This window comes from Pseudoduganella sp. UC29_106 (genome assembly GCF_044055365.1).
In the GTDB taxonomy this organism is placed as follows: Bacteria; Pseudomonadota; Gammaproteobacteria; order Burkholderiales; family Burkholderiaceae_D; genus Rugamonas.
Genome location: NZ_CP171977.1, coordinates 4877997 through 4935667 on the forward strand (window position 1 = coordinate 4877997; position 57671 = coordinate 4935667).

49 protein-coding genes and 6 pseudogenes (2 of these 55 cut by a window edge) are annotated in these 57671 nt (G+C 60.8%); 16 read left to right on the top strand and 39 right to left on the bottom strand.

Annotation, left to right across the window (positions count from 1 at the left end):
* From gltA to ACHMW6_RS24465, 7 genes and pseudogenes are all read right to left on the bottom strand, one after another.
* A protein-coding gene (gene gltA / locus ACHMW6_RS24435; protein WP_395400681.1) for a citrate synthase crosses the window boundary here: on the bottom strand, window positions 1-1049 show its 5' portion. 256 nt of this gene lie to the left of the window's left edge; 1049 of the gene's 1305 nt are visible here — the first part of the coding sequence; it begins with the start codon at window positions 1047-1049; its stop codon lies beyond the left edge, outside the window.
* A gap of 63 nt (window positions 1050-1112) precedes the next feature.
* Entirely contained in the window at window positions 1113-1394 is a 282-nt protein-coding gene (locus ACHMW6_RS24440; protein WP_395400683.1) for a succinate dehydrogenase assembly factor 2, read from the bottom strand.
* A gap of 6 nt (window positions 1395-1400) precedes the next feature.
* Window positions 1401-2111 carry a succinate dehydrogenase iron-sulfur subunit gene (locus ACHMW6_RS24445; RefSeq protein WP_395400685.1) on the bottom strand — a complete coding sequence of 237 codons (711 nt, stop codon included), beginning with the start codon at window positions 2109-2111 and terminating at the stop codon, window positions 1401-1403.
* A gap of 17 nt (window positions 2112-2128) precedes the next feature.
* Window positions 2129-3907 (bottom strand): succinate dehydrogenase flavoprotein subunit, encoded by a 1779-nt coding sequence (gene sdhA / locus ACHMW6_RS24450; RefSeq protein ID WP_395400687.1) that lies wholly within the window; start codon window positions 3905-3907, stop codon window positions 2129-2131.
* A 2-nt stretch (window positions 3908-3909) separates the two neighbouring features.
* Window positions 3910-4275: a succinate dehydrogenase, hydrophobic membrane anchor protein gene (gene sdhD / locus ACHMW6_RS24455; RefSeq protein WP_395400689.1), complete on the bottom strand. Its 366-nt coding sequence runs from the start codon at window positions 4273-4275 to the stop codon at window positions 3910-3912.
* Window positions 4276-4698, bottom strand: a complete 423-nt coding sequence (gene sdhC, locus ACHMW6_RS24460; RefSeq protein WP_395400691.1) for a succinate dehydrogenase, cytochrome b556 subunit — start codon at window positions 4696-4698, stop codon at window positions 4276-4278.
* 156 nt (window positions 4699-4854) lie between these two features.
* Window positions 4855-5651, bottom strand: a pseudogene (locus tag ACHMW6_RS24465) (GntR family transcriptional regulator).
* A gap of 259 nt (window positions 5652-5910) precedes the next feature.
* Between ACHMW6_RS24465 and ACHMW6_RS24470 the strand changes: the two are divergent.
* The 5 genes and pseudogenes from ACHMW6_RS24470 to ACHMW6_RS24490 all read left to right on the top strand — a co-directional run bounded on the left by ACHMW6_RS24470 (window position 5911) and on the right by ACHMW6_RS24490 (window position 12752).
* Window positions 5911-6900, top strand: a complete 990-nt coding sequence (locus ACHMW6_RS24470; protein WP_395400693.1) for a malate dehydrogenase — start codon at window positions 5911-5913, stop codon at window positions 6898-6900.
* 92 nt (window positions 6901-6992) lie between these two features.
* Window positions 6993-7992: pseudogene (locus ACHMW6_RS24475) on the top strand (HpcH/HpaI aldolase/citrate lyase family protein).
* Window positions 7993-7995: 3 nt separating this feature from the next.
* Window positions 7996-8487, top strand: a complete 492-nt coding sequence (locus ACHMW6_RS24480; protein ID WP_395400695.1) for a hypothetical protein — start codon at window positions 7996-7998, stop codon at window positions 8485-8487.
* Window positions 8488-8526: 39 nt separating this feature from the next.
* Window positions 8527-11235 (top strand): annotated as a pseudogene (gene acnA, locus ACHMW6_RS24485) (aconitate hydratase AcnA).
* A gap of 245 nt (window positions 11236-11480) precedes the next feature.
* Window positions 11481-12752 carry a DUF2863 family protein gene (locus ACHMW6_RS24490; RefSeq protein WP_395400697.1) on the top strand — a complete coding sequence of 424 codons (1272 nt, stop codon included), beginning with the start codon at window positions 11481-11483 and terminating at the stop codon, window positions 12750-12752.
* An 87-nt stretch (window positions 12753-12839) separates the two neighbouring features.
* Here ACHMW6_RS24490 and ACHMW6_RS24495 read toward each other — a convergent pair whose 3' ends face one another.
* Complete coding sequence (locus ACHMW6_RS24495) at window positions 12840-13307, bottom strand: CYTH domain-containing protein (RefSeq protein ID WP_395400699.1); 468 nt, start codon at window positions 13305-13307, stop codon at window positions 12840-12842.
* Between the two features lie 101 nt (window positions 13308-13408).
* On the opposite strand from ACHMW6_RS24495, the gene ACHMW6_RS24500 reads away from it, so the two are divergent.
* From ACHMW6_RS24500 to ACHMW6_RS24515, 4 genes are all read left to right on the top strand, one after another.
* Window positions 13409-14650 carry a glycosyltransferase gene (locus tag ACHMW6_RS24500; protein ID WP_395400701.1) on the top strand — a complete coding sequence of 414 codons (1242 nt, stop codon included), beginning with the start codon at window positions 13409-13411 and terminating at the stop codon, window positions 14648-14650.
* Window positions 14651-14768: 118 nt separating this feature from the next.
* Window positions 14769-15392, top strand: a complete 624-nt coding sequence (locus tag ACHMW6_RS24505; protein WP_395400703.1) for a DapH/DapD/GlmU-related protein — start codon at window positions 14769-14771, stop codon at window positions 15390-15392.
* Between the two features lie 153 nt (window positions 15393-15545).
* Window positions 15546-16169, top strand: coding sequence for a hypothetical protein (locus tag ACHMW6_RS24510; RefSeq protein WP_395400705.1), 624 nt, complete (start codon window positions 15546-15548; stop codon window positions 16167-16169).
* Between the two features lie 74 nt (window positions 16170-16243).
* Window positions 16244-16945, top strand: coding sequence for a tetratricopeptide repeat protein (locus ACHMW6_RS24515; protein ID WP_395408700.1), 702 nt, complete (start codon window positions 16244-16246; stop codon window positions 16943-16945).
* Here ACHMW6_RS24515 and ACHMW6_RS24520 read toward each other — a convergent pair whose 3' ends face one another.
* The 4 genes from ACHMW6_RS24520 to ACHMW6_RS24535 form a co-directional block, all read right to left on the bottom strand.
* Entirely contained in the window at window positions 16946-18070 is a 1125-nt protein-coding gene (locus ACHMW6_RS24520) for a M14-type cytosolic carboxypeptidase (RefSeq protein ID WP_395400707.1), read from the bottom strand.
* Between the two features lie 105 nt (window positions 18071-18175).
* Window positions 18176-19636 (bottom strand): catalase, encoded by a 1461-nt coding sequence (locus ACHMW6_RS24525; RefSeq protein ID WP_395400709.1) that lies wholly within the window; start codon window positions 19634-19636, stop codon window positions 18176-18178.
* Between the two features lie 97 nt (window positions 19637-19733).
* Window positions 19734-20825, bottom strand: a complete 1092-nt coding sequence (locus ACHMW6_RS24530) for a patatin-like phospholipase family protein (protein WP_395400711.1) — start codon at window positions 20823-20825, stop codon at window positions 19734-19736.
* A 15-nt stretch (window positions 20826-20840) separates the two neighbouring features.
* Window positions 20841-21623: a transporter gene (locus ACHMW6_RS24535; RefSeq protein WP_395400713.1), complete on the bottom strand. Its 783-nt coding sequence runs from the start codon at window positions 21621-21623 to the stop codon at window positions 20841-20843.
* A gap of 62 nt (window positions 21624-21685) precedes the next feature.
* Here ACHMW6_RS24535 and ACHMW6_RS24540 point away from each other — a divergent pair, with 62 nt between their 5' ends.
* The gene (locus tag ACHMW6_RS24540) at window positions 21686-22039 is read left to right on the top strand and encodes a VOC family protein (protein WP_395400715.1); all 354 of its coding nucleotides are present in this window, start codon (window positions 21686-21688) and stop codon (window positions 22037-22039) included.
* Window positions 22040-22065: 26 nt separating this feature from the next.
* Here ACHMW6_RS24540 and ACHMW6_RS24545 read toward each other — a convergent pair whose 3' ends face one another.
* From ACHMW6_RS24545 to ACHMW6_RS24565, 5 genes are all read right to left on the bottom strand, one after another.
* The gene (locus ACHMW6_RS24545) at window positions 22066-22806 is read right to left on the bottom strand and encodes a metallophosphoesterase family protein (RefSeq protein ID WP_395400717.1); all 741 of its coding nucleotides are present in this window, start codon (window positions 22804-22806) and stop codon (window positions 22066-22068) included.
* 14 nt (window positions 22807-22820) lie between these two features.
* Window positions 22821-23561 carry a metallophosphoesterase family protein gene (locus tag ACHMW6_RS24550; RefSeq protein ID WP_395400719.1) on the bottom strand — a complete coding sequence of 247 codons (741 nt, stop codon included), beginning with the start codon at window positions 23559-23561 and terminating at the stop codon, window positions 22821-22823.
* 23 nt (window positions 23562-23584) lie between these two features.
* A complete protein-coding gene (eutC, locus tag ACHMW6_RS24555) occupies window positions 23585-24367 on the bottom strand; it encodes an ethanolamine ammonia-lyase subunit EutC (RefSeq protein ID WP_395400721.1) in 783 nt (260 codons plus the stop codon).
* Window positions 24364-25758 (bottom strand): ethanolamine ammonia-lyase subunit EutB, encoded by a 1395-nt coding sequence (locus ACHMW6_RS24560; protein WP_395400723.1) that lies wholly within the window; start codon window positions 25756-25758, stop codon window positions 24364-24366. Before ACHMW6_RS24560 ends, eutC begins: the two co-directional genes overlap by 4 nt.
* 74 nt (window positions 25759-25832) lie before the next feature.
* The gene (locus ACHMW6_RS24565) at window positions 25833-26237 is read right to left on the bottom strand and encodes a VOC family protein (protein ID WP_395400725.1); all 405 of its coding nucleotides are present in this window, start codon (window positions 26235-26237) and stop codon (window positions 25833-25835) included.
* A 131-nt stretch (window positions 26238-26368) separates the two neighbouring features.
* Between ACHMW6_RS24565 and ACHMW6_RS24570 the strand changes: the two genes are divergently transcribed.
* Complete coding sequence (locus tag ACHMW6_RS24570) at window positions 26369-26587, top strand: hypothetical protein (protein WP_395400727.1); 219 nt, start codon at window positions 26369-26371, stop codon at window positions 26585-26587.
* A 21-nt stretch (window positions 26588-26608) separates the two neighbouring features.
* On the opposite strand, the gene ACHMW6_RS24575 is transcribed toward ACHMW6_RS24570, so the two are convergent.
* Window positions 26609-27181: a DJ-1/PfpI family protein gene (locus ACHMW6_RS24575; RefSeq protein WP_395400729.1), complete on the bottom strand. Its 573-nt coding sequence runs from the start codon at window positions 27179-27181 to the stop codon at window positions 26609-26611.
* Window positions 27182-27370: 189 nt separating this feature from the next.
* Here ACHMW6_RS24575 and ACHMW6_RS24580 point away from each other — a divergent pair, with 189 nt between their 5' ends.
* Window positions 27371-29500 carry an alpha-amylase family glycosyl hydrolase gene (locus ACHMW6_RS24580; RefSeq protein ID WP_395400731.1) on the top strand — a complete coding sequence of 710 codons (2130 nt, stop codon included), beginning with the start codon at window positions 27371-27373 and terminating at the stop codon, window positions 29498-29500.
* 101 nt (window positions 29501-29601) lie between these two features.
* Here ACHMW6_RS24580 and ACHMW6_RS24585 read toward each other — a convergent pair whose 3' ends face one another.
* The 4 genes from ACHMW6_RS24585 to ACHMW6_RS24600 all read right to left on the bottom strand — a co-directional run bounded on the left by ACHMW6_RS24585 (window position 29602) and on the right by ACHMW6_RS24600 (window position 33002).
* Window positions 29602-30669 carry a hypothetical protein gene (locus ACHMW6_RS24585; RefSeq protein WP_395400733.1) on the bottom strand — a complete coding sequence of 356 codons (1068 nt, stop codon included), beginning with the start codon at window positions 30667-30669 and terminating at the stop codon, window positions 29602-29604.
* Window positions 30662-31132, bottom strand: a complete 471-nt coding sequence (locus tag ACHMW6_RS24590; protein WP_395400735.1) for a PEP-CTERM sorting domain-containing protein — start codon at window positions 31130-31132, stop codon at window positions 30662-30664. The genes ACHMW6_RS24585 and ACHMW6_RS24590 overlap by 8 nt, the downstream gene beginning before the upstream one ends.
* A 321-nt stretch (window positions 31133-31453) precedes the next feature.
* Window positions 31454-32521 (bottom strand): CAP domain-containing protein, encoded by a 1068-nt coding sequence (locus ACHMW6_RS24595; RefSeq protein WP_395400737.1) that lies wholly within the window; start codon window positions 32519-32521, stop codon window positions 31454-31456.
* 76 nt (window positions 32522-32597) lie between these two features.
* Window positions 32598-33002, bottom strand: a complete 405-nt coding sequence (locus tag ACHMW6_RS24600; RefSeq protein ID WP_395400739.1) for a PEP-CTERM sorting domain-containing protein — start codon at window positions 33000-33002, stop codon at window positions 32598-32600.
* A gap of 267 nt (window positions 33003-33269) precedes the next feature.
* Here ACHMW6_RS24600 and ACHMW6_RS24605 point away from each other — a divergent pair, with 267 nt between their 5' ends.
* Entirely contained in the window at window positions 33270-34115 is an 846-nt protein-coding gene (locus ACHMW6_RS24605) for a substrate-binding periplasmic protein (RefSeq protein ID WP_395400741.1), read from the top strand.
* Between the two features lie 15 nt (window positions 34116-34130).
* Here ACHMW6_RS24605 and ACHMW6_RS24610 read toward each other — a convergent pair whose 3' ends face one another.
* Together ACHMW6_RS24610 and bluB are read right to left on the bottom strand one after the other, a co-directional pair.
* Window positions 34131-37139 carry a triple tyrosine motif-containing protein gene (locus ACHMW6_RS24610; RefSeq protein WP_395400743.1) on the bottom strand — a complete coding sequence of 1003 codons (3009 nt, stop codon included), beginning with the start codon at window positions 37137-37139 and terminating at the stop codon, window positions 34131-34133.
* 126 nt (window positions 37140-37265) lie between these two features.
* A complete protein-coding gene (gene bluB, locus ACHMW6_RS24615; protein ID WP_395400745.1) occupies window positions 37266-37919 on the bottom strand; it encodes a 5,6-dimethylbenzimidazole synthase in 654 nt (217 codons plus the stop codon).
* Window positions 37920-38228: 309 nt separating this feature from the next.
* On the opposite strand from bluB, the gene ACHMW6_RS24620 reads away from it, so the two are divergent.
* From ACHMW6_RS24620 to ACHMW6_RS24630, 3 genes and pseudogenes are all read left to right on the top strand, one after another.
* Window positions 38229-38576: a helix-turn-helix domain-containing protein gene (locus ACHMW6_RS24620; protein ID WP_395400746.1), complete on the top strand. Its 348-nt coding sequence runs from the start codon at window positions 38229-38231 to the stop codon at window positions 38574-38576.
* Window positions 38577-38579: 3 nt separating this feature from the next.
* Window positions 38580-39923 (top strand): type II toxin-antitoxin system HipA family toxin, encoded by a 1344-nt coding sequence (locus ACHMW6_RS24625; RefSeq protein WP_395400748.1) that lies wholly within the window; start codon window positions 38580-38582, stop codon window positions 39921-39923.
* Window positions 39924-40078: 155 nt separating this feature from the next.
* Window positions 40079-40665 (top strand): annotated as a pseudogene (locus tag ACHMW6_RS24630) (transposase); the annotation flags it as partial.
* A gap of 247 nt (window positions 40666-40912) precedes the next feature.
* Here the strand turns inward: ACHMW6_RS24630 and ACHMW6_RS24635 are convergent.
* From ACHMW6_RS24635 to ACHMW6_RS24705, 15 genes and pseudogenes are all read right to left on the bottom strand, one after another.
* Window positions 40913-41164 (bottom strand): hypothetical protein, encoded by a 252-nt coding sequence (locus tag ACHMW6_RS24635; protein WP_395400750.1) that lies wholly within the window; start codon window positions 41162-41164, stop codon window positions 40913-40915.
* Window positions 41165-41531: 367 nt separating this feature from the next.
* A complete protein-coding gene (locus ACHMW6_RS24640; protein WP_395400752.1) occupies window positions 41532-42542 on the bottom strand; it encodes an AraC family transcriptional regulator in 1011 nt (336 codons plus the stop codon).
* Window positions 42543-42609: 67 nt separating this feature from the next.
* Window positions 42610-44455 (bottom strand): annotated as a pseudogene (locus ACHMW6_RS24645) (acyl-CoA dehydrogenase).
* Complete coding sequence (locus tag ACHMW6_RS24650; protein WP_395400754.1) at window positions 44455-45639, bottom strand: acetyl-CoA C-acyltransferase; 1185 nt, start codon at window positions 45637-45639, stop codon at window positions 44455-44457. The pseudogene ACHMW6_RS24645 and the gene ACHMW6_RS24650 overlap by 1 nt, the downstream one beginning before the upstream one ends.
* A gap of 21 nt (window positions 45640-45660) precedes the next feature.
* Window positions 45661-47262, bottom strand: coding sequence for a 3-hydroxyacyl-CoA dehydrogenase NAD-binding domain-containing protein (locus tag ACHMW6_RS24655; RefSeq protein ID WP_395400756.1), 1602 nt, complete (start codon window positions 47260-47262; stop codon window positions 45661-45663).
* A complete protein-coding gene (locus ACHMW6_RS24660) occupies window positions 47259-47768 on the bottom strand; it encodes an enoyl-CoA hydratase-related protein (protein ID WP_395400758.1) in 510 nt (169 codons plus the stop codon). The genes ACHMW6_RS24655 and ACHMW6_RS24660 overlap by 4 nt, the downstream gene beginning before the upstream one ends.
* Before the next feature lie 39 nt (window positions 47769-47807).
* Window positions 47808-48575, bottom strand: coding sequence for an SDR family NAD(P)-dependent oxidoreductase (locus ACHMW6_RS24665; protein WP_395400760.1), 768 nt, complete (start codon window positions 48573-48575; stop codon window positions 47808-47810).
* A gap of 171 nt (window positions 48576-48746) precedes the next feature.
* Window positions 48747-49931 (bottom strand): thiolase family protein, encoded by a 1185-nt coding sequence (locus ACHMW6_RS24670; RefSeq protein WP_395400761.1) that lies wholly within the window; start codon window positions 49929-49931, stop codon window positions 48747-48749.
* A 16-nt stretch (window positions 49932-49947) separates the two neighbouring features.
* On the bottom strand, window positions 49948-50436 hold the full coding sequence (locus ACHMW6_RS24675; RefSeq protein WP_395400763.1) for a hypothetical protein: 489 nt from the start codon (window positions 50434-50436) through the stop codon (window positions 49948-49950).
* A gap of 51 nt (window positions 50437-50487) precedes the next feature.
* Window positions 50488-52140, bottom strand: a complete 1653-nt coding sequence (locus tag ACHMW6_RS24680) for a 3-(methylthio)propionyl-CoA ligase (RefSeq protein ID WP_395408701.1) — start codon at window positions 52138-52140, stop codon at window positions 50488-50490.
* Window positions 52141-52229: 89 nt separating this feature from the next.
* The gene (locus ACHMW6_RS24685; RefSeq protein WP_395400765.1) at window positions 52230-53894 is read right to left on the bottom strand and encodes a methyl-accepting chemotaxis protein; all 1665 of its coding nucleotides are present in this window, start codon (window positions 53892-53894) and stop codon (window positions 52230-52232) included.
* An 18-nt stretch (window positions 53895-53912) separates the two neighbouring features.
* On the bottom strand, window positions 53913-56339 hold the full coding sequence (locus ACHMW6_RS24690; RefSeq protein ID WP_395400767.1) for an RND family transporter: 2427 nt from the start codon (window positions 56337-56339) through the stop codon (window positions 53913-53915).
* The gene (locus ACHMW6_RS24695) at window positions 56336-56524 is read right to left on the bottom strand and encodes a hypothetical protein (protein ID WP_395400769.1); all 189 of its coding nucleotides are present in this window, start codon (window positions 56522-56524) and stop codon (window positions 56336-56338) included. Before ACHMW6_RS24695 ends, ACHMW6_RS24690 begins: the two co-directional genes overlap by 4 nt.
* A 52-nt stretch (window positions 56525-56576) precedes the next feature.
* Entirely contained in the window at window positions 56577-57500 is a 924-nt protein-coding gene (locus ACHMW6_RS24700; protein ID WP_395400771.1) for a WD40/YVTN/BNR-like repeat-containing protein, read from the bottom strand.
* Between the two features lie 108 nt (window positions 57501-57608).
* Window positions 57609-57671: pseudogene (locus ACHMW6_RS24705) on the bottom strand (DUF1329 domain-containing protein) (it continues 488 nt past the right edge of the window).

Genomic DNA, 57671 nt, shown 5'->3' on the forward strand with positions numbered 1-57671 from the left:
TTTTCCAGTTCCATGGCCAGCTTGAACAGCGGGTCGTCCTGCAGGCCCAGTTCGTTCAGCACTTCGTAGCAGGTTTCGCGCATCAGCTTCGCACGCGGGTCGAAGTTCTTGTACACGCGGTGACCGAAGCCCATCAGTTTCACGCCGGAGTTCTTGTCCTTCACTTGTGCGATGAAGGCAGGGATGTTCTCGACGGTGCCGATTTCCTTCAGCATGTTCAGTGCAGCTTCGTTCGCGCCGCCGTGGGCAGGGCCCCACAGGCAGGCGATACCGGCAGCGATACAGGCGAACGGATTCGCTCCCGAGGAACCGGCCAGGCGGACGGTCGAGGTGGATGCGTTCTGCTCGTGGTCTGCGTGCAGGATCAGGATGCGGTCCAGGGCGCGCACCAGCACGTCGTTGACCTTGTACTCTTCGCACGGATTGCCGAACATCATGCGCATGAAGTTCGCGGAGTACGACAGGTCGTTGCGCGGGTACATGAACGGCTGGCCGATCGAGTACTTGTATGCCATGGCGACCAGGGTTGGCATCTTGGCGATCAGGCGGATCGCGGAGATTTCACGCTGCTTGGCATCGTTGATGTCCAGCGAGTCGTGGTAGAACGAAGCCAGCGCGCCGACGGTGCCAACCAGCACGGACATCGGGTGCGCGTCGCGGCGGAAGCCGCGGAAGAAGAACTGCATCTGCTCGTGCACCATGGTGTGCTTGCTCACGGTATCGACGAACTTCTTCTTGTCCACTTCGTTCGGCAGTTCGCCGTTCAGCAGCAGGTAGCAGGTCTCCATGAAGTCGGCGTTCACGGCCAGCTGCTCGATCGGGTAGCCGCGGTATTGCAGCTCGCCCTTGTCGCCGTCGATGTAGGTGATCGAGGAGTTGCAGGACGCGGTGGACATGAAGCCCGGGTCATAGGTGAACTTGCCGGTTGCGCCGTACAGTTTGCGGATGTCGATGACGTCCGGACCAACGGTGCCTTTGTAGATCGGCATGTCGACCGATGGGCTGCCATCCGAGAACGACAGTGTTGCTTTGGTTTCAGAGGTGTTCATAGGACTCTTCCTTCCTGGAGAGATGCATCAAATGTAAAGACTTTACTCTGGCGGCGCAGGCCATCAGGCCTGGCGCAGGCGTTGCAGCAGTGCGTGCACATGCGGCAGATCGATCTCGCCTTCCGGCTCCTTGCGGGCCAGCACCAGATCCATCAGCGCATTGTCCGACAAATCGAGGAGCCGCGTCAGCGCGTCCACTTCTTCGTCGGTCAATTCCGTTTCGTGCGCATCGAGAAAACGCGTCAGGATGATGTCGTTTTCCAGCAGGCCCCGGCGTGCGCGCCAGCGCAGGCGCGCACGGTTGGCGGGGTCGTTTTGATGCGAACGTTTTTCCAGTTCAGCCATACAAAATCAGATGGCGCGGCGAACCATCAGTTCCTTGATCTTGCCGATAGCCTTGTTCGGATTCAGACCCTTCGGGCACACGTCCACGCAGTTCATGATGGAGTGGCAGCGGAACAGGCGGTATGGGTCTTCCAGGTTGTCCAGGCGCTGGCCGGTCGCTTCGTCGCGCGAGTCGGCGATGAAGCGGTAGGCTTGCAGCAGGCCGGCCGGGCCGACGAACTTGTCCGGGTTCCACCAGAACGACGGGCAGGAGGTCGAGCAGCAGGCGCACAGGATGCACTCGTACAGGCCGTCCAGCTCTTCGCGTTCGGCAGGCGACTGCAGGCGCTCCTTCTCCGGCGGGATCGAGTCGTTGATCAGGAACGGCTTGATCGAGTCGTACTGCTTGAAGAACTGGGTCATGTCCACGATCAGGTCGCGGATCACCGGCAGGCCTGGCAGAGGGCGCAGCACAATTGGCTCGCTCAGCTCGTTCAGGTTGGTGGTGCAGGCCAGGCCGTTCTTGCCGTTGATGTTCATCGCGTCCGAACCGCACACGCCTTCGCGGCAGGAGCGGCGCAGGGCCAGCGAATCGTCAACGTCGGACTTGATGCGCTGCAGTGCATCCAGCAGCATCTTGTCGGTGTCCTTCAGCTCGACGGTCACGTCTTGCATATAAGGTTTGGCATCCTTGTCCGGATCGTAGCGGTAAATCTTGAGTTTGAGAGTACGTGCCATGTTGATGAGGCCCCTGCTTAGAAAGTACGTGGTTTCGGTTTGAAGGTATCGACGGTCAGCGGCTTGGTCACGACTGGCTTGTATTCCAGGCGATTGCCTTCCGAGAACCACAGCGTGTGCTTCATCCAGTTGTCGTCGTCGCGATGCGGGTAATCGTTATGGGCGTGGGCGCCGCGCGATTCCTTGCGTGCTACAGCGGAAGTGATGGTGGCCTTGGCGGTTTCGATCAGGTTGTCCAGTTCCAGCGCTTCCACGCGGGCGGTGTTGAAGACCTTGGACTTGTCCTGGAAGGAGACGTGCTTGCGGCGCTCGTCCAGCTTCATGATCTCATCGTAGCCCTGCTTCAGCATGTCGTCGGTACGGAACACGCCGCAGTACTTCTGCATGGTGGCGCGGATATCGTTGGCCACGTTCTGCACGCGCTCGCCGCCGGTGGAGGTTTCCAGCTTGTTCAGGCGGTTCATCGCGAAGTCGGCTGCGTCTTTCGGCAGCGGCTTGTTTTCCTTCTCTTCCAGGTGGGTCTTGACCACGTGGTTGCCCGCTGCGCGGCCAAACACGACCAGGTCCAGCAGGGAGTTGGTGCCCAGGCGGTTGGCGCCGTGCACGGAAACGCAGGCGCATTCGCCGATTGCGTACAGGCCGTTGACGATTTTCTGGCTGCCGTCGCCGGCAGGCACGACCACCTGGCCGTGGATATTGGTCGGGATACCGCCCATCTGGTAGTGGATGGTCGGCACGACAGGGATCGGTTCCTTGGTCGCGTCGACGTTGGCGAACTTGTGGCCGATTTCCAGGATCGACGGCAGGCGCTTCTTGATGGTGTCCGAGCCGATGTGGCGCAGGTCCAGCAGCACGTGGTCCTTGTTCGGACCGCAGCCGCGGCCTTCCTTGATTTCCTGGTCCATGGAGCGGGACACGAAGTCGCGCGGCGCCAGGTCTTTCAGGGTCGGAGCATAGCGCTCCATGAAGCGTTCACCGTTCGAGTTGATCAGGATGCCGCCTTCGCCGCGCACGCCTTCGGTGATCAGTACGCCCGCACCGGACACGCCGGTCGGGTGGAACTGCCAGAATTCCATGTCCTGCAGCGGCAGGCCGGCGCGTGCCGCCATGCCCATGCCGTCGCCGGTGTTGATGAAGGCGTTGGTCGACGCTGCGAAGATACGGCCTGCGCCGCCGGTGGCGAAGATGGTGGTCTTCGCTTCCAGGATCATGCATTCGCCGGTTTCCATTTCCAGGGCCACCACGCCGACCACGTCGCCATCGGCGTCGCGGACCAGGTCCAGGGCCATCCACTCGACGAAGAAGTGAGTGCGGGCGCGCACATTGCGCTGATACAGGGTGTGCAGCAGGGCGTGGCCGGTACGGTCAGCCGCGGCGCAGGCGCGCTGCACGGCTTTTTCGCCGAAGTTGGCGGTGTGGCCGCCGAACGGACGCTGATAAATGGTGCCGTCCGGGTTACGGTCGAACGGCATGCCGAAGTGTTCCAGCTCATACACGACCTTTGGTGCTTCGCGGCACATGAATTCGATCGCATCCTGGTCGCCGAGGTAGTCGCCACCCTTCACGGTGTCGAACATATGCCAGTACCAGTTGTCTTCCGCCATATTGCCCAGCGAAGCGCCGATACCGCCCTGCGCCGCCACGGTGTGGGAGCGGGTCGGGAACACTTTGGACAGCACGGCCACATTCAGGCCGGCTTCCGCCAGTTGCAGGGAAGCGCGCATGCCGGAACCGCCGGCGCCGACGATCACCGCGTCAAAGCGGCGGGTTGGGATTGCAGATTTGATAGCTGCCACGATTAAACACTCCAGAGAATCTGTACCGACCATACGGCGCAGCCGACCAGCCAGGCGATGGTAATGATTTGCAGGGCCAGGCGCACGCCGACGGGCTTGACGTAGTCCATCCAGATATCGCGCATGCCTACCCAGGCGTGATAGAACAGGGCGGCGAAGGTCACCAGGGTGAACAGCTTGAACCACTGTTGGGCGAACAGGCCGGCCCAGCCCTCATAGGTATAGTTCGACGAAGTGAAGAAAGTCACCAGCAGGATGGCGGTGTAGATCACCATCAGCACGGCGGTCACGCGCTGCGCCAGCCAGTCTTTCAGGCCGTAGTGGGCGCCGACGACGAGGCGCTTCGGGCCGATATTATTGTTAGCCATTTAGAACACTCCAAACAATTTCAGTGCGACCAGCAGGGTCACGACGGTGGCGATCACCAGCACGGTGGCCGCGGACTTGCGGGCGGAATCCTTGTCGAGGCCGACGTGGGTATCCATGATCAGGTGGCGCACGCCGGAGCAGAAGTGCTGCGTATAGCCCCAGATCAGCGCCAGGAAAATCAGCTTGACGAGCGGGGTGGAGGCGATGCCCTGGAAGTAGGCGAAGGAATACTCGGAACGGAGGCTCTGCTCCAGCAGGTAGAGCACGACCGGCAGCAGGCCGAACAGCAGGAAGCCGCTGATGCGGTGCAAAATGGATACGAGGCCGGCCAGCGGCAGGCGATAGTTCGACAGCTCCGTTACATGAATATTCCGGAACTCCCGCCGTTCTTTTTTCGGTGCTTCCCGCACGGCTTCAGACATGACACAACCTCCTTGTACTTATTGCTAATTGATTGCAAAAAAAATGGTGAGTATGCGATTTTCGCCTATTTCTGCCCCACAAACCAATATGTATTGTTACATATAACCAAAATTTTATTGCGGCGCATCCAAAAGTTATCGACCCGCTAACACGCCTCAACTCAAGTCATTTTGATAGTGGTGGCGCTCGGTCAGATACAGGCCGCGCCGCAATTCCACCGGTTTGTCTCCGTAGGTATAAGACACCCGCTCGCTGGCCAGCAACGGCGTGCCGGCCGCCACTTTCAGCAGCTCGGCATCACCCTCCCCGGCGCACACGGCGCGGATTTTTCGGCCGCGCGGATCATGCGCGTGCCGAATTCGGATTCGAACAGGCCATACATCGGCCCCTTGTACTCGTTCAGGCGTTCGGCGGTCAGGCCTTTGAAGATCAGGCCGGGCAGCCACATTTCTTCGACGATGGTCGGCACGCCGTCGAACGACTGCACACGCTTGATGTAGACGACCGAGTCACCGGATTTTAGATCAAGCAGGCGCGCCACGTCGGCGGGCGCACGCAGCCGCTTGACCTCGATGAATTTGCTCTCCGGGTAGTGCGGCACGCCCTCGTCCGGCATCAGGCGCAGGAAGCGGAAATGGGCGCGTTCCTCGTGGTGGGTGGAGACGAAAGTACCCTTGCCCTGCTTGCGCACCACCAGGTTCTCCGCCGCCAGCTCGTCGATCGCCTTGCGCACCGTGCCCTGGCTGACCTTGAAGCGGCCGGCCAGTTCAACTTCGCTGGGAATCAGCTCGCCCGGCTTCCATTCGCCGGACTGCAGGCTCTGCGTGATGAGGGCCTTGATCTGCTGGTAGAGGGGAGAAAAAGTGGGAGATGGACCTGCCGCCGCACTTGGGGCGGGCGCCGCTGGCGCACTTGCGCCGTTGTTGTTCTGATTGGGCGGGACGGGGTTCATAGACCGCGATTTCACCACAAAAGCCCTTGCGCGTCCAGAAAAACCCGCATACTTATCTGTCTTATATAAGACATAAGATACGATTGACAGTGAGCAAATAGAAGCCTACACTCGCCGTCGATGCTGGTCCTGGCAGCCTTGCGTACGCGCCGACCTGAACAGGATGAGCATAGTTCGTGCAGCGTGCAAATTCAACCACGTTGTTGCGGTATCATTACGTGCTTCGGACCGTTTTCTATTCCAACTTTGGAGATTCATCATGGCTAAAACCCCAATGCGTGTTGCCGTCACCGGCGCTGCCGGCCAGATCGGCTATTCCCTGCTGTTCCGCATCGCCAACGGCGACATGCTGGGCAAAGACCAGCCAGTTATCCTGCAACTGCTCGAAATCCCGGACGAGAAAGCCCAGAAAGCGCTGAAAGGCGTGATGATGGAAATCGACGACTGCGCTTTCCCGCTGCTGGCCGGCATGACCGCCCACTCCGACCCGATGACCGCCTTCAAGGATGCCGACGTGGCCCTGCTGGTTGGCGCGCGTCCGCGTGGCCCGGGCATGGAGCGCAAGGACCTGCTGGAAGCTAACGCACAGATCTTCACCGTGCAGGGCAAGGCGCTGGACGCCGTCGCTTCGCGCAACGTGAAGGTGCTGGTGGTCGGCAACCCTGCCAACACCAACGCATATATCGCAATGAAGTCGGCGCCTTCCCTGCCGGCCAAGAACTTCACCGCCATGCTGCGCCTGGACCACAACCGCGCCCTGTCGCAAGTGGCTGCCAAGACCGGCACCCAGGTGAAAGACATTGAAAAGCTGACCGTATGGGGCAACCACTCCCCGACCATGTACGCCGACTACCGCTTCGCCACCGTGAACGGCAAGTCCGTCAAGGAACTGATCAACGACCAGGAATGGAACGCCAACACCTTCCTGCCGACCGTGGGCAAGCGCGGCGCAGCGATCATCGAAGCGCGCGGCCTGTCTTCCGCCGCTTCCGCAGCCAATGCAGCGATCGACCACGTGCGTGACTGGGTACTGGGCACCAACGGCAAGTGGACCACCATGGGTGTTCCATCCGACGGTTCCTACGGCATCCCTGAAGGCATCATGTTCGGCTTCCCGGTGACCACCGAGAACGGCGAATACAAGATCGTCCAGGGCCTGGAAATCGACGCGTTCTCGCAAGAGCGCATCAATCTCACGCTGAAGGAACTGACCGAAGAGCGTGAAGGCGTGAAGCACCTGCTGCCGTAATCCATCCGTAACACAGTGGAACCGGTCAAACCACCGATCCGCCGTACCCGCCGCGCTGCCCCGGGCAGCGCGGCGTCTGTCCTTCTGCTTCCATGCACCCATCCGAGGTCTTATTCCAGGGCACACGCCAGCCGCTGCTGCTTCCCGCCTGCGATCACTACGCCGGCAACGAGAAGCTGATGCGCAAATCCATGGCCCTGCAACAAGAAGCTTGGCCCCCTGTTCGACATCACCTTCGATTGCGAGGACGGCGCCGCCGCCGGCAACGAGGAATCCCACGCCAAGCTGGTGGCCCTGCTGCTGCTGGACGAGGCCAATGAATTCAACCGCATCGGCGCCCGCGTCCACGACATCAGCAGCCCCTTCTTCGAGCGCGACGTGGAAATCATCTGCAGCGAGGCGGGCCACAAGCTGGCCTACATCGTGCTGCCCAAGCCCGAGAGCGCGCAGGAAGTCATGCGCGGCATCGAGATCGTCAACAAGTACGCGAAGAAGGCCGGGCGCGAAAACCTGCCGGTCCATGTGCTGATCGAGACCCACGGCGCCCTGCGCGACGTGCACGACATCGCCGCCCTGCCCCAGGTCGAGTGCCTTTCCTTCGGCATCATGGACTTCGTCTCCGCCCATTACGGCGCCATTCCCGGCAACGCGATGCGGACCCCCGGTCAGTTCGTGCACCCTCTGGTAGTACGCGCTAAACTGGAAATAGCGGCGGCCTGCCATGCCCACGGCAAGGTGCCTTCGCATAATGTGACGACCGAAATCAAGGATTCGGCCGTAGTGGCTACGGACGCCCAGCGCGCGGCCGCCGAATTCGGCTACACCCGCATGTGGAGCATTCATCCGAGCCAGATCAAGCCGGTGATCAAGGCCTTCACACCTCGCGTCTCCGAGGTCAATGAAGCGGCTGCGATCCTGCATGAAGCGGAGAAGGTCCAGTGGGGACCGATCTCCCAGCACGGCCGCTTGCACGACCGCGCGAGCTACCGATATTATTGGACGGTTCTGCAGCGCGCACGTCTCGCGGGACTGCCGCTGCCGGACAATGTAGCCGCCCTCCTGGGCGATCGAGAAACACCTGGAGACAACTGAGTCATGAGCATCACGAAATTCCTGCTTGCCATCGCCGCCGGCGCATCGCTGGCCCTGGCGCCGCTGGCAGAAGCAGCACAGAACCAACCGAATACCACAGCAAGCGCCAAGAAGAAAAACGGCAACGGCAAGAAAGCCGCCGCCGGAGCCGCGGCTGCGGTCGGCGGCGCCGCTGCCGCCAATGGCGAGCCCAATGAAGAAGCCGACGAACCCAGCATCGCCGAGCATGCCGTGACCGAATACGCCTGCGAACTGGGCAACAAGATCACGATCTACAAGAACGCCAACGATGTCGACCACATCGCCCTGCGCTGGAAGCAGCGCCTGCACCGCCTGACCCGCGTGGCCACCACCACCGGCGCCGAGCGATTCGAAAACAAGCTGTATGGGCTGATCTGGATCGGCATTCCCGCCAAGGGCATGCTGCTCGATTCGAAGGCGAACCGCCAACTGGCGAATGAATGCAAGACGGCCGAACAAAAGAACGGTCTTTGATTTATTAATAACAGACGATACCCACCTGAAGGAGAGGTCATGTCCCGCAATACACTGAATACGCTCAAGGATTTCCCTATTTCTGGCAGCAGAAGGGTAAGTTCTATTCCCTGCCTGCGCTGGAAAAGGAACTGGGCGCCAAAATCTCCCGCCTGCCGGTATCGATCCGCGTAGTGCTGGAATCGGTGCTGCGCAACTGCGACGGTAAAAAGGTTACCGAAGAACACGTGAAGCAGCTGGCCAACTGGGGCGCGACCGCGGCCCGTACCGACGAGATCCCGTTCGTCGTCGCCCGCGTCGTTCTGCAGGACTTCACCGGCGTGCCGCTGCTGGCCGACCTGGCTGCCATGCGCAACGTGGCCTCCAAGATGGGCGTGAACCCGAAGAAGATCGAGCCGCTGGTGCCGGTTGACCTGGTGGTCGACCACTCCGTGACCATCGACCACTTCCGTGAGCCGAAGGCGCTGGACCTGAACATGAAGCTGGAATTCTCGCGCAACAATGAGCGCTACCAGTTCATGAAGTGGGGCATGCAAGCCTTCGACACCTTCGGCGTGGTGCCGCCAGGCTTCGGCATCGTGCACCAGGTGAACCTGGAATACCTGGCACGCGGCGTGCACAATGGCTCCGGCGTGTACTACCCTGACTCGCTGGTGGGCACCGACTCCCACACCACCATGATCAACGGTATCGGCGTGGTGGGCTGGGGCGTGGGCGGCATCGAGGCGGAAGCCGGCATGCTGGGCCAGCCGGTGTATTTCCTGACCCCGGACGTGATCGGCGTGAACCTGACCGGCTCCCTGCGCGAAGGCTGCACCGCGACCGACCTGGTGCTGACCATCACCGAAATGCTGCGTAAAGAGAAAGTCGTGGGCAAGTTCGTCGAATTCTTCGGCGAAGGCACCGAGTCCCTGACCGTGACCGACCGCGCGACCATCGCCGAATATGGCGCCGGAATACGGCGCGACCATGGGCTTCTTCCCGGTCGACGACAAGACCATCGAATACTTCGAAGGCACCGGCCGCACCAAGGATGAAATCGCCGCCTTCCAGTCCTACTTCAAGGCGCAGGGCATGTACGGCGTGCCGAAGAAAGGCGACATCGACTTCACTCGCGAACTGCACCTGGACCTGGCTACCGTGACCCCGTCGCTGGCCGGCCCGAAGCGTCCGCAAGACCGTATCGAAATCGGCAACGTGAAGTCCACCTTCACTGAGCTGTTCTCCAAGCCGACCACCGAGAATGGCTTCAACAAGGCAGCCGACGACCTGACCAACACCTACACCACCAGCAATGGCGTGCACGTGAAGAACGGCGACGTGCTGATCGCCGCGATCACTTCCTGCACCAACACCTCGAACCCGAGCGTGCTGCTGGCTGCCGGCCTGCTGGCCAAGAAGGCGGTGGAAGCCGGCCTGAACGTCGCGCCGCACATCAAGACCTCGCTGGCTCCCGGCTCGCGCGTGGTAACCGAGTACCTGACCGCCGCCGGCCTGCTGCCTTACCTGGAAAAGCTGGGCTTCGGCGTGACCGCCTACGGCTGCACCACCTGCATCGGCAATGCCGGCGACCTGACCCCGGAACTGAACGCGACCATCACCCAGAACGATATCGTGGCAGCGGCTGTGCTGTCCGGTAACCGTAACTTTGAAGCGCGTATCCACCCGAACATCCGCTCCAACTTCCTGGCATCGCCACCGCTGGTCGTCGCTTACGCGATCGCCGGCAACGTGACCCGCGACCTGATGACCGAGCCGGTCGGCCAGGGCAAGGATGGCAAGGACGTCTACCTGGGCGACATCTGGCCGACCTCCGCCGAGATCCAGAAGCTGATGAAGTTCGCGATGAACTCCAAGGTCTTCAAGGAAAACTACGCCGACGTGAAGGGCGCGCCGGGCAAGCTGTGGGAAGCCGTGTCCTCCGTCGAAGGCCAGGTCTACGACTGGCCGGATTCGACCTACATCGCCGAACCTCCGTTCTTCGAAGGCTTCCAGATGAAGCCGCAGGCTGCTGAAGCCGGCATTTCCGGCGCGCGCGCACTTGGCGTGTTCGGCGACTCCATCACCACCGACCACATCTCCCCGGCAGGCTCCATCAAGGAAGACGGCCCGGCAGGCAAGTGGCTGAAGGAAAACGGCGTGATGAAGGCCGACTTCAACTCCTACGGCTCGCGCCGCGGCAACCACGAGATCATGATGCGCGGCACCTTCGCCAACGTGCGTATCAAGAACAAGATGATCCCGCCGAAGGCCGACGGTTCCGCGGTGGAAGGCGGCATCACCATTCACCAGCCGTCCGGTGAACAGCTGTCGATCTACGACGCAGCCATGAAGTACATCGCTGCGGGCACCCCGACCATGATTTTCGGTGGCGAAGAATACGGTACCGGCTCTTCCCGCGACTGGGCAGCCAAGGGCACCCAGCTGCTGGGCGTGAAGGCCGTGATCTGCCGTTCCTTCGAGCGTATCCACCGTTCCAACCTGGTTGGCATGGGCGTGCTGCCGCTGCAGTTCATCGGCAACGATTCCGTGGAATCGCTGGGCATCACCGGCAAGGAAGTGTACGACCTGAAGGGCCTGGAAGGCGATATCAAGCCTCAGCAACAGGCTACCCTGGTGATCCACCGCGCCGACGGTTCGTCGCAGGAAGTGCAGGTCCTGCTGCGTATCGATACCCCGATCGAAGTGGACTACTACAAGCACGGCGGCATCCTGCCGTTCGTCCTGCGCCAGCTGCTGGCGGCGTAAGTCGCGGACGGCGCGTAGACGGCGGATCAATGATCCGCCCTACGCCGCCCGGCGGCCCATCGCATGTTTGACGATTAATCATTGACGCGTAGGGCGGATCATTGATCCGCCGTGCGTGCGAGCCGGTAAATTCAAATGATGGCGGATCCTTGCGAGCCGCCATTATTTTTTGGGAGCGCCGTTTCTTGCCGAATCCACTACAATAGCTGTAACAGAGTTTCTTTTTACACTCCTAAAAAAGCGCTATGCGTCGACCATCTAAAGATTCAACCCAGAAATTGTCCGCCGACAGCCAGCGCCTTCTAACCCTAGCCCAAGCCGTGGGCCAGGCCGCCTCCCGCATTGAAGAGCGCAACTGGGAGCGCACGCTGGATGCCCAGCTGCATAAGCTGCTGCGCACCGGTCACCAGGACACTATCGACTCCGCCCTGAACTCGCTGTTCAGCGTGGACCTCAACGCCTACGACATCCTGATGGACAGCGTGGAAGCCGTCAGCGAGTCCGACACCATCGTGGTCGAAGTGGACGGCCAGCCGCGCGAGTACGACGTGCTGCTGGTGGCCGCCCCGGTCCTGGCCTGGACCCGTTTTTCCATCGCTTCCGGCCAGATCCCGGCCGACATCCTGAACACCTTATCGGCCCACTTCTCCGCCCACCTGCTGGCGGACGGCACGCATATGGCCATGTCGTCCTCGCTGTATTCGATCGACCAGCTGCCGCGCACCCATGCGGAAGCCTATTCGAAGACGCACAAGCTGGCGCAATCCGCGCTGAAGGGCATAGCCGTGAAGATGGACACGAAGACGCCCGAAACGGCGCCCTTCCTGGCCGACACGCGCTACCTGGTGGCGGCCGTGGTGGCGCCGCACGGCGGTCCGCTGTTCCGCTGGCAGATGCAGGGCGCCGGCCTGAATCCGGCGGAAGAGCGCAACGCCGCGCTCGAAGCCTGGACCACGCAGGCCACGCCGACCGTGGCGCGCCTGCTGCCGGGCTGCGGCATCGAACTGCTGCTGCCGGAAGCGTATTACATGGCCTGCCGCGAGGCGGACAAGCTGATTCGCCCCGTCTCGATCCGCGCTGCCGTGCACTACCTGACGCATTCGCTGGCCTGCGAGCCGAACGAGCTGCGCGCCGTGATTGCCGGCTTCGGCGACGAATCCGCGCCCGATGGCCAGATCGATGAATACCGCGTCGCCTTCACCCGCCGCAACGACAGCGACGTGATCTACGGCGTGGTATGGCCGCTGTATGGCCAGGAAGATGAGGAAGGCACGCCGCCCGAAGGCCCGATCACGGCCGGCCACCTGACGGAGATGATCAAGCCGCGGACGCCGGTGGAAGAGATCGTCGAGCACCTGAGCTCTGCGGGTGTTTCGCAGGTGAAGAAACTGGGCGAGAAGTATGTGGCCGAGTATTGCGACGATTGCGGCGCGCCCCTCTTCGCCGACCCGTCCGGCGAGCTGGTGCACGCTGAAATGCCCGAGGACGCACCGACCGGTACCGAGCACTTCCATTAATTAAAACCCACGGCGTAACCCAAGTGTCAGCCACATCGTGGCTGACACTAGCTTCACGCCTTTGGTTCTAAGACAGCCAGCGGCCCACTAGCGCCATTTCGAAAAAGGCTGCGCCACCAGCGCCGAGTTGTAATAACGCCGGTCATGCGTCACCTCCTCCCCGGCCCAATCCGGTTTATCGAACTGCGTATCCTCGCTCGGCAGCTCGATCTCTGCCACCACGAGCCCCGCGTTCGCACCAAGGAATTCATCGACTTCCCAGGTGAAGCCGCCGAAAGGAATCCTGCGGCGGTACTTCTCGATGATGGGCTGCTCGCACAGCTTGTCCAGGAACTCGGCCGCATCCTCCATCGGCAGCGGATATTCCCACTCCCCGCGGCTCGCGCCCGTGTTCTTGCTCTTGATAGTCATCACCGCCCTGCTGCCCTCAATGCGCACGCGCACCACGCGCTCCGGATGCGAGGAGAGATAGCCCTGGCGCAGCAGCACCGGCTCGCCCTGGCTGCGCCAGGCGTCATGCGCCACCAGGAATTTGCGCTCAATCTCGATGCCCATGGCATTTCCTCACTCTGCTCAAAGCTGGATTGTGCCATACCGGGATTGACTGGACGGGGAGCTCCCTGCTACTTTTTGGCATCTGATTACCAAGGGCACATATGCCACGCAAAAAAATACTCTTCGTCGCGGAAGCTGTGACGCTGGCCCACGTCGCCCGTGCCCTGACCCTGGCCGCCACACTTGACCGCTCCCGATACGAGATCCACTTCGCCTGCGCGGCCGGCTACGACTTCTGTTTCAAGGATACCGACTTCACGCGCTGGCCGATCACCAGCATTTCAAGCGCGCAGTTCCTGGCCGCCCTGGCGGAAGGCAAACCGGTCTACGACGAAGCCACGCTGGCGGGCTATGTGGAAGAAGACCGCCGTCTGCTGGAAAAAGTTGCCCCGGATGTGGTAGTCGGCGACTTCCGCCTGTCGCTGTCAATCAGCGCACGCCAGGCTCGCGTGCCCTATATCTCCCTGATCAATGCCTACTGGAGTCCTTTCGTCACACAACGCTACACGGTTCCGAATATCCCGCTGACCAGGTTCCTGCCGCTTGGCATCGCCGATCCTCTGTTCCGGCTGGCGCGTCCTATTGCGTTCGGCTTACATACCCTGCCCCTGAACAATGTGCGGCGCAAGGCCGGCATGCCCTCACTGGGTTTCGACCTGAACCGGGTGTACACCGACGCCGACTACACGCTGTATGCCGACGTGCCGGAATTATTCAAAGTAGACGGGCTGCCCGCCAATCACCGCTTCATCGGCCCAGTGCTGTGGTCGCCGCCCATCCCGGTACCCGACTGGTGGGGCCAACTGCCGACGGATCGGCCGCTGATCTATATGACCCTGGGCAGTTCGGGCCAGGGTGAACTGCTGCCGGCGGCGCTCAAGGCGCTGGCCGGCTTGCCCGTCACCGTGATTGCCGCCACCGCCGGCAAGATCGCGGTCACGGACGTGCCGGACAACGCCCGCGTGGCGGATTTCCTGCCGGGAGACGATGCCGCACGCCGCGCCAGCCTGGTGATCTGCAACGGCGGCAGCCCGACTTCCCAGCAGGCCCTGGTGGCAGGCGTGCCGGTGATCGGCATCGCCAGCAACCTGGACCAGTTCCTGAACATGCAGGGCGTCACTGCTGCCGGCGCCGGCGCCCTTTTGCGTGCCGACCGATTCGATCCTGCGGCATTGGCGCAAACGGTTGAGAGCATGCTGGCGAGTCCTCAGCCCGCAAGCGCTGCCCGCCAGATCGCCAGCACTTTTGCCCAGTATGATGCCGGCGCGAGATTCAATGAAATCGTGTCGGAAATCCTTACAAGCATCGGCCCGGAAAGCAGGCTGGTTCAGGGTTACAAGTGAATTGCCCAGCGGTACCTGACTGCTATACTTCCCACTTCAACGATCCGATGGCTTGGGAGGCACGATGCGAGTAATGCGACCAAACGCGATAGCGACATTCTCCTCAGGACTGACTGCGGTGCTGGCGCTCGCCCTGGCCACGGCATGGCTGGCCTGGACATATCTGGACGCTTTGGGCGAATTCCGTAGCGTCGTCGTCAGCGCCATTTTCGTTGTGGGCGTCTACGTGTACGCGATTGTCGTACATCGCGTGCTCTTTTGGCTCATACCGCTGCGGGAAGGCTCCATTCCGGTGGGGCACAGCCAGGAATACGCCTACCAGGTGCACTGCCTGTTCTATCTCGTGCTGCTGAACACCCTGATCCGCACCCGATTCATCCCGGTTCCCATCATGCGCCTGGTTTATCAGGCGCTGGGCGCGCGGCTTGGCCCGAACACTTACTGTTCAGGAATTATGTACGATCCCATGTTCGTGACTATAGGCGCCAATACGATTGTTGGTGAATCGGCCTTGCTGATTCCGCATGTGGTCGAAGGAATCGAGCTCGCTCACTTTCCAATCCAGATCGGCAACAATGTGACAATCGGCGCCAATGCCCTGGTGCTGGCTGGCACGACCATTCACGACAACGCCATCGTTGCTGCCAATGCGGTGGTCGTAAAAGGCACTGAAATCAAGGCAGGGGAGGTGTGGGGTGGCACCCCGGCACGCCGGATTTCCAAGGTCGCTTCCGCCACGTGATCCGTCCCTAAATCTATGCAGCAATTAAAACTGGAAATATTCAAGACGCGTTTCTAACCTATTGATTTGACGGTACTACCGATTTCTGGCACGCCGATTGCTATATGGATAACGAGGTAATTTTCGACTCGCCCGAGAACAAAGACTTCCCCAATGCATAACCAACCAGGAATCGAAAATGAAACCATCCAAATTCTAAATGGCCGCGCTGGCATCCGCCGTCCTGATGACGGTGCTGCGGGCAGCGCACAAGCAGACGCACATGCTGTCGCGTATGCGAACATCCAGAACTTCGCCGTTACCGCGCAAAACGGTGGCATCACGTTCACCAACTCCGTCGACACCTCGACCGCCAGCGCTACGCTGAACGGTGTGGGTGCTGGCCCAACCGGCGGCACCGCTATTTCCGATGCCCCAATCGCTGTGGTCGGCACTACGGCTCCACCGGTATCCAACAACAGCCAGTTCACGGCGACCACGATCACGCCGGTTGGCGCCGCTGGCCCAGGTGATTATTCCTACGCGGATGCCCGGATTGTCCACGCCCCGTGTTTAACGCCCAAACGATCGCCGAGAGCCACCTGGCGACCTCCGGCGCCGCCAACGGCATCAGCACCAACTCCTCGGCATCGGGCTTCACCAGCACATCACGATAGGCGCCGGGGCACCGTCCCGGACTTCGCCTTCTCTGCAGATGCGCTGATTTCCACCTTCCTGCAAGTGGACTCAGGCCTGTTTGCTCAAGGCCCTGAGCGCATCGCTGAAAATTACTTGTAACCAGCTGAGCGGCTGCGGCAATCATGCCGGCGGCATCCCTATTCTGTTCCAGGATGTAGTGTTCAGCTGGGCACCTGGCCGACGCTTTGGCCATGGTGCGCGATGTTCAAAAGAGGGATCCCAAATCCCCGATCGGCTATGTGCTGGAAGGTGACTTGTACGTCAAGCAGCAGCAACTGGCGAACGCCCTGCCCGCCTATGAAAAGGCATACGCCCTGGTCAAATCGCCCGAGGCCATGATCAAGATCGCCGACACATTGACGCAGGCCGGCAAAGCGAAGGAAGCGGAAGCCCGCATGGCTCAATGGCGCCAGTCCTATCCCTACGATACAAAGGTCCCGCTCTACCAGGCCCAGTATTATTCCGGTGAAAAGCAGTACAAGCCCGCCGCCGAAGCCCTGCTCGCCGTGCTGAAACTGAAGCCGGACAGTCATGTCGCGCTGAACAATCTGGCCGTGGTCTATCAGCAGGACAAGGATCCGCGGGCCCTGGAAACGGCCGAACGCGCGCTGAAACTGGCGCCGTACGACCCCGTGATCATGGACACCGTGGGCTGGCTGCTGGTCGAGAAAGGCGATATCAAGCGCGGCTTGCCGCTCCTGCAAAACGCGGCAAAACTGGTACCGGATGCCAAGGATATCCGCTTCCACATGGCGCTCGCCATGCAGAAGTCGGGCGACAAGGCTGGCGCCCGCAAGGAACTGGAGAAGCTGTTTGCCGACCGCCGCCCCTTCCCGCAGGCGGATGAGGCGAAGGCCTTGCTGAAGGTGCTGTAATTACTCGTCCAGCGACAGCAGGATAGGCTGCAGGATGGCAGCGCCCAGCGTGGCGCTGCGTGCACCGTTCCAGCCGACGCTTGGCACTGGCAGGTCTGCGTTGTCCTTGAACGGCATTTCCAGGGTCAGGGACAGCACCTTGAAGTGGTGGCCGATGTACTTGGAAGCGAGGGTCAGCATGTCTTCCTTGTACTTGGACGGCGCGTAGCCGTACTTGTCCTGGAAGTCCGGGCTGGACTGCTTGTAGCGCTCGATGAAGTTCTTCTGGCGCGCCATCTGCTCCGGCGTGAAGTTTTCCAGCATTTCATTGCCGGCCACGAAATTGTATGGCAGGGCTTCGTCGCCGTGGATGTCGAAGAACATGTCGACGCCCGTTTCGTGGATCTTCTGCTTCACGCACAGCACTTCCGGCGAGCGCTCCGGCGATGGCGTCATCCATTCACGGTTCAGGTTCGCGCCGGACGCATTGGTGCGCAGGTTGCCGCGCACGGAACCGTCCGGGTTCATGTTCGGTACGATGTAGAAGCAGCAGCGCTGCAGCAGCTTGCGCGAGATCGGGTTGGCGTCGTCCAGCAGGGCATCGATCAGGCCTTCGATGAACCACTCGGCCATGGATTCACCCGGGTGCTGGCGGGCGATGAACCAGATCTTCTTTTCCGCTTCCGGCTCGCCGATGACGACCAGGTTCATGTCACGGCCATCGACCGTGGAGCCGATATCGAGCACGCGCGCAACCGGGTTCTCGGCCACTTCGCCCAGCAGGCGCAGATGGCGTTCCCACGAATACGGCTCGAAGTAGGCGTAGTAGACGCTGTCGTTGTGCGGGGTGTGCTTGATCGTCATGACCTGGCCGTCGAAGGACGTCGGCACGCGGAACCAGGTTTCGCCATCGTAGCTTGCCACGGCGTGGTAGTCCTCGAAGCCCTTGGCGTAAGTCGCCTGGCCCGCATTCAGGAAGCGCATCGTCACGGCTTCGCCGCGCGCGCCCTGCAGGCGGAAGTGGAACCACTGGTGGATATCTGCGTGCGAGTCTTTGCGGAGGTTCAGTTCGATGTTGGCTGCGTTGTCGGCGCGCAGCACCTCGATGGCGCCGGAGTCGAAGTTCTGGCTGATCTTGATGGTCATTACGGTCCCGTTTTCGGAAAGTCTTAGGATTCCGTAATTGTACAACCCGAATCAGAATCTAGTGGCTGCCACGATGTGGCAGCCACTTGGGTTACGCCTTGGGTTTTAATCGATATTGCGTCCCCGAGACTTGAGCGCCGCGCGCACGCCGGCGCCGTATGCCGGATCGGCGCGGTCGAACTGCGCCAGCTGCCGCTGGATGATCTCATCGCTCACCTGGCTCATCGGCACCGCCAGGTTCTCGAAGAGATTCAGCTTTTCCTGCTGCGAGAACAGGCGGAACAGATTCCCTGCCTGCGTGAAATCATCCTCCTGCCCCCGTCCGTCATAGCGCCCTGCCCCGCCGGACAGCGCCAGCGGCGGCTCCCCATGTCCCATGCCGTAGGGCGCTGAACCGCCAGCCTGCACAGCCGCAAAATTCTGCTCCGCGCCGCCATTGGCAAACGCCATGGAACCATCGCGCTGCTGGTTATGGAAAGGACAGCGCGGCGCATTGACCGGCAGGTGCTGGTGATTTGTGCCAACGCGGTACAGCTGCGCATCGTGATAAGCAAACAGGCGCGCCTGCAGCATCTTGTCCGGCGAGAAGCCCATGCCCGGCACCACATTGGCCGGCGACAGGGCCGCCTGCTCCACCTCGGCGTGATAGTTGACCGGATTGCGGTTAAGTTCCAGTACACCCACCGGAATCAGCGGGAAGTCGCCGTGCGGCCAGACCTTGGTCAGGTCGAACGGATTCCAGCCGGTGCGGGCTTCCCAGTCCGCCAGTTGCTGCTCGGTCGCCACCTGCACCTTCACATCCCAGCGCGGGAAATCGCCGGACGCAATGGCGCCGAACAGGTCGCGCTGTGCGTAATCCGGATCTTCACCGGCCAGGCGCACCGCGTCCGCGGCGGACAAATTCCTGATGCCCAGCTGCGTCTTCAGGTGCCACTTCACATAGACCCGCTCGCCGCCATCGTTGATCAGGCTGAAGGTATGGCTGCCGAATCCATCCATGAAGCGATAGCCATCCGGCGTACCGCGGTCGGAGAACAGGATCGTGACCTGGTGCAGGCTTTCGGGCGCCTTGCTCCAGAAGTCGAACATCGCGGTCGGCGATTTGAGGTTGGTCTGAGGATCGCGCTTCTGCGTGTGGATGAAATCCGGGAACTTGATGCCGTCCTTCAGGAAGAAGGTCGGTGTGTTATTGCCCACCAGGTCCCAGTTGCCTTCTTCGGTGTAGAAGCGGACGGCGAAACCGCGCGGATCGCGTTCGGTGTCGGCGCTGCCCTTCTCGCCGCCCACGGTGGAGAAGCGCACAAAGGCTGCGGTCTGCTTGCCTATGCTGGAGAACAGTTTGGCCTTGGTGTACTTCGAGATATCGTGGGTCACGGTGAACGTGCCATAAGCGCCCGAGCCTTTGGCGTGCACCACGCGCTCGGGAATGCGTTCACGATTGAAGTGCTGCAGCTTCTCGATCAGGTGGAAGTCCTGCAGCAGCACCGGACCGCGCGGGCCGGCGGTGAGGGAATTCTGGTTGTCGGCGACCGGAATACCGGACGCAGTGGTCATTTTCTGGCTCATGGCCTTCTCCTCTTGCGTTGTGAACGGATGCAAGCATTCTAAGGAGGCAAGACCAATAAATAAATTTGATTGATTCTATCTATCCGATAGCCACATCCTAAAAGTGCTCATGGATGGCGATCCCTTCGATCGGGTCCGGCTCCTCCGCCCAGGGCTTGGCCTTGAAGGCCCGCTTGCCATCCTTGTAGCCCGCCTGCCAGCGCTGGTGGATGCCGTCCTGCGAGAAGTCGATGTCCTTGGTGTGGTCCTCGCAATGCAGGTGGGGCGCCTTCATCATCACAATATGCATGGAAGTGCCGCAGCCCCACAGCGACAATTCGCGCACGTCCGGCAACTGGCGCACCTCCTCCGGCAGCTTCTTGGTCAGCTCGCGGATCACGTGGCGCAGGCGGTGCAGCTTGCGCTGCTGTTCCACGTGGCTGGCGCGGCTCGCGTACTGGATTTCCTTGTGCTTCTCCAGCACATCGAGCACGCTTTGCGGCTCGCTGCCGTCCGGGTTCCAGACCTGGACCGAGAAAATCACGGAATCGCGGCGCGGTTCATCGTCCAGCACCGCTTCGATCGGCGTGTTCGAGTAAATGCCGCCGTCCCAATAGGGTTCCTCGCCGATGCGGATTGCCGGAAAGGCGGGCGGAATGGCGGCCGAGGCCAGGATATTGCTCACGTCCAGCGCTTCCTTGCGCGTATCGAAGTAGCGCATCACACCATTGCGCGCGCTGACCGCGCCGACAGTGAGCCGCGTATGGCGCTCGTTCAGGTACTTGAAGTCGATCAGCGACTCCATCGTATTGCGCAGCGCATTGGTGCGGTAGAAGGCGGCATTCTCGATGCCCACCTTGGCCGCCGGATTCCACCACGTCATTGGATTCGGGTCGAAGAAGGCCGGAATGCCCTGGGTGACGGTGAGTGCGTTGGCGAACAGGCGCGGCATGTTGGGGAACAGCGCCGAGTGCTGCTCCATCGTTTGCCAGAACTGGCGCAGGCGGTTCAGGCGCTCCTCCGGCGGATTGCCCGCGATGATGGCGCCGTTCAGCGCGCCGATCGAAGTGCCGATCACCCAGTCCGGCTCCACGCCTGCTTCGTGCATGGCCTGGTAGACGCCGAGCTGATAGGCGCCCAGCGCGCCCCCGCCCTGCAGCACCAGCACCACTTTTCCCGGCAAAGCCTGCGCTTCCTTCTGTTTCACCACGAGGGTTCTCCTTGTTCAGAGCCGGACCGAAAGCCCGAATGTAAAGCTGTAGTCTGCCGTGCGATGGTTAAGGCCGCGTGACAGGCCGGCGTCCAGCTGGCAGTCCTTCGTCAGCAGGTAAGTGCCGCCGAAGTCGAAGCTCGACGTCGTGCCGCCGTTCTGGATTTTGGCGATGCGCGGCGCGGCGAGCTCGAAGTAGCTGTGCACACGCTCGGTCCATTCCCTGTCCAGCGAAACGCCGAACATGCCGCTGGCGAAGTGGCGGCCGCGGTCATCACGGTCGGCCACGAGGCCAGGCATCAGCCCGATCGACCATTCCGGCGCCAGCTCCCATTCCGCCGTGGCGCGCAGCGAAGGCCGCGTGCCGCTGCCCTTGAAGGCTTGTGAGCCGCTGGCGAAATCCAGCTGGCCAATCACGCCGATGGCGGGCGTGGCGCCCTCGCCGTCGCGGACATGCCACTTTACGCTGAGCGCCGAATCGCCCCAGCCGCGCTCGCGGGCATAGGCTGCACCATCGGCGCGGTAGCGCATGCGGCCATCGGTCTGCACGCGCAGCTCGAGATCATCGGCCACGCCAAAGCGCAGCAGCAGCGGCGTGCTGCTGGTCCGCTCCTTCAGGCCTGCATCGCGGTTGCGGTCCTGCGCGAAGCCTGCTTCTATCTGGACACGGCCTTTGCCCACCACGTCCGAGGAATCCACGAAGTCGGGACGGTCGGTCGAGATGGCGTCGTCCTCCGCAGCGATGGCGGCTCCATGCATGGCGACCAGCGCCAGCACCCATGCAAGCTTATTCGGCATTGTGTTCTCCGACCCGGATATAGCTTACGATTATACAAGTCCAACTCTACATGGGAGCAGCCATGCAGCTGAACCATATCGACATGCCGGTCAGCGATCTGGAAGGTGCGGTCAACTACTTCGAGAAGGGATTCGGATTCGAGCGGCTGCCAACGCCCGTGCCGGGAATGGCTATCCTGCGCGGCGACGGCGGCTTTATCGTGGTGCTGAACCAGGCGGACCAGCCAGTGGCCTATCCGCCCGGATTTCACATCGGCTTCCTGCAACCATCCGACGAGGCGGTGCATGCGGCCTACCAGCGCCTGGCAGAGGCGCAGTTGCCGCTACCCGCGCCGCCGGCGGTGATGTATGGCGTGCTGGCATTCTATGCCGAGGCGCCCGGCGGCATTCTCATCGAAGTCAGCCACCGTGGCTGACTGATCTCCAGAGCGCCAGCCCCAGGCTAGCGGGGCATGCGGCCCGTGCGCAACAGGTAGGCCCATTCAGCGTTGTTGTTGCGGGCGGCGAACTCGCTCGCCCCGTTCCAGTCGTAGGCAACGGCGTGGTGTTCTATCGCCCAGCCGAAGGGCGTGCGCTCGAAGATGCCGTAGCGCGCGTGGGGCGTGTTGTTCTCCGCCTTATGGTAGAAGGGATGCGTGTCGTCAAAGGCCGGCCAGCCGACGCTGCCGGGGTTGACGATCAGGCGGCCATCGTCAAGACGGAATGCGCGCGGAATGTGGGTGTGGCCGCACATGATCAGCGAGGCTTGCACATCGCCGGCGCGCTCCAGCACTTCTTCGTGCGTGGCGGCGCGCCTGCCTTCTTGCGTGACCGTTTCCATGAAATAGCGGACATCCGAGCCTGGCGTGCCATGCACCAGCAGCACGTCATCGGCGATGCGCAGGGTCTTGGGCAGGGCACGGATCCAGTCGCGCTGCTCGTCCGTGATGTGATCGAAGGCATATTTGTCCTCGACGCTCAGCCTGGCCGGATCATCTTCGAGCACCTGGCGTTCGTGGTTACCCGAAATCGTCGGCAAGTCCATCGGCATCAGGCGCTCGGCCGTTTCGCGCGGTTGCAATGGGCTGGACAGGATATCACCCAGGTTCACCGTCATGTCCACGCCGCGCCGCTCGATATCGGCCAGCACCGCCTCCAGCGCCCAGAGATTGCCGTGAATATCTGAAATGGCAGCGATTCGCATAGCCGCCCCCTTGTCTATTCGGGCATTCGCCCGGTGCGCAGGGCGAATCCCCATTCGGGACGATTATTGCGCACCGCGAGGTCGCTGGCGGAATCCCAGTCGTAGGCTACAGCGTACTGGGCGATCGACCAGCCTGCGGCGCTGCGCTCGACGATGCAATAGCGCGCATGCGGCGTGAGATTTTCGGCCTTGTGTGGAAAAGGCTGGTCAACCGAAAACGCCTGCAACCCCACGCTGCCGGGATTGACAACCAGGCGGCCGTCATCAAGGCGCATGGCGCGCGGCAAATGGGTGTGACCACACAGGATGAGGGAAGCGTCCGCATTGCCGGCGCGTTCCAGCACTTCATTGTGCGTGGAAGGACGCGCGCCCTGCTCCGTGACCGTTTCCATGAAATAGATCAGGTCCGAGTCCGGCGTGCCATGCACCAGCACTACATCGTCGCCCACGCGCAGGCACTTGGGCAGGCGCAGCATCCAGTCGCGCTGCTCGTCCGTGATGTCCTTGTGGGCATACAGGTCGGATGCGCCCATGTTCGCCGGATCGCCCTCCAGCACTTGCCGCTCGTGATTGCCCGCAATGGTCGGAAAATTCAGAGCCATCAGCCGCTCCGCCGTGGCGCGCGGCATGAGTGGGCCGGACAGGATGTCGCCGAGGTTGACGACCATGTCCACGCCGCGCCGCCCGATATCGGCCAGCACGGCCTCCAGTGCCCACAAATTGCCATGAATATCCGAAATTGCCGCGATCCGCATGAAGACCTCCTTTACGCGGACCACTATACCATCGGCAGCAGGAAGCTGCGGCCGCCTGGCAGCGTGCCGGGCGCGGCTTCCGTCTCATCCTTCAACTGAACGCCGGACAGCTGCAACTTGCGCGACTGGTCCAGCAGGTAGTGCAGTCGATAGGCCGCGGCTTCATACGACAAACCGTCGGGGCGCACGTTCGAGATGCAGTTGCGCGCCTCATCGGTCAAACCCGGCCGGGGCGCCCAGGTCAGGTAGAGCCCCATGCTGTCCGGCGAGCTGAGACCGGGGCGCTCGCCAATCAGCACCACTACCGCCCTTGCACCCAGCGCTTCGCCGATTTCGTCACCGATCGCCACCCGGCCCTGCAGGACCACGGTCAGCGGCGCCAGCGTGAAGCCATCGGCGCGCAAGCGCGGCGCCAGCGCCGCCAGGAACGGCGCGGCATGCTGCTGGACAGCCAGCGCGGACAGCCCGTCCGCCACCACCAAGACCACATCGCGCTGTGCACCCGCCAGCGCCAGCAAGGCCGTGCGCGATCTGTCGCTGAGCCGCCGGCCTAGATCGGGCCGCTGCAGATAAATTTCGCGCGAGGACGCTGCACTGTGCAGCGTAAGGCAAGGCGGAGCATCCACACCCAGCGCCTGGGCCAGCGCGGTGCGCAGCGGCTCCGGCTCCAGCGCCGTATGCACTGCGTCGCGTGCCCGCGCATGGGCCAGCTGAAAGGCCAGCTGCGGCGACGTGGGCAGGCTGGCGCCGTGCCGCCCCAGCGCCACGCGGGCCGTGGTGAATTTTTTCAGCGCGCCGTCCATCATCCGCCCTCCTGCAGGCGCTTCAGCGCCGGCTGGAAGATTGCGGGCGGCTGCGCCGCCGGCAATCCATCCGGTCCAAAGATGCCCGAAGCTTCCAGCCAGGCCGCGAATTCCGGCGCGGGACGCTTGCCCAGCAGCCTGCGCGCATACAGCGCATCGTGGAAGGAAGTGCTCTGGTAGTTCAGCATGATGTCGTCCGCGCCGGGCACGCCCATTACATAGGTCACGCCGGCAGCGGTCAGCAAGGTAAGCAGGACGTCCATATCATCCTGGTCCGCTTCCGCATGGTTGGTGTAGCAGACGTCCACGCCCATGGGCAGGCCAAGCAGCTTGCCGCAGAAGTGGTCCTCCAGGCCGGCGCGGATGATCTGCTTGCCGTTGTAGAGGTATTCAGGGCCGATGAAGCCCACCACGCTGTTCACCAGCAGCGGCTCGAAGCGCCGCGCCACCGCATAGGCGCGCGCCTCGCATGTCTGCTGGTCCATGCCGTGGTTGGCGGACGCGGAAAGCGCACTGCCCTGCCCCGATTCAAAGTACATCACATTGTTCCCGACCGTACCGCGACCCAGGGACAGGGCGGCCTGGCGTGCTTCGTCCAGCAAGACGAGGTTGACGCCGAAGCTGCGGTTGGCCGCTTCGGTGCCCGCAATCGACTGGAATACCAGGTCCACCGGCGCGCCGCGCCCGATCGCAGCGAGCGTGTTGGTCACATGGGTCAGCACGCAGGACTGGGTGGGGATGGCAAAGTGGCTGATGATCTCGTCCAGCATCGTGACGAGATGGATCACCTGGCCTACGTTATCGGTGGCGGGGTTGATGCCGATAACGGCGTCGCCGCTGCCATACAACAGGCCATCGAGAATGCTTGCTGCGATGCCGCTCGCATCGTCGGTCGGGTGATTCGGCTGCAGGCGCGTGGACAAAGTGCCCGGCAGGCCAAGCGTGTTGCGAAAGGCCGTGGTGACCTGGCATCGGGACGCGGCCAGGATCAGGTCCTGATTGCGCATGATCTTGCTCACCGCCGCGGCCATTTCAGGCGTGATGCCCGGCGCTACGGCGCGCAGCGTGCCCGCATCCGTGTTTTCGTCCAGCAGCCAGTTGCGGAAGTCGCCGACGGTCAGGTGGCGGATGGGCGCGAAGGCGGCGGCGGAGTGGCTGTCCATGATCAGGCGCGTGACTTCGTCTTCTTCATACGGGACCAGCGCTTCGTTGAGGAAGACTGTCAGCGGCAGATCGGCCAGCGCCATTTGCGCCGCCACGCGCTCCTCCGCACTGGACGCGGCTACGCCCGCCAGCAGGTCGCCCGAGCGGGGCGGCGTGGCCTTGGCCATCAAGTCCTTCAAGTCGCGGAAGATGTAAGTGGTCGCGCCAACTGCCTTCCTGTACCCGCCCATGGCTTCCCCCAAAACCCAAGGCCCAAACCTGGTGTCTGCCACGATGTGGCAGACACCTGCTTTACGCCGTTGGTTTACTGCGGAGCCCCCGGCTCCATATACACCAGCTCCCACACATGCCCATCCAGGTCCTCAAACCCGTGTGCATACATGAAGCCATGATCCTGCGCCGCGCGCGGCACCTTGCCGCCTGCCGCCACGGCCTTGCGCACCAGCTCATCGACTTCGGCGCGGCTGTCGCAGGTCAGGCACACCAGCACCTCGGTCGCCTCCTTCGCATTGACGATAGGCTTGTTCGTGAAGCCCTTGAAGAAAGCCTCGGTCAACAGCATCGCATAAATGCTGCCATCGTTGATGATCATGCTGGCGGCGTTTTCATCGGTGTACTGGGGATTGAAGGTATAGCCCAGCGCAGCAAAGAAGGCTTTCGACTTTTCCAGGTCCTTGACCGGCAGGTTGACAAAGATTTGCTTGTTCATGACGTCCTCACGTTAGGTTGGTTGGTATAAGCACGACGAACCTGCCCCTTCATATTCGACAAATTGCCGATATTTTTTTTTATACGCGCATGATAGATTGGCCGGTCGTCATGAACAACCACAAGGAAAAAATGAAATCCCTGACATATGTGTTAGCCCTTGCCACCCTTGCCACCGGCTGCGCCGGTTTCGAAATCACTGCCGACGGCGGCCCGGAAAAGGAAGAGAAAGTCGAAGTCACCGGCAGCCTCATTCCGCGCAAGCAGCCGAAAGGCGTTGAAGTCGTGAGCAAGGAAGGCTTCGAGAAGGCGATGGACAACGCCAGCGTCTCCAACGGGATACAGCGCTGATCCGCTGCATCCCGGCAGTGGTCAATACGCTTCCAGCACCGTGAGGAACTGGCGCAGCCACTGTGGATGTGCGGGCCAGGCGGGCGCCGTGACGAAGTTTTCGTCGGTGATCGCCTGGTCCATTTCAAGTGCGACGTATTCAGCGCCAGCCAGGCGCACTTCCGCTGCGCAGGCGGGATAGGCCGAGATGCGCTTGCCGTCGATCACACCGGCCGCCGTCAATATTTGCGCGCCGTGGCAGATGGCCGCAATCGGCTTGCCGCTGCGGGCAAAGCCCTGCACCAGCTCCAGCACCTGCGTGTTCATGCGCAGGTATTCGGGCGCGCGTCCGCCGGCAATCATCAGTGCGTCGTAGCCATTGACCTTCGCATCGTTGAAGTTCGCGTTCAGCGTGAACAGGTGGCCGGGTTTCTCGGTATAGGTCTGGTCGCCTTCGAAGTCGTGAATGGCGGTCTTGATCTTCTCGCCGCTCTTCTTGCCCGGGCATACGGCGTGCACGGTATGGCCCACCATCTGCAATGCCTGAAAAGGCACCATCGTTTCGTAGTCCTCCGCAAAATCGCCAGTCAGAAACAAGATTTTCTTCGCGTTCATCGGTCTCTCCTTGCTTAAGGTGATCAGGACCCAACCAGCTTACGCGGAAAACGACTACAAAGAAACGTGTAGTCAGAATACATAACAAAAACACCGGCAGTGACGCGTTTACGCCACGACTCAATCGAATCCGTAGCAAAACTACTCCATACTGAGCCCGCACAACAACCCCATACGAAAGGGAGAACCATGGAGACAAAACGCACCACCCTCATTGCCTGCGCACTCACCGCACTCGCCATGCAAGCGCAAGCCGCGCCGGACACCGCGGTCGGCAACAAGCAGGGTTTCAACACGGACGTGATCTACCAGATCGTCACCGATCGCCTGGTGGACGGCAACAGCGCCAACAATCCCACCGGCAGCGCCTTCAGCCCCGGCTGCACGCAGCGCAAGCTGTATTGCGGAGGCGACTGGAAGGGCATCCAGAACAAGATCGACGACGGCTACCTGACCGGCATGGGCATCACCGCCATCTGGATTTCGCAGCCGGTTGAAAACATCACGGCGGTGCTGAACTACTCCGGCACCAACAGCACCTCCTACCACGGCTACTGGGCGCGCGACTTCAAGCGCCCCAACCTCGCCTACGGCACGCTGACCGATTTCACCAGCATGATCAACGCGGCGCACGCGAAGAACATCAAGGTCATCATCGACTTCGCGCCCAACCACACCTCACCCGCGTCGGCCACCGATTCCACCTTCGGCGAGAACGGCCGCCTGTACGACAATGGCACGCTGCTGGCCGGTTACGGCTCGGACCCCAGCAACTTCTTCCACCACAACGGCGGCACCAGCTTCTCCAACCTGGAAGACGGCATCTACCGCAACCTGTTCGATCTGGCGGACCTGAACCACAATAACGCGTCCGTCGACACTTACATGAAGGCCGCGGTCAAGACCTGGCTGGACCTGGGCATCGATGGCATCCGCATGGACGCGGTCAAGCACATGCCTTTCGGATGGCAGAAGAACCTGATGTCCTACATCAATGGCTACAAGCCGGTGTTCACCTTCGGCGAGTGGTTCCTGAGCGAGAACGAAGTCGATCCCGCCAATCACTACTTCTCCAACCGCAGCGGCATGAGCCTGCTGGACTTCCAATTCGCGCAAAAGGTGCGGCAAGTGTTCAAGGATGGCACCGCGAACATGACGTCGCTGAACCAGATGATCAGCGACACGTCCGGCCAGTACGCCCACGTGAGCGACCAGGTCACCTTCATCGACAACCACGACATGCCGCGCTTCCAGGTTGCCGGCGCCAGCGGCCGCAAGCTGGAACAGGCGCTGGCCTTCACGCTTACCTCGCGCGGCGTGCCGGCCATCTACTATGGCACCGAGCAATACATGCAGGGTACGGGCGATCCGGACAACCGCGCGATGATGACGTCCTTCTCCACCACGACGCCGGCCTACCAGATGGTGGCGCGGCTCGCCCCGCTGCGCAAATCGAACCCCGCCTTCGCCTACGGCACCACGCAGCAGCGCTGGGTCAATAACGATGTGCTGATTTATGAGCGCAACTTCGGCAACAGCGTGGCCGTGGTCGCGATCAACCGCAACCTCTCCACCGCCACGCCGATTTCGGGCTTCATCGCCGGGCTGCCGGCCGGCTCGTACACGGACGTGCTGAATGGACTTGGCCTTGGCGGCAACAACATCACCGTTGCCGCCAACGGCGCGGTCAGCAACTTCACGCTGGCGGCGGGCGCGATCGCAGTATGGCACTTCAATGCGGCGGCCACCGCGCCGAAGCTTGGCCACGTTGGCCCGAATATGTCAGCACCCGGCAAGACCATCACTATCGATGGCCGCGGCTTCGGCGCCACTCAGGGCACGGTGAAATTCGGCGCGACCACGGTCAGCGGCGCGAACATCCTTTCGTGGGAAGACACGCAGGTCAAGGTGCTCGTGCCCTCCGTTGCGGCGGGGCAGTACAACGTCAGCGTGGTCACGGCCGGCGCGGTCAGCAGCGACAACTGGGGCAGCTTCGAGATCCTGACCGGGCCACAGATCACGCTGCGCTTCGTCGTCAGCAACGCGACCACGTCGCCGGGCGAAAACGTCTATCTCTCCGGCGACAAGTTCGAGCTGACCAACTGGAGCGAAACTGCACCATTGGGCGCGCTGTTCAATCAGGTCGTGTACAGCTACCCGAACTGGTACACCGATGTCAGCGTGCCCGCCTCCACCACGCTCAGCTTCAAGTTCCTGAAGAAGAGCGCCAACCCGACGGTATGGGAAGGCGGCAGCAACCACACCTTCACCACACCGGCCAGCGGCACGGCCACGGTGAACGTGAACTGGCAGCCCTGATGCACCGCGCGGGCTGCCGGCAAAAGCCGCGGCCCGCTTGTTTGCGGCTGCTCTCAGCCACGCAGGCTGCAGTACTGTTGCAGGCTCAATAAAGCTCAGTTTTACTGTGCCGCAGTGGTGAAGGACCACGTCTTGTCGATGGTCTTGCCATCCACCACCGCGATCAACGAAACGTTATAGACCGTACCCGGCTTCAGGCGCTGCACCGGCACAAGCGTGGCGGCGAAGCCCAGCAGCTGTTGATCGTCCGTCAGCGCGGGCCCGTTGGTCGCAATGACTGGCCCGAGCTTGCCGCCCTTGTTCACAAGAATTCGTGCTTCGACTGCCGTACCGCCGGCGGGGGTCAGCGTGAACTGGCTGATTGCAATCGGCGTGGTGACGGCCAGGCTTCGCGTCTCGAAACTCACCGTGACCGGCGTGCCCGCTTCCGTCAAATCCGGCACAGGCGTTGGCGTTTCGGTGCGATTGAAGAAGACGTAAGGCACGTCCACCTGGTTTGCATACGGATAAGCGCGAATGCTGCCGGCACCCGGCAACTGCCCGGATTGCGTCGTGCTCGTAGCAATATCGACCACGCAAAGCGTTGATTGCCCAGATGCGGGAGTGAAGTTGTTGGCGGACACGCCAATATCGATCGTACTCGCAAACAGCAAGGCCACGTGATAAACAGAGTTAGCCCACTCCCCAACGCAGCTGGCGTATTTATCCGCACCGTTGGTGCTGTAGATCGCCTCGCCCGAGACTGCAGCGTTATAGCCTGCTGCGGCGATGCGGTCGCCAGCGCGGACGCCGGTGAAGCCGGGCTTGCCGGCAGTTTCGCCGTGCACTTCCTGGATGCCGTTCTGGTTGATGTAGCTCCAGTGCGCGTCAGCCGACTTGTCGAGCTGCAGGCTTTGCGCCAGCAGGCCCGAACCGATCTTGCCGCGCAAGGCGTTGATGGCATTGAATACGTTTAGGTTGCCGCTGCCGGGAAGATAAGTCGGAGCAGGTACGGTGGTGACGATATTGCCATCTGTCGGCGACGGCGGAGTGGGCGTGGGCGGGGTGGGCGTGGGATTGCTTACCGGCGGATTGGTCGCAACGACTTGCGAGCCGCCTCCTCCTCCCCCACCGCAGGCAGCCAGCAACGATAGCAGGACAAGTGAAGCCAGACTGCGGGACTTAACCATGTGCCTGCTCCCTGCGACGTAAGCCAAGAAAGGCCAGACCCAGGCCAAGCAAAGCCAGCGTCCCCGGCTCAGGCACTTCCTCTACCTGTTGCGGCTGGACTGGAGCTTCGATGAGCTGGGAAGGCATCGGTTGGCCCGGCGTCGAAGGCACGGCTGCATCGATGATTGGCTTGGTTTCCTGCGGAGTCGGAACGATCAATGGCAAGGTCACGGACGGCGCTCCAGCGGGGGAGCCTGCCGCAGGTCCAGTCGACGGTCCGCCGCCAAAAACTGGAGATGGCGTGTTGTCGAAACCCGGCAAAGGCAGGCTCCCAAACCCGGGCAACGGCGTGCTGCTGTAGTTCATGAAGCTGAATTCAATACTGTTAACCGTGCTCACAGCAATCGGATCGGCGATCGCGTGAGCCCCTGCCAGAACGGAGCAGGCTAGCAGGCAAGACTTGAACAGCGTAGTAGCTTTCATTTTGCGCTCCATTAATTTTAGTAGTGGAAACTACAATCAGAACGAAGCATCAATCATGCCAATTAACTAAGTACCTGATTACGCTGAGTTAGCTCAACTTCCAACATGCGATGTGTAAAATTTTGCGACATTAAAGTTTGCATTTGGAAAAATTAACAATCTGCAATTCGGGTCACAATTCGGGGTCAGGTCTGTCATTCGGACACGCGAACGGTTTATTTGATTTATCTCAATATGCGGAATTGGCAGTAGAGCGGTATTGATATTGCTCAAAGGTGCGACTGATACCGCCGCGCCAACGACGGTATCCAGGCGGAGGATTTACTGCGCGGCGGTAGTGAACGACCAGGTCTTGTTAATTGCCTTCCCATCCACCACGGCAATCAGCGACACGGTATAAACCGTACCGGGATTCAGCCGCTTCACCGGAATAAGCGTCGCGGCAAAGCCCTGCATCTGGCTATCGTCGGTGAGTGCAGGGCCGTTGGTGGAGATGGCAGGACCCAGCTTGCCGGCCTTGTTCACGAGGATGCGCGACTCCACGGCCGCACCGCTAGCAGCCGTCAGCGCAAACTGACTGATTGCAAGCGGCACGCTGATCGCCAGGCCTTTGGTCTCGAAGCTCACGGTGACAGGCGTGCCAAGTTCCGCCAGGTCCGGCGCGGGCGTCGGCGTTTCGGTGCGGTTGAAGAATACGTAAGGTACACCGGTCTGGTTCGCGTAAGGATACACACGAACACTTCCGGCGCCCGGCAGCTGCGCGGCCTGCGTGTTGCTGGTTGCGAGGTCCACCACGCACAGCGTACTGGCGCCAGCGTTGACATTGCCCGTGGCCACGCCAATATCGATCGTGCTGGCGAATAGCAAGGCGGCGTGATAGACCGAGTTGGCCCATTCTGCAACGCAGGTGGAGTACTTGTCCGCACCGCTGGTGCTGAAGATTGCTTCCGCACTTACGGTGGCGGTGTAGCCCCCAGCCGCGATACGGTCTCCAGCACGGACGCCGGTATAGCCGGGCTTCCCAGCCGTCTCCTGGTGCAGTTCAAGCACGCCGTTCTGGTCGATATATTTCCAATGCGCATCCGCGGATTTGTCGAGCAACGCGTTCTGCGCGAGCAGGCCGGAGCCTATCTTGCTGCGCAGATCGTTGATGGCATTGAACACCTGCAGGTTGCCGCTGCCTGTCGCGTAAGTCGGGGGCGGCACCGACACGACGATGTTGCCATCGGATGGTGGTGGCGTTGGCGTGGTGGGCGTTGATGGCGTTGAAGGTGCTGTCACTGGCGGAGTGTTCGACACAACGGTGGAACTTGCGCCACCGCCGCCGCCGCCACACGCAGTCAGCAACACACCCGACATCACTACGGCCAGATACTTGAGCTTGCTCATGGGTCTCCCCTTTTCAAATTGACAGACGAATTCCGGCGGTGCGCCGGGGAGGGAGCGCGTCCGCCTTAGCGCGCGCTCAGATGCGCCGGCGTGATGCGAGGGCTGCCATGCCAAGTCCCAGCAAGGCCAAAGTGCCAGGCTCCGGAACTTCGCCTTCCTGTTGCGCCGGCACTTGAATGCCCTCAGGTCCCGACGGACCGCTCGGTCCGCCAGTCGGCGAGGTCCCACCGCCGGGGCCGGAAGTGAGTTCTTGTGGCGTTGGCACAATCGAAGGCAGGTTCGAAGGCGGCGGGACTTCAGCCGGCAAGCCTGCAGGCTGAGACGGCAAGCTATTGCCGTAATCCATAAAGCTGAACTCGATGCTGTTGACGGTGAACTGGCTGGCGGAAATCGGGTCCGCCTTGGCGTGAGACGCCGCCAGCATGGTGCCGGCCGCCAGGGTTGATAGAAGGCTCAATCTGAAAAGAAAGATAGCATTCATGTTTGCTCTCCACTACTGAGTGATAGGAAGAAAGACGATTAACTATCAAGCATCATTCATGCCAATTTGCTAAACCTATGATTATTAAATACTAACGGTCCATGCCTCAGTACAAGGTGTAAAGATTCCCGACAACGGACGTTGCGAATTGTCTTTCCGCGCGGGAAAATTGCCCCGAATCTCAACTTGACGCCGGTATCGCCTTGCGCGACCATCAGCTAACGTTCCCCCTAAAAAGCCAAAGCAATGGCCCGGGCAGCACTTCGATTGACGCTAATTGCCTGCCTTCTGGCCGCGCGTTGCGCGCTGGCCGATACCGTGCTTTATCCGCGTCCGGAAACCGTGGACGACGTCCGCGGCGGCTACACCTACCAGTTATTGCAACTAGCCCTGGCCAAGGCCGGCAGCTCACGCGTGCTTGCCCTGACTCCGCATGTAATGCCGCAAGGCCGCTCGATCGTGGAGATCGCAGCCGGCTCCGGGAAACTGCACGTGATTGCCACCATGACGTCGCGCGAACGCGAAGAGAAACTGTTGCCGATACGCATCCCCATCAGCAAAGGCCTGATCGGCTGGCGCCTGTTCCTGGTTCGCGCAGACCAGACGGAACTGTTCCGCAATGTCACCACGCTGCAAGAACTGCAGTCCTTCCGGATGGCGCAGGGCCACGACTGGCCGGACCTCAGCATCCTTGAGCACAACGGCTTGCGCGCCGCGGCAGTGTCGAACTATTCCAGCCTATTTGAAATGCTCAAGGCCGGCCGCATCGACTACCTTCCCCGCTCCGCCATGGAAATCTGGCAGGAAGCAACGCGGCACAAGGAACTGGCGATCGAGCCATACCTGCTGCTATACTACCCTGCCCCCGACTATTTCTTCGTCAACCGGGCCGATGTGGAACTGGCGGAAGAGATACGCCGCGGCCTGGAGCTGGCGATAGCCGACGGTTCCATGGATAGGCTGTTCTACCAGCACTACGGCAAGCTGCTCCGCCAGTCGAACCTGGACAAGCGCCGCATCCTCGAACTGAAAAATCCCGAACTGACGCCGGAAACGCCCCTGGAGCGCAAGGAATTATGGTTTCGGCTGGATGATCTGAGGCGCGCGCACTGAAGTTGGCGGTCTCAATTACCCCCGCCACAGCCGCCGATTGCGTTTATAGGCAGCGCGCGCGGGTACCTGTAGCGTCACCGCCGTGCTGCCTGCGCCGCTCTCGATGCGCAGCGTTCCACCCACTCGCTGTGCTCTCTCGCGCATGCCCGCCATTCCCCAATGGCCTTCCTTGCCCCCGGCATGCAAAATCATCGGCGGTATCCCCCTGCCGTCGTCACGGACGGCCAGGGTAAAGCAGTGTTTGGCATAGATGACCTGCGCGGTTACCCCGTCCGCCGCGGCATGCCTGCAGGCGTTGGTTATCGCCTCGCTGGCGATGGCAAGAATCTCGTGCGCCAGGCCGTCGGTCAGTGAGCGTGGCTCACCTTCGATATCGACGCGCAGTTGCGCCTGACAGTAGGTTCTTCCTGCCGAACGTCCAATTTCTTCCAGGGCGGAACCCAAGTCGACCTGTTTGCCATCGCGTAGTCCCTGTACTTCATCCCGGCCTTCGACCAATGCCTTTTCCGCCTGCTCCAAGGTATGGTCAATGTCATGGCGCGCTTTGCTTTCGACGGGCAAATTGAGGCCGATTACATGCAGGCGCAGGATGACGGCCTGCATGCTTTGAATGATGGTGTCATGCAAGGTGCGTGCAATGCGTTCCCGTTCCTTCGTCCGCACAACAAAACGTTCCTCCAGCCGGCGCGTTACGACGCGCATACGGTATATGTAAAGCCGCCACAGCAGGATCAACAACGTCAGCACGCATGCGGCCCTGAACCACAAGGTTTGGGTCAAAGTCGGTAACACCGTAAAGGCCATCTCTGCCTTGCCATCGCTCCAGGGGCCGTTATCAACCGCCGCGCGCACACGGAAAAGGTAATTACCGGGCGCGATATTCGTGTAATAAGCGACGCGCCGCTCCGCCGCATCCTGCCAGTCGCTATCGATTCCATCAAGCTGGTACTGGAAGCGCACATGCTGCGGACGGCCAAGTTCGAGTGCCGTATACGCAATGCTGAAATTGTCCGTGCCAGGCGGGAGTTTCAATCCTGGCCGACTTTGTTCATCCTGCCCGTGATGGCGCAGACGAAGTATCTCCACGAAGGGTGCTGGATGGACCTTCTGAAATTCATTGGATGGCAGGCGCAGCAATCCTACCGACGTCATGAAGAGCAGACTGCCCTGCGGTCCCTGCCCGATGCTTGGGAGGCGCGACATGGTCGCGGTTTGGCCCACATAGCCATCCGAACTATCGATCAATTCGTAACGCAAAGGTGCTGCAGGACTGGCAAGCGCGTAGCGCCAGTCGGCGAGGCGAACATGAACAACCCCTTTGCCCGCGTTGAACCAGCGATCGCCGTCCACGGTGACCGCCATGCCCGTCGCAAAGCGCAACACATCCGGATTGGAGGCAGTTAACTGTTGGAAGCGGCCGCTCTGTAATACAGCAAGGCCACGCTCGCCGCCAGCAATAACCTCCTGCGCATCCGCCCTCAGGCCAATGACGGCGCCCAACTCGGTGGCATAAGTTTGCTGGCGGCCATTATCAAACGACACCACCCGCCCGTCGCCATAACCTAACCACAACTGCCCCTTGCGGCCGGGGACAATGGCCGTGGGACCAGCCTCGATACCGAATTGAGTCGCTGGCACCCAGCGCCCATCAGTCAGAGCCAGCAAGCCAAGCGTGTTGAGGTACACCCATATCCGCTCCCCATCGTCAATGATCCGGGTCGCTATCCAGTCCCTCGGTTGTCCGTCCGGTCCCTCGGGAAAGGCGACGAGCGTGGTTTTGCCGTGATCGCGGCGTTCGAGAAAGCGCTTGGTCGCAAGGAGCAGCGCGCCGTCCCGTGCTGTCGCCACCGCTCCATACGGCTCTTCGCTCTCATGCACAGCCGGGCCACCGTCACCCGGCAAGCGCCAGAGACCTGGCGCGTTTGGCGTGGCCGCCCACGTGTTGCCATCGACATCGTTTGCTACGGAATACGGTTCTATGCCCGGTATGCCGCGCACGGCTTGCAAGCGGCTATGACGCAGACGCTCCAACCCAGCCATCGTGCTTATCCAGATATTGCCAAGGCGATCTTCAAGCAGGCCCGTGGTGGAGAGTGAAGACAGCTGCCACGGCTGGTCGAATTTGTCGCTGAAGTCGCGTTCTGAGATGCCTGCCAGTGACTGTGCGCCGGCGAGCAGCGACACCCCTTGCAGCGGTCCGACTTGCCAGAGGCTGCCGTGGCGATCGAACATCGCTGCCCCGTGCGACTCGTGGGCTGTGCTGAGCGGCGGCCTTGGTTTGTTCGCGGTATCGGAAAGTCTGACCAGGCTCTCTCCGTAATACGTTTCAAACCAGATCTGTCCGTTGGGCGACATGAGGATTCCACCCCTTCCACGCAGCCCTGCCTTGCCTATTTTCTGGAACCGGTTCGAGGCGCGGTCCAGCAGAAAAACGTCGTACAGATCCGACACCCACACCTGGGTGCCGTCTACAACGATAGAGCCTGCCCGTAGTCCGGTGAAACCCTGTTCCGGACCGTATCGCAACAGCTTCCCGTTCGCATAGCGGTGCAGTTTCGAAGCGGTGGCCAGCCACAAACTGCCGTCCGGATCACGGGCAATCTGGTTAATGCCTCGCAAATCAGACCGGAGCTTATCGCCCGTCAAATGCGCCAGTGTTCCGTCGCGGTGGCGAACGGTGAGGCCGCCGTATTCGTAGCCGATCAGGAGGTCGCCATTTTCAAGCGCCAGCAAGCTGCGAATATTGTCCCCGAGTAGTCGTGCACCGGCCGGGGCGGTGTACCGCTCAAAGCTGGTACCGTCGAATCGGTAAAGACCAAAATTGGTGCCCAGCCATAGCCAGCCGTCAGGAGTCTGCGCCATCGTCCAGATACTGCCGGGAATCCCGTCGCGCGCCGTCCAGGTGGCGTGATGATAAGAAGCCAGTTGCCCATCCGGGTTGAGCGCAAGCGCGCTTTTCGCCGCAAGACACCAACCTAGAATCGCTAATCTTTTGAGCAGGCGGTTGAGTAAAGGTACGACCAAGATGTATTAACGTGCATGCAATATAAGGGATCTATTTATATCATAATTTCAATAGCTTTTTTGCTAACACGAATATGCCGAGCTCGCCGAATCGCCGTCGTAGCAGCCTTATCTGCAAGACAGTATTTACGCTTCGTTTCTGTTCTGCCACCGATCCGTATAAACCATGTCGGTCAGCTCGCCGCGCACTGCCCACCCTTCGAGTTCAAGCATAGGCTTCCGATAAAAACCGGCGACGTGCCCGAGACAAATAATTGCGACTGGCTTCGCACCATCCGGCATGCTCAACAAGGCTGCCAGCTTGATCGGGTCGAACAGCGACACCCAGCCCATGCCCAAGCCCTCCGCACGGGAGGCCAGCCACATATTCTGAATGGCGCAGGCAACCGATGCCAGGTCCATCTCCGGCAAAGTGCGGCGGCCGAAGACATGTTTTTCGCGCTGGTCCATCAAAGCCGCCACCAGTACCTCGCCGCATTCGCGGATACCCTCGACCTTAAGGCGCATAAACTCTTCGTTGCGCTCTCCCAATGCCGCTGCGGTAAACTGGCGCTCTTCATCAACCAATGCATAGATCCGTTCTCGCAGTGCCTGGCTTTGAATGCGGATGAAACGCCACGGCTGCATAAGGCCAACGCTTGGCGCTTGATGCGCTGCTGTTAGCAAGCGCATGAGCATAGCTTCATCGACGGCTCCGGGAACGAAGTGCCGCACGTCGCGCCGTTCAGCAATCACTCGATAAACGCTGTCGATCCCTGCCTGATCAAAACGATTTTGCAATTTTCGCCCACTGTTGATGAAATACTGCCAACTGCACGAGTGCTGTTGACGACATTGTCCGTTTTTTCCGGGATAACGTTATAGCACGAAATGCCGACCGGTTGGACCACCACTGCAACGCGGTCGTATGAGCCGGCAACACCCAACTTCCGCCCCTGCCCCTATCCCCTGCTCACGCGGGCACTCATCAGGCGGCCTGCCTCTCTAGCGCTAACAACTCTATGATTGTATTTTCACTTTACAACCTATTGATTGTAATATCAAAAAACAACCCATATACTGTATGTGTACTCGACCGGGAGCCAGCGAATGCAATTCAACCTTCAAACCATCGACCAGCTGAAGCCCCTGATCCAGGGTTTCAGAAAGAAGGCGGGTCTCACTCAGGCGGATATGGCTGAAAAGCTGGGCGTATCTCAGCAGAACTATGCCAAGATGGAATCGAACATTGCGGCAACCAGCGTGGACCGGTTGTACACCATCCTGCGGCTGCTGAATGTTGAAATCAGTTTTCATGATGCCACAGTGGAGGAACCGCGCGCCGCAGCACCGCGTGTCAGCAGAAAATCGCAGCAGCCGACCAGCAAGGATGCAGTGCCAAAATTAGTCGTGACACCAAAGAAGGTGGCCAAACCGTCCGATACAACCAAGTGGTGACCAATGGCACGCGCAGCAAACCGCGGTAGTCTGAACGTTTGGCTCAATGGCATTCCGATTGGTCAGTGGACGACAAGCCGGCACTCTTCCTCCTTCCAATACTTCGACGACTGGCTCGACGACGAACAAGGACGCCCGCTGTCCTTGTCGATGCCCTTCCGGCCAGACAACAAGGCATACGAAGGTGACGTCGTCACCAACTATTTCGACAATCTGCTCCCGGACAGCGAGCCAATCCGGCGGCGCCTGGCGCAGCGCTACCAGACTGGCGGCACTTCCCCATTTGAGCTACTGGCCGCGATCGGGCGAGACTGTGTAGGCGCCGCGCAGCTGCTACCGATCGACGCGGTGCCGGAAGATCTGTTCACAATCCAGGGCGAAGAACTGGATGAGCACCGCATCGCCGAGATTCTGCGCGCCACAACGGCGCCAGGCGGGCTAGGCCACCAGGATCACCATGATGACCTCAGGCTCTCTATCGCGGGCGCACAGGAAAAGAATGCCCTGCTCTGGCACGAAGGCAAGTGGCTGCGCCCTACGGCGAGCACGCCGACAACCCATATCCTCAAGCTGCCCTTGGGCCTGGTCGGCAACATGCGCGCCGACATGCGCACTTCCGTCGAAAATGAATGGCTTTGCTCACAAGTCATGGAGCTATTCGGCTTGCCCGTGGCGCGCACTGCAATCCTCCAGTTTGAGGACCAGAAAGTACTCGGTGTGGAACGGTTCGACCGGAAGTATTCGGATGACAGGAGTTGGATTGTCCGCCTGCCACAGGAGGACATGTGCCAGGCGACCGGCTGCTCGCCCAACCAGAAATATCCGGCTGACGGCGGCCCTGGCATCGAGCGCGTCATGCAACAGCTGCTCGGTTCCGCAGCCGCCGGTTCCGATCGGCGCAACTTCTTCAAGACCCAGCTGATTTTCTGGCTGCTGAAAGCGCCAGACGGCCACGCAAAAAATTTCAGCATCTTCATCGAGCAAGGTGGAAGATACCGCGCCACGCCCTTCTACGACATTCTGTCGGGCCACCCAGTGATCGGCCATGGCCGCAACCTGATCGCGCCACAGAACGTCAAACTGGCTATGGCTGTTCGGGGCAGCACCAACTACTACCTGGCGGATCGGATCCAGCGCCGGCATTGGACGTCGATGGCCAGCCGGGTCAGGCTCGGTGCCGCGGCTGCGGAAGAAATCATTGAGGAGACACTTACGCAGGTGCCAGACGTCATTGAAGAAGCCTACCGCCACCTGCCGCCTGAGTTCCCACAAGATCTCGCCGATAGCATTCTGCAGGGAATGGCCCGACAGTGCGACAACCTGAAGCGGCAGCCATCCGGCACGTGACTACACGAGGCCATGGCCGACGTATCGCGACAGTCTTCGCCGCTGACATTCAGCCTATCCGTGTCATCACGCGACGCGAGCGCCGGTTAGCCCCCCCCTGAATCGCCGGACACTGTCTATGCGCTATCCTTACGACCAGGAGTAAGACTGTGCATATGACTAAGGAGGACGAGGCGGTGGCGAACAAGCAAACCGTCGAGGTAGTAACTATCAGCGAGGAGCGCCGGCGACGCTGGAGCGCGGCCGAAAAGGCATCGCTGGTGCGCGAAACGTACCAACCGGGAATGACCGTGTCGCTGGTGGCGCGCAAGCATGGAATCAGCGCAAGCCAGCTGTTCAACTGGCGCAAGCTTGAGCGCGAAGGGGCACTGATCGCCGTCCAGGCCGGAGAATCGGTAGTACCTGCCAGTGAATTGGCCGCCGCTCGCGCCGCGATTGCGCTGCAGCGCATGCTCGGCAAAAAGACGTTGGAAGCGGAAATCCTCAAAGAAGCCGTGGACATTACCCGGTCAAAAAAGTGGATTGCGCGCGCGCCCTTGTTGCCGACGGACGACCAGTGAAGTCGGTCTGCCAGGGCATGGCGCGCTCGCAAATTTCCGAATTGAAGACACGACCGGCCGGCTGGACCGATGGCCGTACAGCGCGCGTTCGAGCAGAGGCTGCCGACTTGGCGCTGGCGGATGCGGTACGCGCCGAGATCGGCGAGTTGCCGCCCTGCGGTTACCGGCGATGCTGGCGCCTTGGTTAACACGCAGGACCGAAGTGACATCATCATCGCAGTTGGGCAATCCGCGCCAGCGGGCCGGCAGAACTCGGAATGCAGTCCGTTACCACAGGTGCGTATGCCGTCACCCAAGGTAGAGTTGTTAACGTACCCGGCGGGGTGCAGGTACCTGTGATAGAAGTCCGAAGTCGGTACCCAAGGTAGCGTGTCGGAAGGCCAATCGCAGGCATCATGCCATTATGTGTGTGAGGCGTCACATTAACCGTTATGGCTGCGCGCGCTCAAATCCCGTATCAGTGAGTTTGAAGGCGTCGATAGCGGGACGCTCCTCGATCCACCCTTGAGTAATTGCATATTCCAGGCCCGCCAAGAATTCCATCACAACAAATCCCCGAGGGAACCACACCTTCATGAAATTACTGATCCGTAAAACGTCACCCGGGCGCGATTCGAACATATGCACGTATATATTCAAAATCTCTGCGGCGGACTCTTCTGGTGCGTGGATGATAGCCATGTAGTACTCCCAAGGACAAACGATATCTAGACTGCTCTCTTCATTCTTTTCTTAACGTAAAATCAAGGTGTTGCGGATAACAAAAGCGCCACATTACACAGCCGCGTGCAACTAGGCGCAAGCCGGGCGGCGTCGATCTACTCCGCTACTGGCCTTTCTGAGGGAAGCCAGCAAGTTTTCAAACGCGGTGACACCGCCGCCCAGGTCGTAGCTCAGGTCTGACACGGTACCGAAGCGCTCGACAGGAGGCCTGGCACACGGCGGCTTTATCGCCACTTCAAATCGAAGGAAACCTGCTAGCAGCGACAGCCTCCGAGCGACATATATAGCCCAGCAGTCTAGGCCTTCGCAGATGATGAAGCCGCCGTCAGCTATCCTTCATGTGCCGATAGGTGCCAGGCGTTACGCCAGTCCAGGTGCGGAACGCCCGGTGGAATGACGACACTTCGCCGAAACCCAGCTCCAGCGCAATCTCGAGCATCGACTCGTTCGAGTTGTTCAGAAGCTCGACCGCAAGATCGCGCCGCAAATCATCTCTCACTTTTTTGAAAGACGTACGTTCAGCTTCCAGCTTGCGGCACAAAGTTCGAGATGACATACGCAATGCCTCCGCGATCTCTTCGATATTCATATTACCGACGCCCATCCTCATCAACTGTTCCCGCACCTGGTGCGTAACAAAGGAATCTTTAAAGGAGACGAATATCCAGTCTCTTGGCAGACGTGCGATGAAAGGCTTGACGTCGCGGGGAACGCGCTGGATACGCAAGCTTAATTGGTCGCTATCGAGCACAATCTGGCTTGCGGGCTGGTTGAAAAATACTGGTCCCGGAAAAAGGTTTTGAAACTCTTGCGCATAAGGCGGACTGTCGAACGCAAAGTCGACCCTGAGCAGCCTGACTTCACGTCCCACCAACCATGACGCCAGGCCATGAATCACTTTGAGCACCATCTCGATCGCCATGGTTTTGCACCGTCTGCCGCCACGGGGTTCGTCGATAACAATTCGGCTGATATCAGGACTATGGATAAGCTCTACTTGAAAATCATGGATCGCAAGTCGTAAGAACCGCGTATACCGATAGATGGCAACGCCCATCGTAGGCGCGTTAATGATGCTCAGCACACCAAATTTCAGCGCGCCACCCCTTACCGGATGAGACAAGAGTTGGGGAAGCTCGTCATCGTACTTCTCGGCAATGAGACGGTACAACGCGACGAACTGGTCTTCGGTAACGCGTCCACCCGGCTCCTTCAGAACAGCTTCCGCAATTCCAGCTTGTTGGACAAGAAATGCTGCATCGCCGCCGGCGGCTCCGGACGCATTGAGAAACGCATTAACGAATCCTGATGATAGTGTTAGCGCAAGCTGACTCATGATGCCTTCCGTTGGCGTCAACCGCCTATCCGTGCGAACATCGGCACAGATAAGTGGACTTTACGCCTCAGACCGCCTCTGCCGGAAGATTCAGCCATATCCAGTCGCATTGTTCCACAGGGCACAGCCACGCCTCGACAAGAGGAAGCTCGTGAAAAATAAAGATACCGGGCCGCCACGATCTTGGCTTCAACAAAGCCGGATGAACGCCGCTCACAATTTCCGGCTTGAATCGCGGCACGTGCAACGTCAAGCCAGATCCATCCCATTACCACATGACCGAACGCCCTGAGGTAGGCTGTTGCATTGGCCAATGCCTCCGGCGCTCTGCCGCTTGCCCATGCCCGGGCAGTCGCGTGCTCTAGGCGCAGCAATGCGCCGCCCAGTTCGCTCGCCAGCGGCAGCAGCCGCTCCAGCTCCGACGCGGCCGCAACCGTTTCACGCATGCGCTGCAATAACAACCGGAAAGGCTCGCCATTTCCCATCAGCACTTTGCGTCCGAGCAGATCCAACGCCTGGATACCGTGCGTGCCTTCGTGGATCATGTTAAGCCTGTTGTCACGCCAATGCTGCTCGACCGGAAAATCGCGCGTATAGCCGTAGCCGCCCAATACCTGGATCGCCATGCTATTGGCCTCAAGGCACCACTCGCTTGGCCAGCTTTTTGCAATCGGCGTCAGCACTTCCAGCAGGGCTTTCGCCTCCAGCGCCGCGCTGCCCGTACCGGTGCGCTCCTCGTCCACCAGGCGGCTGCACAAGAGACACAGGGCTACCGCCCCTTCGCTATAGGTTCTCTGCGCAACCAGCATGCGCCTGACATCAGGATGCTGCGCGATCAGCACGGGTTCCTGTGCTGGGTCTTTCCCCGCACTGCGTCCAAGCTGGACTGGCCGCCCCTGCGGCCGCTGGAATGCGTATTCCCGCGATTCCAGGTAGCCCGCCATCCCAAGCATTGCGGCCCCCAGACCAACATGGATGCGTGCCTCGTTCATCATGTGAAACATGTACGTCAACCCGAAACCCGCGTCGCCAATGCGGTATCCAACGGCACCGCCGCCCTCGCCATAGTTGAGCAGGGTATTGACCGTGCCCCGATAACCCAGCTTGTGGTTGAGCCCCGCCAGCGAGACATCGTTGAGCTCCCCGGTAACGCGCCCATCCGCATCGACATTGAACTTGGGGACGATAAACAGCGAAATACCTTTCGTCCCAGCAGGCAACCGCCCTTCCGAGTCCGGAATCTTGGCAAGCACCAGGTGAACGATATTCTCGCCCATGGCATGCTCGCCCCCCGAAATCCACATTTTCCGGCCGCTGATGCGGTAACGCGGTCCGAGCGGATCAGACGCGTAGCCGGTGCCGTCGGGCTCCGCACGCGTGGCAATATCCGACAGGCTCGAACCGGCTTGCGGCTCGCTGAGATTCATCGTGCCGAACCACCGCCCCTCAAACTGCGGATGTGCGAACACGCGGCGCTGGCGCTCTGAACCATGGGCCATCAACAGATTCGCGTTCGCCACCGTGAGCATCGAATAACCGCGGATACCGATGCTTGCCGCACTAAAGAAACTGTTAGCGGCCATTTCGACAGTGCAAGGTAACTGCATTCCGCCGATTTCGGCATCCTGAGCGGCGGCCAGCATACCGGACTCCGCATAAGCCTTGCATGCAAATTCAGTGGCAGCGGGGAGGCTGACATGGGTCCCGTCAAAGTGGGGCTCCTCGGTATCGACCAGGCGGTTGAACGGCTCAAAGCGCTCTGCCGCTAGGCGTTCGCACAGATCCAGCACACCGGAAAATGTCTCGGGACCATGGTCGGCAAAACGCTGGCGCTCGCAAAGACGATTCACTTCCAGCCAGTCATTCAGATAGAAGTCGAGCGTCGCCCGGATTCTGGAGTAGTCAATAGCCATCAGAGCACCTCGAATAAAGCGGCAGCCCCCATACCGCCGCCAATACACATGGACACAACCGCATACTTCACCTTGCGGCGCCGTCCTTCAAGCAACGCATGACCGACCAGCCGTGCACCCGTCATGCCATAGGGATGGCCGATCGAAATGCCGCCGCCATCGACGTTGTACAAATCCGGATCGATCCCGAGCTTATCGCGGCAGTACAGCGCCTGGCATGCAAAGGCTTCGTTCAGCTCCCACAAACCAATATCGCTGACCTTTAAGCCATGCCGTTTCAACAGCTTGGGGATGGCGTACAGCGGGCCAATTCCCATTTCTTCAGGTTCACATCCGGCTACCGCCATGCCGCGGTAAAGCCCTAGTGGCTGAAGCCCCCGGCGCTCGGCCAGCACGCGGTCCATCACAACGCATGCCGATGCGCCGTCGGAAAGCTGGCTGGAATTACCCGCCGTGATGACTCCTCCGTCGGTCACTGGCTTGAGCGCCTGAAGTCCCGCAAACGTCGTGTCCGGCCGGTTCCCCTCATCCCTGGACAAGGTGACGGCCTGGTAGGAGACGGCGCCGGTATTTTTATCAACCACCGCCATCGTTGCGCTGATCGGCACGATTTCAGCGTCGAACCGTCCCGCTTGCTGTGCGGCTGCCGTACGGCGCTGGGACTCGAGGGCATAGCGGTCCTGCGCCGCGCGGGCAACCGCATACTTTCGCGATACGAACTCCGCAGTTTGCAGCATGGGCATGTACGCATGTTGCGCGCGCAGTATGACATTTTCATCCTGGTCGCGCACCGCCCAGTCGAAGTAAGGTGTCTGCCCGGCGGAGATGTTCTCCTGTCCGCCAGCCACGACAGTGTCCATCCCGTCGACTATCACCTGTTTGGCAGCGGTCGCCACCGCCATCAATCCGGAAGCGCACTGGCGGTCCATGGTCTGTCCCGCCACGCTGGCTGGCAAGCCTGCGGCAATCGCGCCAAGGCGTGCCACGTTCATGCCAGCCGTGCCGGCAGTCAGCACCGAGCCCATCACGGCGTCTTCGATCTCCGCCGGATCGATCCCGGCGCGTTGCACGGCATGTGATATCGCATGTCCGAGCAGCGTTGGGGATTTGATATTGTTCAGTGCTCCACGGTACGCCCGGCCAATCGGCGTGCGCGCGGTGGAAACGATTACCGCTTCTCTCATGGTTCTCTCCAAAGGCATTAGTTATGCGGTTCGCGCCCACTTGCTCAACGGAGCGCGCGTTTCAACAAGCTGCGTGAGCAGGGACGACGGGGTCCAGTATCCAAACGCATCCCCGCGCATGTCCGCGTAGTGGCGCAGACGGTCCGCGATCTTCGCCAGACCGATCTGCTCCGCCATGAACATCGGCCCGCCGCGATGGTCGGGGAATCCGTAGCCGGCGGTCCAGACGACGTCGATATCGCCCGGACGGTAGGCGATACCTTCGTCCAGGATGCGAAGTCCTTCATTGATGAGCGGATAAAACAATCTCTCGACTATTTCCTCGCCGGTGATATCGGTGCGGCAGGCAATTCCATGCAATTCGCCGAGTGCGCGGGCGGCTGCGGAAAAATCAGGATCAGGGATAGGCGTGCGCCCTTCATATCGGTAATAACCGGCGCCTGTCTTCTGCCCATACCTTCCCAGTTCGAACAGTTTGCGGACCACCGCCCGGTAAGCCGGATCGGCCGGCAGTTCGCCTGCTTTTGCACGTTCAATGACAACCTTTGCGCCCACATCCACGCCCGCCATGTCGAGCATCCGGCACGGCCCCATGGCCATGCCGAGCGACTCGGCAGCGGCATCGATCTGCTTCGGATCGGCGCCTTCCATCAGCAGGAACTCCGCTTCGCGCAAATACACTTCCAGCATACGGTTGCCGATAAAGCCGAAACATACGCCCGAGACAACCGGGGTCTTGCCGATGGCTTTCGCCAGCTTTATCACGGTGGCAAGGACCTCCGGGGCGGTAGCGTCAGCGCGTACGACCTCTAGCAGCCGCATCACGTTTGCGGGACTGAAGAAATGCATGCCAAGCACCCGTTCGGGACAGCCGGCCGCGCGGGCCAGCAAGTTGACATCCAGCGTAGACGTGTTGGTGGCAATAATTGCGGCTGGCTTTGCAACACGTCCGATCTGCGTACAGACCTCCTTCTCGAGTTCAAGGTCTTCGAAAACCGCTTCGATGATGAGATCGCAATCGGCGAGCGCGGTGTATTCCAGCGCGCCTGTCAGCAGGCCCATACGCTGCTCGACCTGTTCCGCGGTCAGTTTGCCTTTGGCGGCACTGGCAGCGTAATTCTTGCAAATAAGATCCAGGCCACGCTGCAACGCAGCCTCTGTCGTATCGAGCAGCACCGTGGGAATGTTTGCGTTGGCGAAGTTCATTGCAATGCCGCCGCCCATTGTGCCAGCGCCAACGATGCCTACCTTACCGATGGCCTGAAGCCCCGAACTATCCGACATGTCTGGAATCCTGGCCGCTTCGCGCTCGGCGAAGAAGAGATGGCGCAGGCACTTCGATGCTGTCGAGCTGAGCAGCGCAGCGAATTCACGCGCCTCGACCTGTCCCCCCTCCGCAAAGGTCCGCTCAGCGGCGGCCTCTACGCACCGCACTATTGCCGCCCGGGCGGGGTATTGGGGCTTACCGCCGGCTTCGGTGAAGTACAGCGCGAAGCCATCAACGGGCGGAGACGGCGCCGCCAGGGCGCTCGTTCTCCGCAACGCCGCACCACTTTCAACCAGGCGTTGGGCGCATGCCTTTCCGGCTGCGCGCGCTTCACCTTCGCAGACCTCGTCAATCAAGCCGTCCTGCAGCGCCCTCTTGTCCCAACCATGCCACCACTTAGCATCATATCGAGCGCCGTGACGGCGCCCGCCAGACGCGGCAAACGTTGCGTGCCCAGCGATCCAGGCAGCAATCCCAGCTTGACTTCAGGGAGGCCAAGTTTTGTGGCCCTCTGCGCCACCCGCCAATGGCACGCCATGGCAAGCTCGAGTCCGGCGCCCAATACCGTCCCGTGCAATGCCGCGATAACCGGTCTTTCAGAAGCCTCGATACGTGCCAACAACCGGTTGTATGCCTGAGGATTGAAATCACTGCTTTCGAACCAGGAGATATCGGCCCCGGCGACGAACGTGCGCCCCGCGCAGTAGATCACCAGTGCATCAAGGCTGCCGCGCCCCTCAAACTCGGCAAACGACTCTTCGAGCGCGGCGACAACGCGTGGAGAAATCGCATTCACCGGGCGGTTATCGATGCGGATCAGCCCGATGCTGCCTTCCTGTACAAATGTAACGGGAGAATTCATTTTGTATTTTCACCTTAAAGGTAAGTCACTGCCGATGGCCTACATCCAGGCAAGCACCTGGCCGCCATCCACGGGAATCGACACCCCGGTCATGTACCGCCCCGCTTCCGACGCCAGAAGCAGCGAAACGCCGTCAAGGTCGTCAGGCCTGCCGAAACGCTTCAAAGGAGTTCTCCTGATTAACGCTTGTTCGAATACCTTCAAGCTTTCCTGCATATCGGTTTCGATGTTTCCCGGGCAAATTGCATTTACCCTGATCCCTTTCGACGCGAGCTCAAGGGCCATCACCTCGGTCATTTGAATCAGCGCCGCCTTGGACGCGCCATAACTGGAGAGCATTCCACCCGCCCGCAGGCCCGCCGTCGATGCGATATTAATGATGACGCCGCTTCCGCGCATTGCCATACGGCGGGCCGCTTCCTGCGCCACCAGCATCGCGCCTTTCAGATTCGTGTCGAAAATGCGCGTGATTTCAGACTCTTCCTGCTCAAGGAATGGCTTTTGATAGATAATCCCCGAGTTGTTATAAAGGACGTCGATCCCGGCGCCGAAGTGGTTCTCCGCTTGCTGGAATGCGGCGGCGATAGAACCGCTCTCCGTCACATCGAGATACACGCCCAGCGCACGATGGCCCTGAACGCGCAGATCAGCGACGGCCCGGTCTATTTTTCCCCTGCGCCGAGCAGCCAGTACGACCTTCGCCCCCGTCTGTGCGTACACCTTCGCGATATGCAAGCCGATGCCGCTGGAAGCACCGGTAATCAATACAACTTTCCCAGACAAGCCAAAGAGGGCTTCGATATCCATAAGATTGATAATTTCCTGAACAAAGTGACTGCCACTCCGGCGTGAACATCAGCCAGGTTACCTCAAGCCTTGGGCTTGGAAATGACTATAAGGGAGCGTCCCGGGCATGTCATTGGCAATCAGCGCCGTGCCATTGACAAAATGCGCCACATGGCCCCGGCGCCGCAACCGTCAGACCCGTTCCAGGCAGAGCGCGATACCCTGGCCACCGCCGATGCACAGGGATACCACCGCCTTGCGCGTGCCGGTACGCTGGAGCGCGTGCGCCACCTTCGTGGTCAGGATGGCGCCTGTGGCGCCGATCGGATGGCCGTGCGCAATGGCTCCGCCATCCACATTGAACTTCGACGGGTCGATCTTCAACTCGTCGCGCACCGCAATGGCGATCGCCGCGAACGCCTCATTGACTTCGAAGCGATCCACCTCATCCAACGTCCAGCTGGCGCGCTCGATCGCCCGGCGAATTGCCGGCAATGGCCCCAATCCGAAGTATCCCGGCTCGACCCCAGCCACCCCGATGCCGCGTACCGCAAGCATCGGTTCCAGGCTGTGTTCGCGCGCTACGCCGGCATCGCAAATTATCATCGCAGCCGCGCCGGCATTGACCCCGGGAGCGTTGCCCGCAGTGATGGTCCCGTCGGGACGGAAGGCTGGCTTGAGCCTGGCGAGCGTGTCCACCGTGGTGTCCGGCCGGACCGACTCGTCCGCTGAAAAACTGGTGACGACGCCCTTAGCCCCCTTCAGGGACAACGCTTCAATCTCCGCGTCCAGCCAGCCGGCCGCCTGCGCCGCCGCGTAGCGCTGCTGGCTCTGCGCCGCGAACAGATCCTGGGCCTCGCGGGAGATGGCGAACTTCTGGACCAGGTCTTCCGTGTGCCAGCCCGAGTGCTTGCCCGAGAACGCGTCGTTCAAGCCATCCGCAAGGATCGCATCGGTCGCCTCTGCATTGCCCATTCGCGCTCCGGAACGCATGGCCGGCAGCAAATACGGCGCACGCTCCATGTTTTCCATGCCGCCGGCGATCACGATGCGCGAGAGGCCACTGACGATTTCCGCATAAGCGGTGGCAACTGCCTGGGCGCCGGAACCGCACACCCGGTTGACCGTCATCGCGGGCACGCTGACTGGCAGTCCGCCATGAATAGCCGCCTGGCGTGCGATATTCATGCCGTTACCGGCTTGTACAACGTTCCCCATCACCACGCCGTCGACCAGCGCCGGGTCCAGCCCGGAACGGCGCAAGGCCGCGGCGATGGCATGCGCTCCCAGCACCGTGGCCGGCGTACTCTTCAGCGAGCCGCCAAAGCCGCCGATGGCGGTACGGACGGGGGAACAGATAACGATCTCTTTGCTCATGTTGATATCTCCTGGTTCAGAAACGTAACGATAGGCGACATGTCTCATCAAGGATGGAGGCAAACCGCAGGGGGGATTGGTATGCGGCCGCATCGGGCCAGTCGGGCAAGAATGGATTATTTGAACTTCCAATCGCCGCAGCAAGCCGCGCGCTCAGGTTAATCGCCCTCTTCGCATCGAACTCCATTGCCTGGTCGGCGCCGCCGATGAGATGAGGCGTCAAACTGCGTTGCTGCAGCTGTTGTTGCAGGGTGCGCTGCGGGTGCTGGCCAGCGCAGACGATCTCGTTGTCGACATCCAGCACTTCAGGACGGCCGTCCGCCATGATGTGCAAGCCGGCGTCGTCGATCTTCACACAACTGGCCTCGGCAATCCTTTGGACCTGCTTGTGTTTCAAGACGGTCCGGTGTATCCAGCCGGTGGTCGATCCCAGTCCGCCGCCCGGCCGTTTGAGTCTGACATCGGCAATGCCGTTATCCATGGTGATCGTCACGTATTGGCTCATTTTTCTCCTCTTCTCAACATCTCATCAAAATTGCCGTCGACAGGGGCAGACTCATGCCGTGGGCAGCGTATGTCCCTTGAACTGTTCGCGAATGCGGTTCTTCAATACCTTGCCGGTGGCCCCGATCGGCAGCGCCTCGACAAAGGCAACATCATCCGGCGTCCACCATTTGGCGATTTTTCCTTCATAGAACTTGATCAATTCTTCCCTGCTGACCTGGGCACCCGGCTTCCTCACCACGATCAGCAGGGGGCGTTCGTCCCACTTCGGATGGAACACGCCGATGCAGGCGGCCTGCTGCACCGCAGGATGCGCCATTGCGATGTTTTCCAGGTCGATCGAGCCGATCCACTCGCCGCCGGACTTGATCACATCCTTGCTGCGGTCGGTAATCTGCATATAGCCATCGGGAGAAATTGTGGCCACGTCACCAGTCGGGAACCAGCCATCCACAAGCGCATCGCCACCTTCATTTTTGAAGTAGCTGCTGGCGATCCAGTGCCCCTTAACCAGCAGGTTGCCGTAGGTCTTGCCGTCCCATGGCGCTTCCCTGCCGTCATCGCCGACAATCTTCATGTCGACGCCGAAAACCACATTCCCCTGCTTTTCCAGCACGGCCTGTTGCTCTTCTTCCGGCAGATTCAGGTGATGGCGCTGCAACGTACAGGTGGTCCCCAGCGGGGACGTTTCCGTCATGCCCCAGCCATGCGTGACCTCAACGCCGTATTGATGACGGAAGGTTTTCAGCATCGCTGGCGGACATGCGGCACCGCCGATGGACGTGCGCTTGAAGGTGGAAAACCTGAGATTGTTCTCGCCAACATAGGTCAGCAATCCGAGCCACACGGTAGGGACGCCCGCGGAAAACGTGACGCCTTCCTGTTCGAGCAGTTCATAGACCGATTTGCCGTCCAGCGCCGCACCTGGGAGCACCACCTTGGCGCCAGTAAGCGGCAACGCATAAGGCAGGCCCCACGCATTGACGTGGAACATCGGCACCACCGGCATGACGACGTCGCGCGCCGAGACATTCAATCCATCCGGGATCGTCAATCCATAGGAATGCAGCACGGTCGAACGATGCGAGTACAGCACGCCTTTCGGATTGCCGGTCGTGCCTGAGGTGTAGCAAAGGCTCGACGCCGAGTTCTCGTCGAACAGCGGCCAAGCGTACTGGTCGGAGTTGCAGCCGATTAATTCTTCGTAGCACAGCAGGTTGCGGACTTTGCTGGCGGCCGGCATGCGCTCGCGGCCGCACATCATCACGAAACCCTTGACTGTCGGGCAATGCACGGCGAACCTCTCGACCAGCGGCAGGAAGGTGATGTCGAAGAATATGTACTGGTCTTCCGCATGGTTGACGATGTACGCGATCTGGTCAGGGTGCAAGCGCGGATTGAGAGTATGCATGACCGCGCCACAACCGGAAATGGCGTAATACAGTTCCAGATGCCGGTATCCATTCCATGCCAGCGTAGCGACACGGTCCCCCATCTTCACACCAAGACCACCGAGGGCATTGGCCATCTGCCGCGCGCGCCTGTGGCAATCGCGGTAGGTATAACGATGGATATCCCCCTCGACACGCCGAGACACGATCTCGTTGCCACCGAAATAGCGGTCGGCATGTTGAATAATGCTGGAAATGAGCAAAGGCTGGCTCATCATCTGCCCCATCAGAGGGCTCTTCGGGTAGTGCGACATTGCTTCTCCTGTTTGCAATTGGTTATAGGTCCGACTCGTCAGCAGCCGGAATCGCCAGCATGGCTGGCCTCTTGGGTGGATGCGCCGCATCAGGCGCGGCTGGCGCGAGCGGGAGCACTGCCATCGGTCCACCGGCGCCATGCAGCCTGAACACAGAGACGGCCTGCGCCAGATTCACAGCCTGCTCCAGCATGCTTTCGGAGGCGTTCGCCGACTGCTGCACCAGCGCCGCGTTCTGCTGCGTCATCTGGTCCATCTGCGAGACGGCCCGGCTCACTTCCTCGATCCCCCAAGCTCTGCTCCTGGCTGGCCGCCGTGATTTCCCCCATGATGCCGGCCACGTGCCGGACAGACGCCACGATGTCGTCCATCGTCGTGCCCGCCTGGTCCACCAGCTTGCTCCCGGCATCGACTTTTTCCCCCGCGTCGCCGATCAGGGCCTTGATTTCCCTGGCCGCTCCCGCCGAGCGCTGCGCCAAGTTGCGCACTTCCGCCGCCACCACAGCAAAACCCCGGCCCTGTTCCCCGGCCCGCGCCGCTTCCACCGCCGCGTTCAGCGCCAGGATGTTGGTCTGGAACGCAATCCCGTCGATCACGCCGATGATGTCGGCAATCTTGCGCGAACTCTCCCGGATCGATTCCATCGTTTGCACCACTTGCCCCACCACCTGGCCGCCCTTCAGCGCACGGTCCGATGCCGAAACCACCAACTGGTTCGCCTGCCGCGCATTTTCAGCGTTCAGTTTTACGGTCTGCGTCAGTTGCTCCATCGACGACGCCGTCTGCTCCAGCGAACTGGCCTGCGACTCCGTGCGCGCCGACAGGTCCGCGTTGCCGGATGCAATTTCCCGGGTAGCGGCGCCGATGGATTCCGTGCCGTGGCGGACATTGCCGACCAGTTCGGCCAAGCTGCCATTCATGCGGCGCAGCGCATCGAACAATTGGCCGATCTCATCCCGGCCGCGTTCGCCGATGTGCGACGTCAAGTCGCCTTCGGCGACTCGGGCCGTCACTTGCACCGCTTCACGCAGCGGCAGCGTAATGCCACGGATCACCCACCATGCCCCCGCGCAACACAACAGCACCGCGACTCCGGTCATCAGGAAGATCAGCAGGCGCGCCTGTTCCTGGACACGCTTGCCATCCTCGGCCGCCCGGATGGCGTAAGTCTGGTTGAGCCTAATGAGTGCATCAAACTGGGCCTGTATGAGTTCACTCAGCCGGCGGACCGGGCCGTCAAGTTGCGTGAAATCCTTCATGCCGAGCTTCATGCGCCGCCAGTCGCGCTCCTCGGCCAGGCGTTTGAGGACGTTGATTGCCGCCGCGTTGGACTCCAGGTACGCTTTCCAGTCTGATTGCACCGACTGCCACTTTTGGAGTTCTTCTGCCGTCTTGGGCAGATTGGCGTACTGGTTGAAGTAGGCCTGCGCCTGCATGTCGGCATCGAACTTGGTCTTGAGCACGTCCGCAAAGAATGCGCTGCCCTCCTGCACGGCGATCGCTTCATCCTGCGCCGAGTCGTAGGATTCCGCATCAAAGCCCATGGCATTCCTGTTTTCCGAGATCGATACCAGTTGCCAGGTTCGCATGCGCATCAGGTTAAGGATGGCAGGAAGGCGTTCCCCGCTGAGACCGCTAAGTTGTTCGCCAACGCTGCGCGCTGCCAGCCATCCGGATGTCGCGACAAGCAATAGCAACAGGATGGTGGCGCCGGAAAACACCACCAGCTTTAACCTGATTGAAAAATTGCGCATATTAGTTTCCCCTGCCATTTATTGAATGAGATGGCTACCACTCTCTGCTTTCGACGCGGCTTCGGACCTCTTGAAGCGCACCGCTTCGCGCGGCATCAGGATCGCCACCAATGCGGGGAGCATGACAATAGCGCCGATCATGTTCCACAGGAACATGAACGCCAGCAGCAATCCCATGTCCGCCTGGAACTTGATTTCCGAGAAGACCCAGGTCATGACCCCCAGGGCCAGCATTACCCCGGTCACCGCAATGGCGGTGCCGGTGGTCTTGAGCGTTTCGAAATACGCATTCCTGAGCGTGAAGCCCCGGTCGAGGAAGTGTTCGAGACGGTTGTAGATGTAGATGCCGTAGTCGACGCCGATACCGACACCGAGCGCGATCACCGGCAAGGTGGCGACCTTCACGCCGAGCCCGAGTTGCGCCATGATCGCTTCGCACAGGACCGAGGTGATATACAAGGGCAGCATGACAGCCAGCGTGACGCGCCAGCTCTTGAACTCCCACCAGACCAGCAAAGCCACGATCCCGTAGACCAACAGCAGCATCTGCACCTCGGCTTGCTTGATGACGATATTGGTCGCAGCTTCAATGCCGGCATTACCGCCAGCCAGCACGAATTGCATGTCTTCGCTGTTGTGCTCGGCGGCAAACCGCTCGGCCGCATGCACGACCCGCGAGAGCGTCTCCGCCTTGTGGTCGGACAGGAACAGCATCACCGGCACCATCGAGCAATCGTTGTTGCAAAGCTCCGACGGCAGCGTTTTGTGCGCCGCGTTGCTGATGTAGCGGTCGCGACTGATCGCGGCCCATTTCAAGTTGCCGCCGTTGCTGCCCGCGATCATTTTCTTCATGCCGGTAAACAGCGAGGCGCTCGATTCGACGCCGTCCAGGTTCTCCATTTCCCACTGCAGCCGTTCCACCGCCGCGGCCACCGGATAGGACCCGCATTCGCCCGCTTTGGTCGTGACCATGACCACAAACACGTCCGGGCTGGTCGAATAATGCGACACCGTAAAAGCATTGTCCTGGTTGTAGCGCGAGGTGCTGCGCAACTCCGGCGCGCCAGGATCGAGGTCGCCGATTTTCAGGTCGCGGCTGAAGTGCCAGGCCGTGCCGAGGATGACTAGCGCGAGCGCCGCAACCGCTCTTGCGATACGCGGCTCGGTGACGCGCGACAGCGCGCGCGCAACCCGGTGCTCGCTGTGTGCCTTGCGCTCTTGCTTGCGCAGGCAGGCCGGAGAAACGCCGACATACGACATCAATACCGGGAGCAGGAACATCTTGGTCAAGATGATCACGAAGACGCCGACGCTGGCACCGATCGCCAATTCGCGGATGACCCCGATGTCGATCACCAGCAGCGTCGAAAAACCGACGACATCGCACAGCAAGGCCACCGTGCCAGGAATGAAGAGCAGCCGGAAGGCGGCCTTGGCGGCCGCCATCTTCGAACGCCCGTTATGCACCTCGGATGCCATGGTGTTGATGTTTTGCACCGCATGGCTGACGCCGATGGCAAAGGTCAGGAAGGGAACCAGGATCGAATACGGGTTCAAGCCGAAGCCGAGCAGGTTCACGATTCCCATCTGCCAGATCACCGCCAGGCTGCAGCACAGGATGGTAATCGCCGTGCTGCGCAGGCAGCGCGAGTAGGCATAGAGCAGCGCGCAAGCCAGGACAAAGGTGATCGCAAAGAACACGGTGATCGCACGCGCACCGTGGATCAAGTCGCCGACGACCTTGGCGAAACCGGTGATGTGAATCTTGATATGACCGGTTTCATACTTCTGCCTGATCACTGTTTCGAGGCGCTCGGAGAGTTGGCCATAGTCGAGCTTTTTTCCGGTCTGGGGATCGGCTTCGAGCAAGGGCGCCAAGATGATTGCCGAGCGGTGATCGTTGGCCACCAGGCTGCCGATGCGGCCAGAGCGGACCACGTTGGTTTTCACCTGCTCGAGCTTTTCCGGCGAGCCTCCGAAACCTTCGGGAATGATATGTCCGGCGGTCATCCCCTCTTCCGTCACCTCGTACCACATGACGTTTGCCGTCCATAGCGACTTCAGGTTGCCGCGATCGACGCCGGGAATGTAAAACACTTCATCGGTGATCTTTCGCAGGGTTTCCAGATACGCCGGCTCATAGATATTGCCCTGCGTGTTCTCAACCGCAATGCGCACGACATTGCCAAGCGGGCGCAGCTCGTTTTCGAACCTGAGGTAGTTCGCTATGTACGCATGCGAAGCTGGGATCATGTTCTGAAAACTGGCATCCGGTTTCAGCTTCAGCATCTGGAAAGCAAAGAAAATTGATGCCATCAGGAACAACAGGATCACCTTGACGCGATGACCGAACAGGATCGGTTCGAGAAGGCGTTCCATCTTGCCCGTACCCCGATGCATGGCGAGGTTTTCCGCATCCTGCGGACTTGCTGATTTTCGGGTCATGGCTGCCTCGTCTTAGTGGTGCTGTTCATGGACACGATCCGTGTTCCATTCTCGCCTGCGACGATGAACGCGCCGTTGTCGATTAAAGCGAAGGCGGCGACTGACATGCCTACATTGCCGGTTGCCGGCTTGAAGCTTTGTCCCAGCTCATCGCCGAGCAGGATTCGGCCGTCGTAAGTCAGCAAGGCAATTCGTCCGTTTGGCAACATGTGGCCGGAAACCACCGGCTTCGTTTCTTCAACCGAGACACGGTGCCAGCTGAGAACCGCTATCAGTCGAACGGAAAACGTTTCCGGCAAAGCCAAAGGCAATCAGCGTTTCCCGACTCCCCTCCTGCTCAATGCCAAGCACGCCGTAGAGTTGTCCCGTGTAGCCGGTTTCGAGCGTTACCCACGACGCGCCGCCGTCGGCGGAGCGATAGACTTTTCCTGTTTCGCCCGCAATCAGCAGCACGCCCTTGGCGGTGGCAGAGATCGCGTTGAGATGCAGGCCGTCGGGATTGGCGATGCGTTCGCCCCACAGCGCCCAGGTGCGGCCGCCATCGGCGGTATGAAAAAACTGCCCGAAGGAGCCGACGGCGATACCTTCCGATTCATCCTTGAACCACACATCGAACAAGGGCCGCGAAGGTCCGAACTTCGCGCCGGCCTGTGCATCTTCGAGCGCCCGTTCGGCAGCCTGCAATGCCGCTGCCGGCTGGCCGCTCACTCCGTCCGCAAAAGCAGCGCGCGCATCCTTCTCCCGCTTTTGCCCGGCGGCCAGCACGAGAGCATTCGCCGTGTTGCCGTCGAACTGCTTGGTCCAGTGCGCGCCGCCGTCTTCACTGCGAAGTATCACGCCGTCGTGGCCAACCGCCCAGCCTTTTTTCGGCATCGGGAAATAGACTGCGGTAAGGGTCACGGACACCGGGACCGCGGCTTGATGCCAAGTTCTTCCGTTCGTATCGGAATAGAGAATGATGCCGTGCTCACCGACAGCGACGACCCGGTTGCCGGTACGAACGACGTCCAGCATCATCGCGCCGGACGCCTTCGGCGCCAGGTAAGCGGGGGTATCCAAGCGGTCTCTGCCGGCGTACGCCAGCAGCGGTGCCGCCAGTGCGATGCAGGCGAGCAGACGCCGTCTGGTGCGGCCAGTCTTTGCCAAAGTTGTATGAATCATGACGTGTCTTCTTTGCTTCTTGATCAGAGCGGCCGGGCACGGCAAGCCATGCCGAGGTACCCGCAAGGGAGCGACGGGTCACCGGCCGGTGCCCCGTCGGCAAGCTAACTAGTTCGCGAATCGGCGCATCGCGTCGACCGAGAACGAGCTCAGATCGAACTCCACGTGGTA

What these genes read in the sequence shown, in the direction of transcription:
- ACHMW6_RS24565 (WP_395400725.1), bottom strand. Translation starts at nt 26,237, where the DNA reads ATGAACAAGCAAATCTTTGTCAACCTGCCGGTCAAGGACCTGGAAAAG.
- ACHMW6_RS24560 (WP_395400723.1), bottom strand. Translation starts at nt 25,758, where the DNA reads ATGGGCGGGTACAGGAAGGCAGTTGGCGCGACCACTTACATCTTCCGC.
- ACHMW6_RS24440 (WP_395400683.1), bottom strand. Translation starts at nt 1,394, where the DNA reads ATGGCTGAACTGGAAAAACGTTCGCATCAAAACGACCCCGCCAACCGT.
- ACHMW6_RS24535 (WP_395400713.1), bottom strand. Translation starts at nt 21,623, where the DNA reads ATGCCGAATAAGCTTGCATGGGTGCTGGCGCTGGTCGCCATGCATGGA.
- ACHMW6_RS24700 (WP_395400771.1), bottom strand. Translation starts at nt 57,500, where the DNA reads ATGATTCATACAACTTTGGCAAAGACTGGCCGCACCAGACGGCGTCTG.
- ACHMW6_RS24635 (WP_395400750.1), bottom strand. Translation starts at nt 41,164, where the DNA reads ATGGCTATCATCCACGCACCAGAAGAGTCCGCCGCAGAGATTTTGAAT.
- ACHMW6_RS24525 (WP_395400709.1), bottom strand. Translation starts at nt 19,636, where the DNA reads ATGAGCCAGAAAATGACCACTGCGTCCGGTATTCCGGTCGCCGACAAC.
- ACHMW6_RS24590 (WP_395400735.1), bottom strand. Translation starts at nt 31,132, where the DNA reads ATGAAAGCTACTACGCTGTTCAAGTCTTGCCTGCTAGCCTGCTCCGTT.
- ACHMW6_RS24445 (WP_395400685.1), bottom strand. Translation starts at nt 2,111, where the DNA reads ATGGCACGTACTCTCAAACTCAAGATTTACCGCTACGATCCGGACAAG.
- ACHMW6_RS24595 (WP_395400737.1), bottom strand. Translation starts at nt 32,521, where the DNA reads ATGAGCAAGCTCAAGTATCTGGCCGTAGTGATGTCGGGTGTGTTGCTG.
- ACHMW6_RS24575 (WP_395400729.1), bottom strand. Translation starts at nt 27,181, where the DNA reads ATGAACGCGAAGAAAATCTTGTTTCTGACTGGCGATTTTGCGGAGGAC.
- ACHMW6_RS24510 (WP_395400705.1), top strand. Translation starts at nt 15,546, where the DNA reads ATGCATAACCAACCAGGAATCGAAAATGAAACCATCCAAATTCTAAAT.
- ACHMW6_RS24490 (WP_395400697.1), top strand. Translation starts at nt 11,481, where the DNA reads ATGCGTCGACCATCTAAAGATTCAACCCAGAAATTGTCCGCCGACAGC.
- ACHMW6_RS24665 (WP_395400760.1), bottom strand. Translation starts at nt 48,575, where the DNA reads ATGGATATCGAAGCCCTCTTTGGCTTGTCTGGGAAAGTTGTATTGATT.
- ACHMW6_RS24570 (WP_395400727.1), top strand. Translation starts at nt 26,369, where the DNA reads ATGAAATCCCTGACATATGTGTTAGCCCTTGCCACCCTTGCCACCGGC.
- ACHMW6_RS24650 (WP_395400754.1), bottom strand. Translation starts at nt 45,639, where the DNA reads ATGAGAGAAGCGGTAATCGTTTCCACCGCGCGCACGCCGATTGGCCGG.
- ACHMW6_RS24500 (WP_395400701.1), top strand. Translation starts at nt 13,409, where the DNA reads ATGCCACGCAAAAAAATACTCTTCGTCGCGGAAGCTGTGACGCTGGCC.
- ACHMW6_RS24550 (WP_395400719.1), bottom strand. Translation starts at nt 23,561, where the DNA reads ATGCGGATCGCGGCAATTTCGGATATTCATGGCAATTTGTGGGCACTG.
- ACHMW6_RS24495 (WP_395400699.1), bottom strand. Translation starts at nt 13,307, where the DNA reads ATGGGCATCGAGATTGAGCGCAAATTCCTGGTGGCGCATGACGCCTGG.
- ACHMW6_RS24480 (WP_395400695.1), top strand. Translation starts at nt 7,996, where the DNA reads ATGAGCATCACGAAATTCCTGCTTGCCATCGCCGCCGGCGCATCGCTG.
- ACHMW6_RS24680 (WP_395408701.1), bottom strand. Translation starts at nt 52,140, where the DNA reads ATGTCGCACTACCCGAAGAGCCCTCTGATGGGGCAGATGATGAGCCAG.
- ACHMW6_RS24520 (WP_395400707.1), bottom strand. Translation starts at nt 18,070, where the DNA reads ATGACCATCAAGATCAGCCAGAACTTCGACTCCGGCGCCATCGAGGTG.
- ACHMW6_RS24660 (WP_395400758.1), bottom strand. Translation starts at nt 47,768, where the DNA reads ATGAATTCTCCCGTTACATTTGTACAGGAAGGCAGCATCGGGCTGATC.
- ACHMW6_RS24470 (WP_395400693.1), top strand. Translation starts at nt 5,911, where the DNA reads ATGGCTAAAACCCCAATGCGTGTTGCCGTCACCGGCGCTGCCGGCCAG.
- ACHMW6_RS24620 (WP_395400746.1), top strand. Translation starts at nt 38,229, where the DNA reads ATGCAATTCAACCTTCAAACCATCGACCAGCTGAAGCCCCTGATCCAG.
- ACHMW6_RS24640 (WP_395400752.1), bottom strand. Translation starts at nt 42,542, where the DNA reads ATGAGTCAGCTTGCGCTAACACTATCATCAGGATTCGTTAATGCGTTT.
- ACHMW6_RS24690 (WP_395400767.1), bottom strand. Translation starts at nt 56,339, where the DNA reads ATGACCCGAAAATCAGCAAGTCCGCAGGATGCGGAAAACCTCGCCATG.
- sdhD (WP_395400689.1), bottom strand. Translation starts at nt 4,275, where the DNA reads ATGGCTAACAATAATATCGGCCCGAAGCGCCTCGTCGTCGGCGCCCAC.
- ACHMW6_RS24675 (WP_395400763.1), bottom strand. Translation starts at nt 50,436, where the DNA reads ATGAGCCAATACGTGACGATCACCATGGATAACGGCATTGCCGATGTC.
- ACHMW6_RS24585 (WP_395400733.1), bottom strand. Translation starts at nt 30,669, where the DNA reads ATGGTTAAGTCCCGCAGTCTGGCTTCACTTGTCCTGCTATCGTTGCTG.
- ACHMW6_RS24540 (WP_395400715.1), top strand. Translation starts at nt 21,686, where the DNA reads ATGCAGCTGAACCATATCGACATGCCGGTCAGCGATCTGGAAGGTGCG.
- ACHMW6_RS24670 (WP_395400761.1), bottom strand. Translation starts at nt 49,931, where the DNA reads ATGAGCAAAGAGATCGTTATCTGTTCCCCCGTCCGTACCGCCATCGGC.
- sdhC (WP_395400691.1), bottom strand. Translation starts at nt 4,698, where the DNA reads ATGTCTGAAGCCGTGCGGGAAGCACCGAAAAAAGAACGGCGGGAGTTC.
- eutC (WP_395400721.1), bottom strand. Translation starts at nt 24,367, where the DNA reads ATGATGGACGGCGCGCTGAAAAAATTCACCACGGCCCGCGTGGCGCTG.
- ACHMW6_RS24685 (WP_395400765.1), bottom strand. Translation starts at nt 53,894, where the DNA reads ATGCGCAATTTTTCAATCAGGTTAAAGCTGGTGGTGTTTTCCGGCGCC.
- ACHMW6_RS24625 (WP_395400748.1), top strand. Translation starts at nt 38,580, where the DNA reads ATGGCACGCGCAGCAAACCGCGGTAGTCTGAACGTTTGGCTCAATGGC.
- ACHMW6_RS24600 (WP_395400739.1), bottom strand. Translation starts at nt 33,002, where the DNA reads ATGAATGCTATCTTTCTTTTCAGATTGAGCCTTCTATCAACCCTGGCG.
- ACHMW6_RS24580 (WP_395400731.1), top strand. Translation starts at nt 27,371, where the DNA reads ATGGAGACAAAACGCACCACCCTCATTGCCTGCGCACTCACCGCACTC.
- ACHMW6_RS24545 (WP_395400717.1), bottom strand. Translation starts at nt 22,806, where the DNA reads ATGCGAATCGCTGCCATTTCAGATATTCACGGCAATCTCTGGGCGCTG.